At 67.0% G+C, this 57,671-nt stretch carries 48 protein-coding genes (1 of these 48 running past the window's edge); 23 read left to right on the top strand and 25 right to left on the bottom strand.

What is annotated here, in order from left to right:
• The 4 genes from U5771_RS28930 to U5771_RS28945 form a co-directional block, all read right to left on the bottom strand.
• On the bottom strand, positions 1–1,554 hold a 1,554-nt coding region (locus U5771_RS28930), incomplete at its 3' end, for a glycosyltransferase family 25 protein (RefSeq protein WP_322027137.1).
• The gene (locus tag U5771_RS28935; RefSeq protein WP_322027138.1) at positions 1,551–2,393 is read right to left on the bottom strand and encodes a glycosyltransferase family 32 protein; all 843 of its coding nucleotides are present in this window, start codon (positions 2,391–2,393) and stop codon (positions 1,551–1,553) included. The genes U5771_RS28935 and U5771_RS28930, both read right to left, overlap by 4 nt.
• A 433-nt stretch (positions 2,394–2,826) precedes the next feature.
• Positions 2,827–3,729, bottom strand: a complete 903-nt coding sequence (locus U5771_RS28940) for an NAD(P)-dependent oxidoreductase (protein WP_322027139.1) — start codon at positions 3,727–3,729, stop codon at positions 2,827–2,829.
• A 60-nt stretch (positions 3,730–3,789) separates the two neighbouring features.
• Positions 3,790–5,118, bottom strand: coding sequence for an MFS transporter (locus U5771_RS28945; RefSeq protein WP_322027140.1), 1,329 nt, complete (start codon positions 5,116–5,118; stop codon positions 3,790–3,792).
• A gap of 397 nt (positions 5,119–5,515) precedes the next feature.
• Between U5771_RS28945 and U5771_RS28950 the strand changes: the two genes are divergently transcribed.
• The 3 genes from U5771_RS28950 (at position 5,516) to U5771_RS28960 (ending at position 9,305) form a co-directional block, all read left to right on the top strand.
• Entirely contained in the window at positions 5,516–6,436 is a 921-nt protein-coding gene (locus U5771_RS28950; RefSeq protein WP_322027141.1) for a LysR family transcriptional regulator, read from the top strand.
• A gap of 313 nt (positions 6,437–6,749) precedes the next feature.
• Entirely contained in the window at positions 6,750–7,853 is a 1,104-nt protein-coding gene (locus tag U5771_RS28955) for a tartrate dehydrogenase (RefSeq protein ID WP_322027142.1), read from the top strand.
• A 3-nt stretch (positions 7,854–7,856) separates the two neighbouring features.
• Complete coding sequence (locus tag U5771_RS28960; protein ID WP_322027143.1) at positions 7,857–9,305, top strand: aldehyde dehydrogenase family protein; 1,449 nt, start codon at positions 7,857–7,859, stop codon at positions 9,303–9,305.
• A 99-nt stretch (positions 9,306–9,404) separates the two neighbouring features.
• On the opposite strand, the gene U5771_RS28965 is transcribed toward U5771_RS28960, so the two are convergent.
• Both U5771_RS28965 and U5771_RS28970 read right to left on the bottom strand, forming a co-directional pair.
• Positions 9,405–11,177, bottom strand: coding sequence for a histidine kinase (locus tag U5771_RS28965; RefSeq protein ID WP_322027144.1), 1,773 nt, complete (start codon positions 11,175–11,177; stop codon positions 9,405–9,407).
• Positions 11,178–11,267: 90 nt separating this feature from the next.
• Positions 11,268–12,683: an HD domain-containing phosphohydrolase gene (locus U5771_RS28970; RefSeq protein ID WP_322027145.1), complete on the bottom strand. Its 1,416-nt coding sequence runs from the start codon at positions 12,681–12,683 to the stop codon at positions 11,268–11,270.
• A gap of 208 nt (positions 12,684–12,891) precedes the next feature.
• Between U5771_RS28970 and U5771_RS28975 the strand changes: the two genes are divergently transcribed.
• Together U5771_RS28975 and U5771_RS28980 are read left to right on the top strand one after the other, a co-directional pair.
• On the top strand, positions 12,892–13,185 hold the full coding sequence (locus U5771_RS28975; protein WP_322027187.1) for an antibiotic biosynthesis monooxygenase family protein: 294 nt from the start codon (positions 12,892–12,894) through the stop codon (positions 13,183–13,185).
• A gap of 163 nt (positions 13,186–13,348) precedes the next feature.
• Positions 13,349–14,083: an ABC transporter substrate-binding protein gene (locus tag U5771_RS28980; RefSeq protein ID WP_322027146.1), complete on the top strand. Its 735-nt coding sequence runs from the start codon at positions 13,349–13,351 to the stop codon at positions 14,081–14,083.
• Positions 14,084–14,255: 172 nt separating this feature from the next.
• Here the strand turns inward: U5771_RS28980 and U5771_RS28985 are convergent, their stop codons facing one another.
• The 14 genes from U5771_RS28985 to U5771_RS29050 form a co-directional block, all read right to left on the bottom strand.
• The gene (locus U5771_RS28985) at positions 14,256–15,782 is read right to left on the bottom strand and encodes a hypothetical protein (RefSeq protein WP_322027147.1); all 1,527 of its coding nucleotides are present in this window, start codon (positions 15,780–15,782) and stop codon (positions 14,256–14,258) included.
• A gap of 141 nt (positions 15,783–15,923) precedes the next feature.
• The gene (locus tag U5771_RS28990) at positions 15,924–16,919 is read right to left on the bottom strand and encodes a hypothetical protein (RefSeq protein WP_322027148.1); all 996 of its coding nucleotides are present in this window, start codon (positions 16,917–16,919) and stop codon (positions 15,924–15,926) included.
• A 3-nt stretch (positions 16,920–16,922) separates the two neighbouring features.
• A complete protein-coding gene (locus U5771_RS28995; RefSeq protein WP_322027149.1) occupies positions 16,923–18,224 on the bottom strand; it encodes a hypothetical protein in 1,302 nt (433 codons plus the stop codon).
• A 3-nt stretch (positions 18,225–18,227) separates the two neighbouring features.
• On the bottom strand, positions 18,228–19,616 hold the full coding sequence (locus tag U5771_RS29000) for a hypothetical protein (RefSeq protein ID WP_322027150.1): 1,389 nt from the start codon (positions 19,614–19,616) through the stop codon (positions 18,228–18,230).
• 33 nt (positions 19,617–19,649) lie between these two features.
• Complete coding sequence (locus U5771_RS29005) at positions 19,650–20,702, bottom strand: hypothetical protein (RefSeq protein ID WP_322027151.1); 1,053 nt, start codon at positions 20,700–20,702, stop codon at positions 19,650–19,652.
• Positions 20,703–20,752: 50 nt separating this feature from the next.
• The gene (locus tag U5771_RS29010) at positions 20,753–22,546 is read right to left on the bottom strand and encodes a hypothetical protein (protein ID WP_322027152.1); all 1,794 of its coding nucleotides are present in this window, start codon (positions 22,544–22,546) and stop codon (positions 20,753–20,755) included.
• 58 nt (positions 22,547–22,604) lie between these two features.
• Positions 22,605–24,077 (bottom strand): S8 family peptidase, encoded by a 1,473-nt coding sequence (locus U5771_RS29015; protein WP_322027153.1) that lies wholly within the window; start codon positions 24,075–24,077, stop codon positions 22,605–22,607.
• Positions 24,074–24,895 carry a hypothetical protein gene (locus U5771_RS29020; protein ID WP_322027154.1) on the bottom strand — a complete coding sequence of 274 codons (822 nt, stop codon included), beginning with the start codon at positions 24,893–24,895 and terminating at the stop codon, positions 24,074–24,076. Before U5771_RS29020 ends, U5771_RS29015 begins: the two co-directional genes overlap by 4 nt.
• Positions 24,892–25,155, bottom strand: coding sequence for a hypothetical protein (locus U5771_RS29025; protein WP_322027155.1), 264 nt, complete (start codon positions 25,153–25,155; stop codon positions 24,892–24,894). The genes U5771_RS29020 and U5771_RS29025 overlap by 4 nt, the downstream gene beginning before the upstream one ends.
• Positions 25,152–26,312 (bottom strand): hypothetical protein, encoded by a 1,161-nt coding sequence (locus tag U5771_RS29030; RefSeq protein WP_322027156.1) that lies wholly within the window; start codon positions 26,310–26,312, stop codon positions 25,152–25,154. Before U5771_RS29030 ends, U5771_RS29025 begins: the two co-directional genes overlap by 4 nt.
• A gap of 18 nt (positions 26,313–26,330) precedes the next feature.
• On the bottom strand, positions 26,331–30,143 hold the full coding sequence (locus U5771_RS29035) for an N-acetylmuramoyl-L-alanine amidase (RefSeq protein WP_322027157.1): 3,813 nt from the start codon (positions 30,141–30,143) through the stop codon (positions 26,331–26,333).
• Between the two features lie 9 nt (positions 30,144–30,152).
• Positions 30,153–30,551 (bottom strand): DUF3467 domain-containing protein, encoded by a 399-nt coding sequence (locus U5771_RS29040; RefSeq protein WP_322027158.1) that lies wholly within the window; start codon positions 30,549–30,551, stop codon positions 30,153–30,155.
• 172 nt (positions 30,552–30,723) lie between these two features.
• The gene (locus U5771_RS29045) at positions 30,724–31,686 is read right to left on the bottom strand and encodes a sigma-54 interaction domain-containing protein (RefSeq protein WP_322027159.1); all 963 of its coding nucleotides are present in this window, start codon (positions 31,684–31,686) and stop codon (positions 30,724–30,726) included.
• A gap of 461 nt (positions 31,687–32,147) precedes the next feature.
• Positions 32,148–33,098 (bottom strand): LysR substrate-binding domain-containing protein, encoded by a 951-nt coding sequence (locus tag U5771_RS29050; protein ID WP_322027160.1) that lies wholly within the window; start codon positions 33,096–33,098, stop codon positions 32,148–32,150.
• Positions 33,099–33,226: 128 nt separating this feature from the next.
• Here U5771_RS29050 and U5771_RS29055 point away from each other — a divergent pair, with 128 nt between their 5' ends.
• The 4 genes from U5771_RS29055 to U5771_RS29070 all read left to right on the top strand — a co-directional run bounded on the left by U5771_RS29055 (position 33,227) and on the right by U5771_RS29070 (position 37,952).
• The gene (locus U5771_RS29055) at positions 33,227–34,084 is read left to right on the top strand and encodes a MaoC family dehydratase N-terminal domain-containing protein (RefSeq protein WP_415859445.1); all 858 of its coding nucleotides are present in this window, start codon (positions 33,227–33,229) and stop codon (positions 34,082–34,084) included.
• Positions 34,085–34,111: 27 nt separating this feature from the next.
• Positions 34,112–35,269 carry an acyl-CoA dehydrogenase family protein gene (locus U5771_RS29060; RefSeq protein ID WP_322027162.1) on the top strand — a complete coding sequence of 386 codons (1,158 nt, stop codon included), beginning with the start codon at positions 34,112–34,114 and terminating at the stop codon, positions 35,267–35,269.
• 14 nt (positions 35,270–35,283) lie between these two features.
• The gene (locus tag U5771_RS29065; protein ID WP_322027163.1) at positions 35,284–36,462 is read left to right on the top strand and encodes a CaiB/BaiF CoA-transferase family protein; all 1,179 of its coding nucleotides are present in this window, start codon (positions 35,284–35,286) and stop codon (positions 36,460–36,462) included.
• A 101-nt stretch (positions 36,463–36,563) separates the two neighbouring features.
• Positions 36,564–37,952, top strand: coding sequence for an MFS transporter (locus tag U5771_RS29070; RefSeq protein ID WP_322027164.1), 1,389 nt, complete (start codon positions 36,564–36,566; stop codon positions 37,950–37,952).
• 93 nt (positions 37,953–38,045) lie between these two features.
• Here U5771_RS29070 and U5771_RS29075 read toward each other — a convergent pair whose 3' ends face one another.
• Positions 38,046–38,960 (bottom strand): LysR family transcriptional regulator, encoded by a 915-nt coding sequence (locus U5771_RS29075; protein ID WP_322027165.1) that lies wholly within the window; start codon positions 38,958–38,960, stop codon positions 38,046–38,048.
• A gap of 169 nt (positions 38,961–39,129) precedes the next feature.
• On the opposite strand from U5771_RS29075, the gene U5771_RS29080 reads away from it, so the two are divergent.
• From U5771_RS29080 to U5771_RS29120, 9 genes are all read left to right on the top strand, one after another.
• The gene (locus tag U5771_RS29080) at positions 39,130–40,563 is read left to right on the top strand and encodes a YfcC family protein (RefSeq protein ID WP_322027166.1); all 1,434 of its coding nucleotides are present in this window, start codon (positions 39,130–39,132) and stop codon (positions 40,561–40,563) included.
• 25 nt (positions 40,564–40,588) lie between these two features.
• Complete coding sequence (locus U5771_RS29085) at positions 40,589–41,794, top strand: M20 aminoacylase family protein (RefSeq protein WP_322027167.1); 1,206 nt, start codon at positions 40,589–40,591, stop codon at positions 41,792–41,794.
• Positions 41,795–42,012: 218 nt separating this feature from the next.
• Positions 42,013–42,522 (top strand): DUF1269 domain-containing protein, encoded by a 510-nt coding sequence (locus tag U5771_RS29090; RefSeq protein ID WP_322027168.1) that lies wholly within the window; start codon positions 42,013–42,015, stop codon positions 42,520–42,522.
• Positions 42,523–42,923: 401 nt separating this feature from the next.
• A complete protein-coding gene (locus U5771_RS29095; protein WP_322027169.1) occupies positions 42,924–43,436 on the top strand; it encodes a hypothetical protein in 513 nt (170 codons plus the stop codon).
• Positions 43,437–43,747: 311 nt separating this feature from the next.
• Positions 43,748–44,902 carry a c-type cytochrome gene (locus U5771_RS29100; RefSeq protein WP_322027170.1) on the top strand — a complete coding sequence of 385 codons (1,155 nt, stop codon included), beginning with the start codon at positions 43,748–43,750 and terminating at the stop codon, positions 44,900–44,902.
• A 13-nt stretch (positions 44,903–44,915) separates the two neighbouring features.
• The gene (ctaD, locus tag U5771_RS29105) at positions 44,916–46,676 is read left to right on the top strand and encodes a cytochrome c oxidase subunit I (RefSeq protein ID WP_322027171.1); all 1,761 of its coding nucleotides are present in this window, start codon (positions 44,916–44,918) and stop codon (positions 46,674–46,676) included.
• A complete protein-coding gene (locus U5771_RS29110) occupies positions 46,673–47,284 on the top strand; it encodes a cytochrome c oxidase subunit 3 (RefSeq protein WP_322027172.1) in 612 nt (203 codons plus the stop codon). The genes ctaD and U5771_RS29110 overlap by 4 nt, the downstream gene beginning before the upstream one ends.
• Positions 47,281–47,988: a heme-copper oxidase subunit III family protein gene (locus tag U5771_RS29115; protein WP_322027173.1), complete on the top strand. Its 708-nt coding sequence runs from the start codon at positions 47,281–47,283 to the stop codon at positions 47,986–47,988. The genes U5771_RS29110 and U5771_RS29115 overlap by 4 nt, the downstream gene beginning before the upstream one ends.
• A gap of 8 nt (positions 47,989–47,996) precedes the next feature.
• Positions 47,997–48,338, top strand: coding sequence for a cytochrome C oxidase subunit IV family protein (locus tag U5771_RS29120; RefSeq protein WP_322027174.1), 342 nt, complete (start codon positions 47,997–47,999; stop codon positions 48,336–48,338).
• Between the two features lie 150 nt (positions 48,339–48,488).
• Here the strand turns inward: U5771_RS29120 and U5771_RS29125 are convergent, their stop codons facing one another.
• From U5771_RS29125 to U5771_RS29135, 3 genes are all read right to left on the bottom strand, one after another.
• Entirely contained in the window at positions 48,489–49,928 is a 1,440-nt protein-coding gene (locus U5771_RS29125) for a DEAD/DEAH box helicase (RefSeq protein ID WP_322027175.1), read from the bottom strand.
• Positions 49,929–50,059: 131 nt separating this feature from the next.
• Positions 50,060–51,115 (bottom strand): aldo/keto reductase, encoded by a 1,056-nt coding sequence (locus tag U5771_RS29130; protein WP_322027176.1) that lies wholly within the window; start codon positions 51,113–51,115, stop codon positions 50,060–50,062.
• A gap of 72 nt (positions 51,116–51,187) precedes the next feature.
• Positions 51,188–51,778: a flavodoxin family protein gene (locus U5771_RS29135; protein ID WP_322027188.1), complete on the bottom strand. Its 591-nt coding sequence runs from the start codon at positions 51,776–51,778 to the stop codon at positions 51,188–51,190.
• Positions 51,779–51,896: 118 nt separating this feature from the next.
• Between U5771_RS29135 and U5771_RS29140 the strand changes: the two genes are divergently transcribed.
• Positions 51,897–52,802, top strand: a complete 906-nt coding sequence (locus U5771_RS29140) for a LysR family transcriptional regulator (protein ID WP_322027177.1) — start codon at positions 51,897–51,899, stop codon at positions 52,800–52,802.
• 145 nt (positions 52,803–52,947) lie between these two features.
• Here the strand turns inward: U5771_RS29140 and U5771_RS29145 are convergent, their stop codons facing one another.
• Complete coding sequence (locus U5771_RS29145; protein WP_322027178.1) at positions 52,948–53,550, bottom strand: hypothetical protein; 603 nt, start codon at positions 53,548–53,550, stop codon at positions 52,948–52,950.
• A 967-nt stretch (positions 53,551–54,517) separates the two neighbouring features.
• Between U5771_RS29145 and U5771_RS29150 the strand changes: the two genes are divergently transcribed.
• The 4 genes from U5771_RS29150 to U5771_RS29165 all read left to right on the top strand — a co-directional run.
• Positions 54,518–54,670: a hypothetical protein gene (locus tag U5771_RS29150; protein ID WP_322027179.1), complete on the top strand. Its 153-nt coding sequence runs from the start codon at positions 54,518–54,520 to the stop codon at positions 54,668–54,670.
• A 634-nt stretch (positions 54,671–55,304) separates the two neighbouring features.
• Entirely contained in the window at positions 55,305–56,051 is a 747-nt protein-coding gene (locus U5771_RS29155; RefSeq protein WP_322027180.1) for an SDR family oxidoreductase, read from the top strand.
• Between the two features lie 153 nt (positions 56,052–56,204).
• On the top strand, positions 56,205–57,059 hold the full coding sequence (locus tag U5771_RS29160; protein ID WP_322027181.1) for a DJ-1/PfpI family protein: 855 nt from the start codon (positions 56,205–56,207) through the stop codon (positions 57,057–57,059).
• Between the two features lie 124 nt (positions 57,060–57,183).
• A protein-coding gene (locus tag U5771_RS29165; protein WP_322027182.1) for an SgcJ/EcaC family oxidoreductase crosses the window boundary here: on the top strand, positions 57,184–57,671 show its 5' portion. It continues 7 nt past the right edge of the window; 488 of the gene's 495 nt are visible here — the first part of the coding sequence; the start codon lies at positions 57,184–57,186; the stop codon falls past the right edge of the window.

Below are 57,671 nucleotides of genomic sequence, written 5' to 3' on the forward strand. Positions count from 1 at the left end.
AGGCCTAAAGAGTGCAAGGTTCCCGGGGAACGTATCGTCGCGCGACAGCCAACGAGACGCGTCTAGTTCGCTCAACTGGTCGTCAAACCGGGCGCGAGATGCCTCCGACCACGGCCCAGGCTCGCATAGCTCCACGTCGATACCGTGCCAGTGGCGCGATGACGGGGCAACCCACGGCGAAACATCGTGCTCCAGCCGCTTGCCTCTTGCCAGTCTTTCACCTGCGGGCGGAGGAGGGCGAAGACGACGAACGCCTCGCTCCGCAACGCAAGGATAGCTAGCACTGGGTGGCGGCATGCGCAAGTACTCGCACAGTTCTACCCAGCCCTCGGGAAAGGCACGCTGGTGCAAGACGCTCTCAGGGGGCAGCGGTAAGTTCTTCGGGATCTCGCCGACGAAGATGAACTTCGCCCCGGGATACCTTTCCTTGAGCTGCGCGATGTGGGGCTCAAGCGCCGCGACATTGACGTAGGCATCAAAAACGCGTCCATGCTGACCTCGAAGCAAGCGACCTCTCTCCACAGGCGGAAGGTCGTCCAAGTCGCTGCAGCAGCGATAGCCCAGCATAGACAAGGCCATAGCCAGGGAGGATAGGCCAGTGTTCCGAGAGCCAAAGGCAAACACCGGTGTTTCCGTGGGACGCTGATGGAACGTCCCAGGCGTTGTATCGGAAAGAACCCCGATCTGGCTCAAGACGGGGAGAATTGAGTAGGAGTTCGTGGACAGCAGATCGACGCGCTGAGGGATGACAGAGCGGCGCAGCGCGCGAACGTCTGTCACTGTGAACTGCTGGTTGATCCAAAGGTCGACTGGTCCGCGGCACGGCAGGCGTGCAAGAAGCCGCTGAGCGCCGCGCTTGGACAGCACATAGCCCGAGAGATACCAAAGCCCGCGCTCCGGTCGAAAGACGCTGCGCGAGAGCGCAACCTTGGGAGCACCGTGCTTCACCTCTTTGAACGACAGGTAGAGCACGTCAAAGTCAGGATCGGTCCCGTCGCTCTCCCGCATCTCCTGCCACGCCGTGTCGACAAGGCGGCCAAAGCTCTGTTCGAACCAAACGTCATCCTCCAGCACCAACGTGTACGATGCCTTAGAACTGGCTACCTTCTTCCAGATGTCAATGTGCGATTGAGCCACCGCAATTTCTGCATTGCTCATTCGGATCTCGCGAGTCAGATCGAACGTGTCCGGTAGAACCTGTGGGTACGGGTCGACGGACAATTGATCCGCAAGCGTGTAGTAGGGCTCGATATCGACACCAGCAAGCGTTGCGGCCGGTAGGGCCCGCGCGTCGCAGGCTGCATGCCGGATGAGTCGCTTTGACAGTGGTTGCCCCGTGCAATCCACGATGCGGTCCAGCTCTCGGGAAACAGCCACCAAGCGCTGCGGCTGCCGATCTAGATTGATCACATAGATGTCGCTGATTCTGCCCGGGTAAGCTCCGCCCACTGGGCCGAACGCGTATGCCTTTTGTTTCGGCAACAGCACGCGCAAGCGCAAGAACATGGTGTGCAATAGGTGGCGGATGCCCCTCAGCGGCTCGAAGAGGTTCATGGTGCCCCCTCCCCATCAAAGGCAAACCGCTTTCCATTTGATATTCGCCAGTTTCTCCCGTCGGAACGATAGCTCAGCGGCCACTTGGATATGCCGATCGAGTCCCAGGTCCGAAGTACGGTCAGCCGGTGCTCATCAAGGCATTGCGCGCCCATCTCGAAGATGATGCGCGACAGGTTGCCCGGGCCGGTAGTTGATTGAATCTCCAGCAGCTCACCCTCGGCTGCGAAGTTCAAGCGCAGGGTTGCACGCTCAAGTGCTCGACTGATGATGGGGTCTCCCTCGCAAGCGATCAACGGGTTGTTATTGACGTAGAAAATCAACCCGTCCCGGTTGGTTCCAGCTTGCAGGAAGACCTCGCACTGAACCATCGAGTCCGCAGCGATGTCGTAGCAAAGTGGCTGAACCTTAACGCCGTTCCCGACGAACAGCTCCGAGATGTCCTTGGCGATGCACACGTCATCGGCATCGACGTACATTCCTCCATTGATGACGAGATAGCACAATCGGAAGTAGTCTGCCTGCATCGCGGGGTGGTAGCAGCGCATGAACGCCCGCAGATGCTCCCTTCCCAGCGATTGTTCAATGAAGCGAGCCGCGCTACGCGCATCGAAGACACGGTATTCGAATCCGCGTGATCCCCACCTCGACCAAGAATCCATGCACTCCAGCACGTCAGCAGGCAGCGCCTGCAAGTCATGCCAGTACTGCACGATTCGCCTGGGAATTGATGGTCCCTGATTGTCCGGGGCCGTTGATGGTGGTGGTGCTTGAACAAGCCGTCGAATGAAGTCTGATCGTTGCAGGTGATGGCCGGGGCTGTCGTCTTCGAGGTGCATGGGTTCTCGGGTCCGTTGTTCGTCGGATTAGAGTTGTAACAGCAAGTGTGATTCGCTCGGGCGAAAAAATTCCTGCGCGATCAAACGATGTGGTGTCGTTGAGACATGCGCGCGCTATCGCCTGTTGCTGCCACGGTGCATGCCGCGCGCGCGGTTGTATGCCCCCCGGAATCTCGCTGAAGAAACCGAGGCACGCTCGTGGGGCGTGCGTGGACCGACCAACGTCCGCTATCGCTGCACAGCAGGTGCCTGCGGGCAAATCACGAATGGCAGCAACGGGTCGGCAAACGACGTCCCCGCAAATCCACGAAGAACCGAGAAAAATGCCCCACCCATGTCCCGCCGACGTGCGCCGAATCACCTGGACGAACCGCGACGACAGCCACCCTCGAGCACACGCCCCAACCGTTGCATCGACACGGCCGACGTCCCGCTACCGCGCGCCTCCCTCCTCGTGCGCGCCCGTCGCCGCGAGCACATCGGACAGTTTGAGAACCGGACAATGTGCGCCGGCGCTGGCAACAGCGTCCCGGTAGGTATGCGTGACCGCGCTGGCAATGGCATGGGCCGCGTCGACGCCTTCCGCCATCGCCGAGTAATAGGACAGGTCCTTGAACGCGTTCGCCATGTGAAACGGCAGGCTCGACGTGTCGCCAGTCTGCAGGAACGGGAGCAGCCGGTTCAGCGCCACCCCGCCGCCGCCGCCGTTTGCGAGTACTTCGGCGAGCACCGCCGTATCCACACCCGATCTTTTCGCACAGGCAACGGCTTCCGACAGCAGTGCAATGGTTCCGAGCGACACATAGTTGTGCAGCAGCTTCATGCTGTGGCCGGCGCCGAGATCGCCGACACGCGTGATGTTTTCCGCGAAACACGCGAGCACCGGTCGTATCTCGTCGAACAACCCGGGCGTCGCGCCGACCAGCAGGTTCAGCCGCCCTTCGTGCGCCTCCCGGGCGCCGCGCGTCATCGGCGCGTCGACGAGACGGCCGCCGGCTGCTTCGACGAGCCGCGCCATCCTGACGGTCGAATCCGGCACGGCAGTCGAACAGTCCACGACGATCGCGTTGTCCTTCAACCCGGCCAACACGCCCTGCTCACCGGTGAGGACCGCTTCCACCTCCGGCGAACCCGTCACGCAGAGGATGACGACGTCCGCTGCCAAAGCCAGCTCGCGCGCCGTCTTCACGGTCCGTACGCCGCCGCGCAACAGCTCGTCGAGCGGCTGGTTACCGGGATGCTCGACGACCGTGAGCGGATAACCGTGTTTCAGCACGTTGCGCGCGATGCCGTGTCCCATCAAGCCGACGCCGATCAGGCCAATCTGTTGTTTCATGTGGTTTCCGTCAAAAAGGATGGCGCCGCGGCGCCATGGCCGCGGCGAAAGGGTCAGCCCTCATCGATCGACCAGGCGTGCGGGCAAGAGCATCGTGAGAATCAGGCCCAGCAACAGGCAGCCGACCATCAGGAACAGCGGTGCGGCGAGGCCGCCCGACACCTGCTTCAGATAGCCGACCGCATAGGGCCCGAAGAAGCCGCCGAGGTTGCCGAACGAACTGATCACGGCGATGCCCATCGACACCGATGCGGTGCCGAGCGCGGTCGTGGGCATGCTCCAGAACAGCGGCGGAAACGAGATGAGTCCGGCGTTCGCGATGCAGAGCGCGAACATGCCGAGCCACAGCTGGTCGCGCCAGATGACCGACAGCCCGAGCCCGGCTGCGCCCATCAGAAGGAGCGCCGCAACGTGCAGGCGCCGGTGGCCGCGACGGTCCGCGCTGCGGCCGAACGACACCATCACGAGCACGGCCACGGCGTTGGGCAGCGCGGCCAGCAAGCCGATGACGAAGTCGCTCCCGATGCCCATCTGCTTGATCATCGTCGGCGCCCAGAACGTGTAACCGTAAATGGCGAAGACATCGAGAAAGTAGATCACGCAGAACGCCCAGACCAGCCAGCTCGAGAAGAGGCCCTTGTGACTCGCCGCCTCGGTCGCCGCACGGTCGTCCGACAGCACGCGTGCCAGGGTCGCGCGGTCTGCCTGGGAATAGCGGTCGCTGAGCGTCACGTCGTCGTCGAGCCCTTTCCACACGTAAAGGGCGGCCACGAATGCCGGCAGCGACTCGAGGATGAAGATCCACTTCCAGCCCGGAATCTGCAGCGCGCCGTCGAAATACTGAAGAATGAAACCGGTCAGCGGCGATCCGATCAAGCCCGCCAGCGCAAGGGCGGCGTAGAACAGCGACAGGATTCGCGCGCGGCGATGGCGCGGGAACGAGCGGGTCATGTAAAGGACGATGGCCGGGATGAATCCGGCCTCGGCGACACCCAGCAGGAAACGCATCACGTAGAACTGCATCGGCGTGGAAACGAAAGCCGTCAGCCCCGACACGATGCCCCAGGACACGACGATCCGCGTGATCCAGCGCCGCGGCCCGACCCGCACCAGCAGCATGTTGCTGGGCACCTCGAAGATCACGTAGCCGAGAAAGAATATCCCGGCACCGAAGCCGAACACCGCGTCGGAGAACCCCAGATGCTCGCTCATCTGCAGTTTGGCGAAGCTGACGTTGACGCGGTCGATATACGAAGTGACGTAGGCGAACATCAGGATCGGCAGGATTTGCAGCGCCAGCCGGCGAAACAGCCGGTCCTCCTGCGCGAGGTTGTCCGCCGATACCGGTGTTGCGATGCCTCCCGGGCTGCAGGTCGCGTCGATTTCCACGTTTGTCTCCGAAAGTTTTTTCTGGATGGCCCCGCTCGCCTGCGCTGCATGCCTGCGTCGCAGCGCGTGCGCGCGCTGTCGAGATCGGTGTGTGCGAGAGGGGCCGTTCGAATCTACCGGCTGCCGGAATCGGCCGATATGCGAAATCCTTCAAGCGGCACTTCGAAAATCTCGAATGCACGCGCCCTCCGGCCAGCGCACGGTGCGATGCACAAGCATCGAAACGATGCATTCTAGCCGCCGCTTGCGCCCTCGACGTCTTTGTCCCGGCGTGACGGGCGCATCGCGCTGTGCGGCGCAGCATCGGCTGCCGGTCAGGGTTAGCCCCGAAGCGCTCGACGCGATGGCGGGCGTGGAGGAGTGACATACTTCCGCAAGCGTCAATGGGAGCCCACGCTTGTTCGATCTCACGTCACTCGCCCTGTTCGTCCGTGCCGCCGAGCTGGGCAGCCTGTCCCGCGCCGCGCAGCAGTCTCACATGTCGCTGTCCACCGCCAGCCGCCGGATCGCGCTGCTCGAGCATCACTTTCGCGTGGTGCTCCTGAACCGCACGGTGGCCGGCGTCGAACTCACCCCCGCCGGCGAGGCCCTGTTGCGCCATGCGACCGATCTGCTGCTGCGCACGGATGCGATCTACAGCGAGCTGTCCGACTATACGAAAGGCTCGATCGGCCGGGTCCGGGTATTTGCCAACATCTCGGCGATCAGCCAGGACCTTCCCGATCAATTGCGCGAATTCTCGCAGCGCTACCGCGACATCAAGCTGCAGATCAGCGAGCTGAGAAGCGCCGACATCCTGCAGGCGCTGCGCGAAGGCCGGGCAGACGTCGGGATCGTCACGTCCCGGACCGCGACCGAAGGGATCCACCTCGCGCCCTACTGCATGGACCGGGCGAGCGTGGTCGTGCCCGAGGACTACAGCCTGACCGGCGACTCGATCGATTTCAGCGCGTTGCTCGAGCACGACCTGGTCGCGCTGGACGACCGCTCGGAGCTCACGCGTTCGCTCGTCAGGGAAGCCGCGCTGCTCGGCAAATCGGTCCGCTTCCGCGTCCAGGTGCAGAGCTTCGAAGCCATGTGCCGGCTGATTGCCGCGGGACAGGGCATCGGCATCCTGCCGGAGCGCGCCGTCGCGCTCTTTCGCGAACCCATGCGCCTGCGCTTCATCCGCCTCAACGATCCGTGGGCCAACCGCGTCATGTCGGTCGGCATCCGCACGGGAGCCGTGCCGCAGCCGACCCGCAAGCTGTTCGAGTTTCTGGCGTCGTTCGCGCCGGCCTCGCTCGCCGCGGGCGACGCCGAGCCGTCGAACGACTGACGCCGCCGGCACGCGCCCGGCACCTTGCGGATTTTCGAAGGTCCCGTTCACGAATCCGCACTTCCTTCCCGCCTCGGCGACACGGTAGATTCGACGGACAGATTCAACCGTCCGCCCGTTGCCACGACGGAAGGGACGCAGGAGACACGCCGGCGCCATTCGATCCGATCGGGTGGCGCGTCGCGGACGAGGCATTGCGCCGCGCGAACGACCGGTTCGCCGCGCCGCACGCGCTGTCCGGTTCGCGCCCGCCCGCCTCCTGCATGCCCCCTTCCCTGCGGCACGCCATCTACGTCACGGAGGCTTCCCGCACATGAAGAACCCACATCGCATCGCCGTCATCGCCGGCGACGGCATCGGCAAGGAGGTGATGCCGGAAGGCATGCGCGTGCTGCGCGCTGCCGCGAATCGCTTCGACATTCCGTTGGCATTCGACGAGTTCGGCGACTGGTGCACCGATCACTACGTGCGCCACGGCACGATGATGCCGGCCGACTGGGCGCGGCAGATCGGCGGGCACGATGCGATCTTCTTCGGTGCGGTCGGCGCGCCCGACATCGTGCAGGACCACGTCGCCGTGTGGGAATCGCTGATCAAGATCCGGCGCGAGTTCGATCAGTACGTCAACCTGCGCCCGGTCCGCCTGATGCCGGGCGTGCCCGCGCCGCTCGCCGGACGCCGCCCCGGCGACATCGACTTCATCGTCGTTCGGGAGAACACGGAAGGCGAGTATTCGTCGGTGGGCGGCCGGATGTTCGCCGGCACCGAGCGCGAGATCGCCGTGCAGGAGTCGGTATTCTCGCGCGTCGGTGTCGACCGGGTGCTGAAGTTCGCGTTCGAACTCGCCCGCTCGCGCCCGCGCAGGCAGTTGACGGCCGCGACGAAATCCAACGGCATCTCGATCACCATGCCGTTCTGGGACGAGCGCCTCGCCGAGATGGCCACGCACTTTCCGGACATCGAAGCGCGCAAATACCACATCGACATTCTCTGCGCGCACTTCGTCCAGAATCCGGATCGCTTCGATGTCGTCGTCGCATCGAACCTGTTCGGCGACATCCTCTCGGACCTGGGGCCCGCCTGCACCGGCACGATCGGCATTGCGCCGTCGGCCAATCTGAATCCGGAGCGCCGGTTTCCGTCGCTGTTCGAACCGGTGCACGGCTCGGCGCCCGACATCGCCGGCCGCGGCATCGCCAACCCGATCGGCCAGATCTGGTCGGCCGCGTTGCTGCTCCAGCATCTCGGCCGTGGCGACGCGCGCTACGAGGCGGCCGCCGCCGAAATCGTCACCGCCATCGAGTCCGTTCTCGTTTCCGGCCCGCGTACCCCCGACATGGGCGGCACGGCGACCACCGCGGAACTGGGCGCCGCGATAGCCGAAACCATCGCCCATCCCGCATCGATCGAGGAATGAGACATGCAATCCGGCCACTACATCGACAACGCCCGTGTCGCGCCGCACGGCGGCGCGCATCTTGAAGTCATCGATCCGAGCACGGGCGAACCGTTCGCGACGATCGCCCGCGGCGACGCGACCGACGTGCAGCTGGCCGTTGCCGCGGCACAGCGGGCGATGGGCGAGACGCTCGACGGTCCGTGGGCCAGGCTGTCGCCGGTCGAGCGCAGCAATCTGCTGTTCGCGTACGCCGCGGCGGTACTGAAACACGGGGACGAACTCGCGCAACTCGAAGCACGCGACACGGGCAAGGCGCTGAATACGGCGCGCACCGATGCCGCCGTGCTGGCCCGCTACCTCCAGTACTACGCCGGATGCGTGGACAAGCTGCATGGCGACACGCTGCCGTACACCGCCGGGTTCACGGTATTGACCGTGCGCGAACCCATCGGCGTGACGGGGCACATCATTCCGTGGAATTACCCGATGCAGATCTACGGCCGCAGCGTCGGCGCGTCGCTCGCCGCCGGCAACGCCTGCGTGGTCAAGCCGGCGGAGGACGCGAGCCTGTCCATTCTCCGCCTGGCGGAAATCGCGGCCGAAGCCGGGCTGCCGGCCGGCACCGTCAACGTCGTCACGGGCCTGGGCGCCGAAGCGGGCGCGGCACTGTCGGCCAATGCCGGCATTCGTCACATCTCGTTTACCGGATCGAGCGGAACGGGCGCGCTGGTCGGACGCGCCGCCGCCGAGCGTCACTGTCCCGCGGTACTCGAGCTGGGCGGCAAGTCGCCTCAACTGCTGTTCGAGGATGCCGACCTCGAACAGGCGCTGCCCGTGATCGTCAACGCGATCGTGCAGAATGCCGGCCAGACCTGCTCGGCCGGCAGCCGCCTGCTCGTCCAGCGCAGCCTCTACGAGCACGTTCTCGATCGTCTTGGCCGGCAATTTGCGTTGCTGCGTTCGGGGCCGCCGTCGATGAACCTGGAGATGGGCCCGCTCGTCAACGCGAAGCAGCATGCGCGGGTTCGATCCATCGTCGAGCGCGCGGAGGCCGACGGCATTCGCGTGGCGGCCCGCGGCACGATTGCGGCCGGCGCATCGCGTGCCGGTTACTACCAGGAAGCGGTGCTGTTCCGCGATGTCCCGCCCGAGAGCCAGCTCGCGCAGGAAGAGGTATTCGGCCCGGTGCTCGCCGTCATGCCGTTCGAGGACGAAGCCGAGGCCGTCGCGCTCGCGAACGGCACGCAGTACGGGCTCGTCGCGGGCGTCTGGACACGCGACGGCGCACGCGGGTTGCGGCTCGCGCGCAAGTTGCAGGCCGGACAGGTGTTCATCAACAACTATGGCGCCGGCGGCGGGGTGGAACTGCCGTTCGGCGGCGTGAAGGCGAGCGGATACGGTCGCGAGAAAGGCTTTGAAGCGTTGCTCGGCTTTACCGCCCTCAAGACCATCGCGATCCGGCACGATTGACCGCCGCAACGCGCGGCGAGGCCCGACGCGATCGCGATGTTCGGGACGTTCTTTCAAAGGCGGCGCGGGCGGTCGCGACGACGGCACCGCACGTCATGCTCACGCACGTTGCCCGACTGCCGCCGCCGCGCCCACGCTGCCCGCCGCGCGCCGGATCGGCAGTCGAACGCAGAACGTCGTGCCGCGCCCCGGCTCGCTCGTCACGTCGATTGCGCCGCGATGGCGCTCGACGATGCCGTGCGACACCGACAACCCCAGCCCCGTTCCCTGCCCGACCGGCTTCGTCGTGAAGAACGGATCGAAGATCCGTCGGACGATATCCGGCGTCATGCCGGTTCCGGTATCGCTGATCGCGATCGACACCTGCTCGCCGTCGCTCGACGTGCGGATCGTGATCACGCCGCGCGTCGGCATCGCGTGCGCCGCGTTGACGAGCAGGTTCATGAACACCTGGTTCAACTGCGACGGCAGGCATTCGACCTGCGGCACGTCACCGTACTCCCGCACGATGTCGGCCTTGTACTTGAGCTCGTTATGAACCACGTTGAGCGTGCTCTCGAGGCCCGCGTGGATATCGGCCACGCTCCACTCGCCGCTGCCCGGCCGCGAGAAATCGCGCAGATCCTGCACGATGCGGCGCACCCGCACCGCGCCATCGATCGATTCGTCGATCAGCGTCACGATCTCGTCGCGCACGTAGTCGAGATCGGCCGCGACGCGCTGCGCCGTCAAGGCGTCGCGCGCCGCGGGTTCCAGCTGCGGCAGCGCGGCGTCATGCGCGGCGATCACGTCCAGCAGGCTTCGCACCCACGTCCTCAGCGTATTGAGGTTTGCGCTGATGAAGCCGATCGGATTGTTGATTTCGTGCGCGACGCCGGCCGCGAGCTGGCCGATCGATGCCAGTTTTTCCGATTGCAGCAACTGCACGTGGGTTTCCTCTAGCGCCCGCAGCAGGCGCCGCTGTTCGTCCTTCTCCTGTTCGAGCCGACTCTGCGCCGCCCGGCGCTCGTCGATCTCGGTCACCATGTTCTCGCGCGTGCGCTGCAGCATCGCCGTCGTCTGCTCGTAGCGCCGCAATGCCGTTTCGAGTTCCGCCGTCCGCACTCGCACCAGCCGTTCGAGCGTGTCCGTCATGCCGCGCAGAAAGGTCGTGCGCGCATCGAAGCGGCAGACGAGCAGCGTGACGATCAGCGTCGCCGTCGTGAACAGCGCAATGGTCGTCGCGAGCCACGGCGCATCGATGCCGTTCGCGGCGCCGCATCGCGCATCCGGCGCGAAATGCGCGGCCGCCATTGCGGTGTAGTGCATGCCCGTGATGGCGATGCCCATGATCAGCGCGGCGCCGATGCGTTGCGCGGTCGCATGGCGCGCCTGTTGCGCGCGCAACGTCTGCGCCATCCAGAGCGCGGCGGTCGACGCGATCACGGCCACGCCGATCGACGCCGCGAACAGCGCCGGATCGTAGTGAATGTCCGGCGCCATGCGCATCGCGGCCATGCCCGTGTAATGCATCCCCACGATCCCGGCGCCCATCAGCGCGCCGCCCGCCAGCAGGCGCCGGCGGCTCAACCGCGCACGCGTGACGACGTTCAGCGCGAAATACGACACGAGCACCGCGATCGCCAGCGACGCGCCGGTATCCGGCAGCGCATAGCCGAGCGGGATCGGCAGCGACAGCGCCAGCATGCCGACGAAATGCATCGACCACATCCCGGTGCCCATCGCGGCTGCGCCGCCCGCCAGCCACGCGCGCTTGAGCCTCGGGTTGTCGAGCAGCGAAATGAACGCGGCCAGGTCGAGCGCCGTATAGGAGGCCAGCGTCGCGATGACGAGCGACAGCAGGACCAGCAGCAGGTTGTAGGTGCCATGCATGATCGAGCGCCCCGGTCGAATTGAACGCGTTGCCGCGACGCGCGGTCGATCGCGCGCCACGGCCGTGCGGTCGTGTGGTCGTGCTGGATGTCAGGCAGGCGGCGTGTCGGCCGGCGCCTGCGTCGACGCGACAGCGCCGGTCAGCACGAGAATGTCGAACGACGTGCCTTCGCGTGCCTCGAAGCGGCGCACGAGCTCGATCTGGTGCGCCGTCATCACGCTGCCCTTCGTCATCAGCAGCACCCCGCGATGCGTGAGCAGATCGTCGGCGAGCTGCATGCCTTCGCGCAATTGCGCGGACCGCATCTCCGCGACGGACGCCGCGATGCCGAGGCTCGCCGGATTCCGCGTCAGCTCGATGAAGCGCGCGACGAGCAGCGGGTCGTAACGCACGCCGGCCTGCGAGTGCAGCACGTCGATCGCCTGCTCAACCGAATGCGGCGAACCGATCTCGCCGTGGCGCAATCCCTCGAAGTCGCGCGCGATCGCGACGATCCGCGAGCCGAGCGGGATCGCGTCGCCCGCCAGCCCGTCGGGCGTGCCGCGCCCGTTGAACCGCTCGTACTGGTGCAGCACGATCGACGCGACCTTGTGCAATTGCGCGACCGGCGTGAGCACCATCTGCGCGCGCAGCGGATGTTGCTGGAACAGGCTGTGTTCGTCCGTCGTCATCTTGACGAGCGGCTTGTGCAGCAGCTCGTCGGGCAGCGACAGCTTGCCGATGCCGTGCAGCAGTCCCGCGAAATACACGTCCTGCGCGTGCAGGCTGCTCATTCCGGCCGACAGCGCGAGACGGCGCGCGATCTCGCCGACGCGCATCGCATGGCCGCTCGCCGACCCGCAGCGCATCTCGATCATGCTCGCGCACACCTGGACCATCGCGGTGAAACTGCTTTTCAGGTCGTGCTGCGCCGCTTCGAGAAACATCACGGTTTGCCCCAGTTCCTCGGTGCGCGCGCGCACCTGTGTTTCGAGTTCCGCGTTGAACCGGCGCAATGCTTCGTTCCGCGCGTCGGCCAGCGCGGCCAGCCGCGCGGCTTCGCCGCGCAGGCGCCGCTGCTCGAGCGCCTGCTCGAGGGTCATCAGCAGGTCGTGATCGTCCCACGGCTTGTTCAGATAGCGATACACGCCGCCTTCGTTGACGGCCGCCACGATCGACGCAACGTCGGCATAGCCGGTCAGCAGGATACGCATCGTGTCCGGGTACAGCGAGCGGGCCCGTGCGAGAAACGCGGCGCCGCTCATGGTCGGCATGCGCATGTCGGACACGATCAGGTCGACTTCGGTCGACGCCAGGATGTCGAGCGCGGCTTCCCCGCTTTCGGCGGTCAGGACTTCGTAGTGCGCGGGCCGCAACACGCGCTTGAGCGCGGACAGCACACTCGGTTCATCGTCGACCAGCAGAATCGACGGGACGGCGGCGGCGGTCTCGGATGCGGCTTCGGCGATCGTTTCGGGTGGTGCAACGTTCGTTCCGTTTGTCGCGGATATCGCGGATATCGTCATGGTTGGCCTCGGATTGTTTATCTTCACCACCTCTGTGACATCGGCGCGTGCCGCATATTCCATATTGGGGAAAACGCTGATTCGCCTGAGTAGCCCGGCAGCGCCGCAACCGGCTGGCCGGGACGCGCGCTGCCGACTTCCGGTATCGTTGCGGAACGCGCGGATCGAGGCGCGCCGCGCCGCATCATTCAACCCGTATGGAGCTTTCATGATTCTGGAAATGGCATCGCTCGAAATCGATCCGTCGCAGGCCGAGCCGTTTGAAGCCGCGGTTCGCCAGGCACTTCCGCTGTTCGCCCGTGCGCGCGGCTGCGGCGGCGCCGAGCTGCACCGCGTGATCGAGCGCAGCGGCGGTTACCTGCTCGTCGTCAAATGGGACACCGTCGACGACCACATGGTGCACTTCCGGCAATCGGAAGACTTCCAGGCGTGGCGGCAACTGGCCGGGCCGTTCTTCAAGAGCCCGCCGCAAGTCGTGCATACGGAAGTCGCGGTGAAGTAAGCAACGCGACAACCGAATCGATGTCTCGGCGCAACGACGCCGGACGACGCTGGCGGGTGTCCCTTTCACCCGTCAACACATCGTTCTCGCTCGCGCCGCGGCACGAGACCTCGTCCCCCGACCGCCCGGCATTCCCGTGCCCCCGATTACCGCGAGCCCTTTCATGACCGTCGATCCTTCCGTCCTCTCCGCATTCACCCCGACCGGCAAGCTGCGCGCGTCGATCAATCTCGGCAACCCGATCCTCGCGAACCGCGACCCGGCGACGGGCGAGCCTTTCGGCGTGTCGATCGACCTCGCGCGTGCGTTCGCCGAGCGGCTGTCGGCCGAGCTCGAACTCGTGGTGTTCGATGCGGCCGGCAAGTCGGTGCAGGCGCTGAGCGAGGAGCGCGCCGATTTCGGTTTCTTCGCCGTCGATCCGCTGCGCGGCGAAACGGTTGCGTTCACCGAGCCCTATGTACTGATCGAAGGCTTCTATCTGGTGCGCGACGATTCGCCGATCCGCGGCAATGCGGACGTCGACCAGCCGCACAACCGTTTGGCCGTCGGCAAGGGCAGCGCGTACGACCTGTTCCTCACGCGCGAACTGAAGGCCGCGCAAATCGTGCGCGCGCCGACGTCTCCGGCCGTCGTGCCGACCTTCGTCGACCAGCAGCTCGAAGTCGCGGCCGGCGTGAAGCAGCAGCTCGAAGCCGACGCGGCGAAAACCAAGGGCCTGCGCCTGCTCGACGAGCGCTTCATGGTGATCCGTCAGGCGATGGGCGTGCCGAAGAGCCGCGGCGAAGCGGCTGCGGCGGTGCTCGGCCAATTCGTCGAGGAGATGAAGGCGTCGGGCTTCGTCGCGGATTCGCTGCGGCGGCATGGCATCGCCGGTGCGTCGGTCGCGCCGCTTGCCTGATCGGCACGCACGTCACGTGTTCCCGACGACGCCGTCGCGCCAGGCCGGCGCTGCCGGTCGACAACCCGGCGCCACCTGGCACTCGACACGTCGCTCGCGCGGCGGCTGAACGTCGTCATCGACCGGAATCGGCGCGACCCGGGGTTTCGCGAATGGCCGTCGGTGCGCCCGTTCATGACGCGGCGCGGTGTCCCGCTGCCGTCGCGCCGGCAGGCGATCGCGGTGCGGCCGTCGCGGGGTGCGCGGGCGACGGGGACGCCGCGGTGCCCGACCCGGCAGGCGACTGCGGCACGGGCGCGGAAGCAGGCGCCGGATTCGGCGGCGACGAGGCGGGTTGGCTGGTGTGCCCGCCCCCTGCCGAGCCTGACGCTGCTGATCCTGAAGTCGCCGATCCCGATCCCGCCGACCCCGATCCCGCCGCCCCCGAACCCACCGCCCCCGAACCCACCGCCCCCGAACCCGCAGGACCGACGGCCGGCGGTGCGCGCAGCCCGCTGTCCAGCGAGGTCCGGCGCGCGGCCATGTCGGCCTGTTCGGCGCCGCGCCGAGCGGCACGATCGGCGGACAGGCGCGCCGCTTCCGCATCCGGATTGATCGTATTGACGCGGATGCGTTCGACGTCGCCCACGCCCGCCAGCCGGTTCAACGGTACGTAATCCGTACGAAACACCAGTTCGACGCCGCTGCTCAGGTTCACGTCGGCGTGCGAACTCTCGGTCGTCTGGGTCCGGTCGGTCGACACGTAGCCGATCGTGCTCTGCACACTGGCCTCCGCGCCCCACGGCCCGAAGCGCGCGCCCCCGCTCACGCCCACCGTGTTGCGCGTGTCGAATTGCGAGCCGCGGTCGTTGGCGGCGGCGCTGCTCGCGTCGATATGGAAATTCATCGCGGCGTTGAGCCGCCCGCTCTCGATGACGATGCGCTGCAAACCCATCTGCACCATCGTCGCGAGCAACTGCTGGCGGTTACGGGCCAGCACCTGCTGGGCGAGCGGCACCAGGCGCTCGGGATCGGCGGCCGTCACCGCATCGCCCGGCCCCAGTCCCAGCGCGGTGCGCAGCGCCGCTTCCGCCGGCGGGGTCGCGCCCGCGCGCAACGCCAGCCGGGTCGACGCATCGCGCTCGGCCTGCAGTTCCTGCTGGCGCTGGCGGCGCTCGTCCGGCGCCAGGCCCGCCAGTTCGTCGGCGTCGTCCGCGGCCTCGTCGTCGCCGGTGACCTCGTAGGCGGTGGGGAAATGCTCGGCCAGCCACTGCCGCGCGCCGGCGATGCCGACGTTGCTGTCCGCGAAGCCTTCGGTGGTCTGCGCGACATTGCGGATCAGGTCGACGAACGCGGTCAGCTGCTGCTGGTTCGAATCGTTCATCGCCTTGAAGACACCCGTGATCAGCTCGGTCACGAAGCGCGGGAACGACACCGCGTTGAGCACCGCGCGGGTGGTGCCGGCCATCCGGTCGATGGCGGTGCCCGAATACTCCGAGCCCGCGTTCTGCGCGACAGCCAGCGTCGTGCCGGGACGCGCCGCGCGTTCGTCGTGGTCGAGCGCCAGCGAACCGATCCGTGCCAGGCCTGACGCGAGATCGCGGCGCGTGGCCGGGTCGAGCGCGCCGAAGCCCTGCTGCGCGGACAGCAGTTCGCGGACACGGTGGCGAACGTCGGGCCGCGGCACCGGCGAGCGCGCAAGGTGCGCGGTTGCCGTCATCTCGGCGGCTCCGCCGCGCCTCGCGCATCGCGCGTTCGGCGACGCGTGGCGCGCGGCCGGGATGGCGACGGCACGTCGGCCGCCGTCGGCACCCGGGGTGTGCCGCCCGTATCGCGACGGCCTGAGCGACGCGGTTTCATGTCAGTTTCCGAGTGCCGCCCACGGGTTTCCCGGTGCGGCCGGCCGCGAAGCCGGCGGCACGGCGCGGCCATCGTCCGGGACGGCAGGCGCCGGGCCGTCGGGTTTCTCGCCGAGGCTGAGCGTCGCCTCGAGCCAGTCGGCGGCGGAGGCGATCACCGGATGGTCGGTGCCCAGCAGCGGCGACGCGCCGTCCAGCCCATCCGCGACGTCCGCCAGCCACGCGATCACGGTCATCCCCGCCTTGCCGCGCCGGACATAGGCCGCGGGCTGGCGCGGCGGCTGTCGCGAGAGCCGGCCGATGCCGGAAACCACGCCCCAGATGTCGCGCGCGGCGAAGCCTTGACGCAGGTCGGCATGGCCGAGGATCGCGAACGCGTCCCTGAGCATCCCGACGATCTCGCCGGCCATGAACGCGGTCACGCCGGTACAGGCGGCGCCGAGGTTCTGCGCGAGCGCGCGGGCGGCATTGCGGACCCGCGCCTGATGCCCGAGATCCCCGCGCGGCTCGGCGCCCGGCGTCTCGTCGAGCTTGTAGAGCGCCTCGCAAAGCTCGAGCATGCACTCCTCGAACTGGAGGTTGCGCCCGGCATCCGCGGCCGCCGGGCCGTACGCGGTGCCGAACAAGCGCGAATAGAACGCCGCACGCTCGCCGGCCGCAAGCTTCTCGGCACGATGGCGCCACCAGTTGGCGACCAGCGGCTCCGCGCCGCCGAGATCGACGCCCACGGCACCGCTCGCGGACAGGCCGGCGAGCGCCTCGACCGCGGGGATCACGCCCGCGGGCTCGAGATCGGCCGCCAGATAGAGCGACGCGAGCGCCCGCAGCTGCGCCTTGTCGACGCGTGCGGCAACGGGATTGGGGATCGCGATGTCGCCGAGCTGGTCGAGCGCGAACGCGAGGCCGTGCGCGGTCGCGCGCTCGACGAGCCGCTCGCCCGACCGGATCGCGGCCGCGAGCCCGGCATCCGCCGGCGGGGCGATGAGCATGCGCGCCATGATTCAGTGCTGCCCGGCGGGCAAACCGGCGGCGGGGGCCGGCTTGTTGGGGTTGTACGGCGTCGAGTTGCCCTGGATCACCGACATCATCTCGGGCGTCGCCATCTTGTCGAGCGGCAGGTAGTCGCTCTTGAAGTTGACGCGGACCTCGCCCGACAGCTTCGCCTTCACCTCGGCCTTCGATTCGCTGGTGTCGTCGAGCGCCGACCCGACGGTGGCCACGTGTTCCTGCTGCCCCTCGAACGCGGCATCGGCGGAATACGGCGTGTACCAGCTGCCGTAATGGGCGTTGAGCGATTCCTTGTATTTCTGGCTCTCGCGGTCGTGCATCGACGCGGTGTAGGTGCGTTTCGCGGTGTCGCTGGCGCGCATGTCGAACACCACCTTGGCGTTGATCGACCCGTCGGTGACGACGATCCGATTGATGCCGAGCATGACCATCGACGACAGCAACTGCTGGCGCTGCTTCGCCATCTGCAGGCGCGCCGCGGTGACGAGGCGCAGCTCGGACTTGTCGTCGGACAGGTCGGTCACCGGCGGATCGAGGTGGTAGTTCCGGCTGATCTCGGCGAGCCGCTGCTGCGCGTTGTCGCCCTGCGCCACCAGCCGCGACGGGGCCGCGGCGGCCGCCGCGCCGGTGCTGTCCGCGTCGAACGCGTCGGCGCCGTCCTGCGCCTGCACCGACAGCACGTCCGGAAACGAATCGGCGAGATAGTCGCGGCCGGCCCCCTCGCTGATGTTGTCGCTCATGAACTGGGCGGTGGTCTTGGCGACATTGGCGATCAGTTCGCCATACGCGCGCATCTGCTCGATCGAGCTTTCGACGATCGCCTGGAACACGTTCTTGATCAGTCCTCCTACGAATTTCGGGAAATCGACCTTCTGCACCATCTGGCCGAACTGCTCGACGCCCTGCTTCACGGCGCCGGCCTGGAAGTCCTTGCCGGCGAAGCCGGGATCCTGCGCGAGCTGGCGCTTGGTCGCGGTGACGGGATCGTCGGCCAGCGCCGCGGCAGCCGGCGCCGGACGCGGCTGCGCGACCGGGCGCGCGAGGCCGGTGGGCGGCAGTTCGCCGTTCGCCTCGCGCTCGGCGATCTCCGCATGCACGCCGTTCGGATCGGCCAGGTAGGCGAGCACCCGCACCGTATCGGCGGCGATGCGGCGGCGCTCGTCGTCGGGCAGGTCGAGAAACGACGGAATCGCGGTCAGCAGGCGGCGCACCTCGGGCCGCGTCGCGTCGAACGCGGCGGCGCTGGTCGGCGGCCGCACCGGGTGAAGCGCGTCGGGGGGAGCGGGCAGGCGCATGGCTCAGTTTCCCCTGGTCGGCGCCGGCGCGGCGGCCGGAGCCGCAGCCGCAGCCGGAGCTGAAGCCGCCGCCGGTGCAGCGGCGGCCGGCGGCGTTTTCGGACTGGGCAGCACGTTGGGATCGGCCGGCGTCGCGTTGCCGGTGATGGTGGCGATCATCTGCGGCGTCGCCATCTTGTCGAGCGGCAGGTAGTCGCTCTTGAAATTGACGTCGACCGCGCCGGACAGCTGGATCTTGGTCTGCATCGCCGCGTTGCTGGTTTCCGATGCAGCCGTCGACGCGGTGATGATCGGCTTGTTCTCGTATTCGTAGTCGCCCTTCGCGTAGTAGTCCGCGCTGTACTGGCGGCCGTTGTCCTTGTCGTTGCTGGAGTCGTACTTGCCGCCGCGATCGTAGGTGCCCTTGCCCGCGTAGGTCGACTGGACATTGCCGTCCTTGTCGCGGGCGAGGTCGACCGCGGTGGCGCTGCGCTGCCTGGAAAGCGTGTCCTGCGCGCGCACGTCGTAGATGATCTTCGCGGAGATCTTGCCGTCGGTGACGACGATGCGGTTGATGCCCATCAGCACGATCGAGGCCAGCATCTGCTGGCGCTGCTTGGCGAGCTGCATCTTGAAGCGGTTGACGATGGCGAGTTCGGAAGCCTCGTCCGACAGGTCGAAGGTATCGCCGTCGCCCATCTGCAGGCGCGCGCGCACGGTCTTCGACGCGTCGTCGGGGTCGACCCCGTCGCGCACCTGCACGCGCGGGCTCGGCGTGTCGCCGCTGTCGTCCATGCCGATCTCGAACAGGTCGGGAAACTGGCCGACCATATGATCGCGCGCCTGGTTCTCGGTCACGTGCTCGTCGGCGAACTGGCCGAGCGATTTCGCCACCTGCGCGATCATTTCCTGATACGCCTTCATCTGCTCGATCGAGCTGTGGGTGATCGACTGGAACACCCCGCTGATCAGGCTCGCGACGAAGGTCGGAAACTTGACCTGGTTCAGCAGCTCGCCCGCGACCGCGGCGCCCTCGTGCGCGGCCGCCGCGGTGAACCTGGACTTGCCGATGCTGTCGACGGCCTGGTTGTGCGTCGCGAAATCCGCCTCGTGCGCCGAATGATCCGTGTTGTCGTCCAGCGCGCGCGCCGGCGCGGTGCCTACCCCGCCCGGAATCTCGTGGCCGGCGAACCCCTCGGGCCGCGCGAGGTAATCGGCGATCAACGCGGTGTTGCGCGCGATGTCGCGGCGATCGGCGTCGGGCATCGCGTTGAACGCCTGCGACCGGGTCAGCATCTGCGCGACGCCGTGGCGCACTTCGTCGGCCGGCACCGGCGGCGTGTGACGCGGGGCGGCCGCGGCGGCGCGCGGCGGCGGCGCGATCGGCGTGGAACGGGCAGCTTGCGGGAACATGGCGACCTCGCGGAAAACGCGTGACGAAGCGATTCAGTTGGCCTGGGCCGGTGCGTCCACCGGCAGTTCGAACTCGATGGGACGCAGGTAGAGACTCACCCGCGCCGGGCAGGCCGCGTCCGTGCGCAGGCTGATGATCGAGAAGCGGCCCGGCCAGTGCGCGTCCTCCGGCGTGAACGCGCCCATCCACCGCTCGAGCGCCTGCAGCCCGCGCGGACGCTCGGCGAGCCCCATCGTCAGCAGGCTGAGGAAGGCCGGCGGCACGTCGGGAATCGCCGACAGCAGCACGTAGAGCTCGAAATCCGGGCCGTCCGGGCCGAGCCCGAACGCGAGCAGCGCACCGTGCGGCGGCAGGTCGAAGCGCCCGCCGAGCACCAGCCCCAGGAGCTGCATGATGCCGGGCAGGCGATGACCGATGCCGAGCGCATCCAGGACCGGCTGCAGATCGGCGAGGCGCAGCGCCCGGGTGCACGCGAACGTGAGCCGCTGGCCGCCGAGATCGCGCTGGGCCGCCATCGTGGTGAACAGCGGCTTGAGCCCGGGCACCATCCGCAGCGCGGCCTGGACGATGCCGGCCAGGTCGCGCGGCAGGTTCTCGATCGTGCCGGCGTCGCCGGGCAGCTCGTAGTACACCTTGGACGCGTAGAGCCCGTCGCGGTCGTAGCTGGAGCCGAAGAACGCACCGTAGTCGAGGTTGCCGCCGGGCCGCGCGAAGCCCCGGAACGGCTCGCTCGCCTGGTCGAACCAGTGCAGCGCCTCGCGGCCGATGAAGTCGCGGATCAGCTTGCGCATTTCACGGGTGGACTCGTCGCGCCGGTCGATCGCGGACGCCTCCGGCGGCAACGGCTCGATCGTGAAGCGCAGCTTGCCCGGCTGGCTTTCCGAGAAGCTGGGTTCGAACGGGACCGCCATCGGCATCAGCGCGTTGTCGCGGAACCGCAGATCGTCGGCGCCGTCGCCGAACGTGCGCAGGAACAGGTCGCGCGACGGCGCGAATGGATCGGCGGTGCCGAGGCTTCGCGCGGCGCTCTTCAGGCGGCGTTCGACCCGGGCGACGACCGGCTCGCGGAATGAGGTCAGGGGCATGGCTCGGCTCCGGCAGGGTTCGGGAATGGCATGGCGCACGCAACGCCGCTTCAGTGCGGGCGGTTCGAGTAGTAGCTCGCGCCGTTGTGCGTGCCGACGCCGTAACCCGCCTTCACCGGCACGCCCGCGCCGAGGCCGAGGCCGGCGCCGATGTCGCCGACGCTGTCCAGCATCTCGCGCGCCATCGCCGGGATCGGCACCGGCTTCGACGTCATCTGCGGCGCCTCGCGCGGTTGCGAGAACTGCTCGATCTGCGTATCGGTGGTCGCGGTATCGGCCAGCCACAGCTCGCACGCGTTGACCAGGTCGTAGTCGGTCGGGTCGACGGTCGACTTGTGGTTCGACGAGACGTCGGGATTGGCGATCTGGTCGATGCTGAGCAGCGGGCCGGTCGCCTTGTTGACGCGATCGACGTTGTTGGCCAGCCATGCGGTGATGATCGTGCCGCAGGTCGCCAGCGTGCGATAGCGCGAACTGGTGCGCGCGCCGCCCAGATCGTAGGTCGCGACCTGGTCGATCACCTGCCACATGTCCTTGGCGCCGTAGCAGCCGCGGATCTCGGGGTCCTGCAGCAGATCGATCATGAACTTGACCTGCGACTGGATCTCGCGCGCGGCGTAATGCGCCATGCCGTAGCCGTGCAGCGACAGGTTGCCGGCGAGATCGCGGGCGGCCTTGCGCACCTGCTGGTGGTTGATCGGGTTCGGCACGCTCGCGCGCAGCAGCGAGTCGACTTCGGTCTGGCGCACGAACGACGAAACCGACGACACGAAGCGGATCCACAGGTCGTTGAACTCGCGGTTGCCGGCCGTGTTCGGATCGCCGCCCGGCACGCCGAGCGTGATCGCCGCGAAGTTCTTGCGCTCCTGCTCGGAGATGCGGTTCGGCGTTTCGCGCCAGTAGCGATAGAGCAGCTTGCCGGCATTGCCGGGGCCGATCGGCAGCGTGCCGTGCTGGAACTGCTCGACGATGCGGTCGACCACCTGGAACACCTTGAGCTCGTCGAACATCGCGGCGACGATCATCGGGCCCATCACGCGCACGTTGTCGGCGACGATGTTCGCGTCTTCCAGGTCCTCGAGGTTCGGCAGGTCGATGCCGAGATCGGCGATCGCGTCCTCGCCGCCGATGTTCTGGACGGTGTTCAGCTCCTCGTTGATGCGGCGGCGCAACTGCGGCTCGTCGGCCTGGATCTTGCGGGCCTGCAGGCCGCGCATGACGCGCGCGAATTCGGTGGCGACCACGCCCGGCTGCTGGCCGCCGCGGCCGTCGGGATCGCCCTCGAGGCACAGCAGCGCCAGCACCCGCTGCGCGAGCACGCCATACGAATTGGCTTCGCCCACCGCCGCGAAAAACTGGCGGGTAAAGGCGTTCATCAGCACGTTGTCGTCGTCCGGCACGGTCCTGCCGCCGTCGACCTTCACGGGCGGCGGCGTGGCCCCGTCCACCGCGAGGATGCCGAGCACCAGCGCGACCAGCGTGATCGACGCGGGCTCCGGATCCGCGCCGTTCGCGCCATTGGCGCCGCCCACGTCGCCCGCGCCGAACACCAGCTGGCCGTTGACCTCGGAGAGCAACGGCGGATTCACCAGCGACTTGCTGGCGAGCAGTTCGCGGGTGGCGACGAACAGCGGATCGCACACCTGCGGCACGCCGTCGGACGGCTTCGTGTCGTAGACGACCGCGAGGATGGCCTTGCACAGCGCGAGCTGCTCCCGCTCGGCGGCGACCGGCGGCCGCTTCAGCGACTCGAGCCGGTTGACGATATCGACCAGCCCGTCGCGTGCCCGGGTCTCGAGGTCGACGAGGTCGAGGAAGCGGACTTGATTGTTGACATGAAACATTTAACTTCTCCTTGAAATCCGGTCGGTTCGGGGGAGTGAACGGGATCCGGTGCGCAAGTCAGCCGTCGTCCGCACGGCCGTCCTTGCCCGTGCAACCGTCGTCGCCCGCCGCTTCGTACGCGTCGATGCGGCCGGACAGCGCCTGCAGCGCCGCCGCCGCGTCGAGAATGCCGGCGCCGCAGCCGTCGGCCGCGCCGGGCGCGAACGGGCGCGCGGTCGCGACGACCAGCTCGCGCACCGTCGCGCCGTCGAGCGGAAAGGCGCGGCGCTGCGCGTACGCGACGAGCAGCGCCGCGGCGCCCGCGACGAACGGCGCGGCGAAGCTGGTGCCGGTCGCCAGCTGATACGCCTCGATCGCGCTCGTCAGCACCCGTTCGCCCGGTGCGCACAGCGCGACGTGCGGGCCGCGCGTCGAGAACGGGGTCGGCCGGCCGTCGTCGCCCACGGCGCCGACCGCGATCACCTGCGGGTAGGCGGCGGGCCAGTAGCGGGTCACGCTGCCGTCGTTGCCGCTCGCGGCCACGAGGATGCAGCCGCGCGCGGCGGCATACGCGATCGTGTCGGCATGCGGTTTCGGGCGGTTGGCGGCGATCGTCGCATCGTCGGTGCCGAAGCTCATGTTGATCACCTTCGCGCCGAGGTCGACCGCCAGCTTGAGCGCGCGATCGAGGTCGGCGATCGCGCCGAGCCCGACCGCATGCGCCTTGCCCGGCAGCCGGGCGGCCGCCAGCGCGCGCATCGGCAGGATGCGGCAGTCGCCGCCGAGCCCGCGCGGCATCGCCACGCCCGCCGCGGCGATGATGCCCGCGCAGCCCATGCCGTGGCCGACGAAGCGGTCCTCGGGAAAATCGCCGCGATGGCCATGTCCGCTCAGCAGCTGCACGCCGGGCGACAAGTCGCCGGGCTCCAGCCGCACCGTATCGGCGCCCGCGCGGAACGCATGGGCGAATTCGGGATGCTGGCGGGCGATGCCGCTGTCGATGAGACCGACCGTGACGCCGCTGTCGCCCCGCTCGATCGCGTGCGCGTCGGCCATGCGCACCAGCGCGCGCGCATCCTGCGCGAAGCGCGCGGCCGGCGGCACGGGCGCGAGGCGGCCGGGCGCGTCCATCGGGACCATCGCCACGTAGTTGGGCGTCACGCTTTCCACGGTCGCGAGCTGGGCGAGCGAGTCGCACAGCGCGCCGATTGGCGTGCCCGCCGGCACGCGCAGCAGCAGCGTGCGGGCCATGCCCGTCATCTGTTCGATCGCGTCGTATCCGAGGTGCGCGTGCCCGGGCACCCAGCGCCCGGCCGCCGCGCTGAACGGGCGCACCGCGAGAAATCGGCCGGCGAACGCGCCCACGATGCGATCGACCGGGCCGCCGTCGATGCATTGCGCGGCAGCCAGCGCGCCGCGCGTCACGTCGCGGATCGACGGCACGTGCTCGGGCGCTTCGCCGAGCGCCAGCTTGACGAGCAGGCTGGTCGGCAGGCTGAACTGACGCTCGCCGGGCGATGCCCAGGGCGTGCCGAGTGCATGGAGCGTCATGGCCGCGCCTCCTCCTGGCCGGGAACGGCGGCCAGGGCCATGGGCCGGGCCGCGGGCGCCGACGGCGGCGCGAATGCGCTCAGGTCGAACGCCAGCGCGGCGGCATGCCGGCTCGTCGGCGAGACGGCGAGTTCGCCGGCCCACTGGTCGCGACCGGGCGCGAGCAGCAACTCGTCGTCCGCCGATTGCAATACGGCGACCGGGCGATTGCCGATCCGCACCAGCGGCGCGTGCGTGCCGTTGACGAGATTGCGCCCGATCACGCGCAGCAGCGGCGCCGCATCGGGCTGCGCGTCGGTGGCGGGCGCCACCGGCTCGATCCGCTCGACGCTCGGCGCGGACGCCCGATCGAGCGCCCGGCGCAGCCGGTCCACGGACAGGTTGGTGACGCGGCCGATCGCATGCACCATGTCGCGCTGCTCGGCCTGCTGGAATTGCCGGACCGTGCGCACGCCGGCCCATTCCAGCCGCTTGCGGTCCTCGGCCGAGAGCTCGTCGCCCAACGCGTCGAGCGGCTGGTCCTTGCTGTCCTCGGACAGCGCGATCGCGTTCTCCTCGATCGCCGGCCGCGTGATGGTCGTGAAGACGAGATGGAAGGTACTGCTGTCGGTGTCGCCCGGGCCGGCGGGGCGAATCCACACCTCGCTTTCGACGAATTCGACATGGGCGCGCAGATCGAGGTTGACGTCCTTGATCGCGAAGGTCAGCGGCAGGTTGAGGTTGCGCGCCTTGATCGCCATCGCCGCCTGCGCGTTGTCGAGCTGGCTCTGCACGGCCTGGATGAAATCCTCGAGGCGCAGGCTGGCGTTGCTGTTCATTGCCCCGCTCCGTCGACCGGCACGGCTTCGAAGACGATCGCGAGCCGCGCCGGCTCCGGATCGAAGGCCGTGCGGGTCAGGAACTGCGGCAGATCGCCGACCAGCTCGATGCCGTCGGCGCCCCGCGCGATGCGCAGGTCGAGCGGCAGTTCCATCGCCAGCGAGCACACCCGCAGCCCCTGCGCCGCGCCCGCGGTCAGCTGTCCGGCAACGTCGGCGAACGCGCCCAGCGTCTCGCCCAGCGGCCGCGGCGCAATCATGTCGGTTCTCCTCGGGCGGATACGGGTGCTGCCGGTGCTGCCGGTGCAGCTGGTGCCGCTGGTGCCGCTGGTGCCGCGGACGCAGCCGGCACGGCGGCGGGCGCGGGCGTCACGGCGGGAGCCGGCGCCGCAACCGGCGCCGCAGGCGGGGTACCCGTCACCGTCGGCGGCGCGATTCGCGCCGCCGGCCGGCTGTGCCGCTCAAGCAGATTGCGCGACGCCTCGTCGACGAAGCGGTCGAGCGGCAGCGTCTCCGATGCGAAATTGATGCTCACCTTGCCGGTCAGCGTCGCCTTGAGATCGGTGTCGGTTTGCGCATTGACCGCCACGGTCGAGACCGTCGTGACGACATCGCCCGACATTCCCCGTCCACCCCAGGTCGTCTGTCCCGACGACGGGTCGTTCGACGTCGCATACTGCACGGCGGCGCGGTCGCGCGCCTTGGCCTGGAAATTGAGGCTCGCCGCGATCGTGCCGTCCTTGACCACGACCCGCTGCATGCCCAGCAGCACCATCGTCGACAGCGTCGACAACCGATGCTGCGCGACACGCTCGCGGGCGCGGGGCAGCACCACCGATTCGAGCGTCTGGGTATCGAACGCGCCGTCGGCGGCACCGAAATCGGCGAGCCACGCGGGCGCGGGCGCCGCGTCGTCATCGCCGGTCCGGACCACCGGCGCGAGGCGATACTCGCCGCCGTCCTGCACCAGCGTCACGTCGTGCGGATACTGCTCGACCAACCATGCGCGCGCCTGTCCGTCGGTCACGTTCTCCTGCGTGAACTGGTCCAGCGGCTTGGCCACCGCGCCGACCAGGTCGGCGAAACTCTCCACCTGCTTGATCGAGCTGTCGACGATCGCGTCGTACGTGCCATGCACGAGGCTCGCGACGAAGGTCGGAAAGTCGATCGCGTCGGCCAGCGCCGCCGCACGCCGGCCGATGGCGTCCGTCGCCTTCTCCTTGGGCGCCCCGGACGCGCCCGGGGCGCCGGGCGCTCCGCCGCCGGCCGGCGCCGCTTGCGGCAGTGCGCCGTCCTGCCGGCCCGGGTCGCCCGATCCGGCGCTGTCGACGATCTCGCGGCCGAACGCGTCGCGAGCAAGTGCCACTGCGGGCGTGATCGCGCCGCGTGGTGGCGGAGGGGGAATGTGGCGGGCCATCGCGCGTGTCCCTCGGGGTCAGGCAGGTTGCAGTTCGCGCGGCGCGGGCTGCGTGCCGCTGGCCGGAAGCGGCGGCACGGCGTCGGCGCCGTGCACGGTCTGGAAGCGGCCGTCGCCGTTCAGCGTCACCTCCGTCACGCCGACCTGATCCTCCTCGCCGGCATGCCGGAACGTGGTGGTGATGCGCAGCCTGACGCTCGCCCGCTCGGGCGTGCCCGAACCGCGGCCGATCTCCGCGCGCACGAGCGCGGTCCAGCCGTCGAGCATCTGTCCCTGGTCCGGGGCCAGCGTCACGTCGCCGACCGCACCGCCCTGCCACGCCCAGTCGATCGACACCGGCGCCGACGTGCGGCCGCTCGGCCCGTCGATGTACGGCCAGTCGTCGAGGATGATGCGCTGGCCGGCCACGCGCGGCTGGCCGGCGCCGCCCGCCAGCGCATTGGCGGGCTGGACCAGCCCGGCCAGTTGCGCGAGATCGTAGCCGCGCCCGTCGCGGCGCTCGGTGCGCCGGGTCAGGCTCACGCCGAAGCCGAATTCGCCGCCCGCGGCCGGCGGCTCGGCGCCGAGCGCGTAGCCCGCGCCCGCCGCGCTGCCGCGATTGATCAGGTGACCGAACGTGCCGCCCGAATGCATGAGCTGGATCACGCCGATGCCCGCCGCCGCCTCGTATTCCGACACGAAATCCTCGTAGCTCATGATGTAGCGGCTGCCGGTCGCGTGGGTCGGCGGCAGGGTCCGCGCGCCGGGATGGCCCGGCGTGCCGACCACCCGGTCCAGCGGATCGGTGATCCGCACGAAATACGCGTCGCCGCTGCGATACATGCCCGTCACCACCACCGCATGGAAGAAGTTGACCGGCGCACGCACGACTTCGGCGACCCAGATCGGCCCGTTCGCTTCCAGCAGCCGCCGAAAGCCTTCAGGCGCGAAGCACGCATTGGGTTCGACCGTGAGAGTCGACGCACCGGCGAACCCCGCGACCTCGGCCGGCGCCAGGCCATCGCGCATCTGCCGCTCGAGGCTGATGCAGCGCGCCAGCAGTGACGGATCGACGCTCTGGTTGTCGCGCCAGCCGAGCACCATCGACGCGGCCGTCGCCCAGCAGCCCATATCGGTGGGCTGCGGGGTCATCTGCACCTCGTCCCAGTTCACCGTCCAGTCGTCGGCGCCCAGCGCGCGCGCGGCGCCCGGGGCGACCGACAGCGCCTGGCTCATGCCGAAGAAACCGCGGCTCGGGATCGGCGCCTTCAGATGGCCGACATACGCGAGCGTTCCCGGGGCCATCGTGCCGGTCGACAGGCTGGCGAGATCGCCCGGCGGCACCCAGTGCGGCGGCACGCTGACGATCGGCTTGCCGGCGTCCTGGAACGACTGGGCGACCAGTTGCGAGCAGAAGAAGTTGTCGGTGTCGGCGCCTTCGCCGAGCTCGATGCGGCCGACGAAGCGGCGGCAGCGCTCCGCCGCGTCGCCCGACAGCAGGTCGCACGCGTGGCGATCGATCAGGTAGCTGCCGCAGCGGACCAGCCCGACGTAGTTGAAACCGCGATCGAGGTAGCGCGCGGCGGCATCGGCGACCTGCCGCTGCTGCGTATCGGTCAGGCCCGGCACCCGGAACGCGACCGCGAGGCGCGCGTCGGCCAGTGCATCCGCGAGCGGGCGCAACTGGACCCCGCCGGGAATCGCCTCGATCACCTGCCCGCCCTGACCGACGTACAGCATCGCGTGACTGACCTCGGCGCCGGAGCCGGCACGAATGACGCCGGAGCCGGGATTGCCGGTGGTGCTGAGAATGATGTCGCCGATCTCCAGCGCGTCGGTGCCGATCGACAGGCCGCCGACGCCGGGATCGAGCGGAATGTCGTCGGCGAGGCCGCGGGCGGCGAGCCCCAGCGCCTGGCCGGCCGCTTGCGGCTGGCAGGTGCGGCTGGTGACCAGCCGCATGTAGTAGTCCCAGTCCCAGTTGCCGTCCGGGCACGCGGTATGGCCGGTCGACGTGTCGGCCTCGCGATGGCCCATGATCGTCGTGCGATTGATCGGCAACTGATACTTGTCGCACAGCGACGCGACCAGCGCCGCCGAGGTTTCATACTCGAGCTGGGTCGGCGCCAGCGCATCGAAATGCTGGACGGTGCCGTTGCGACGCGGGTAGTCGGCGCCGCCGCGCTTCACCGCGATGTGTTCGATGCCGATGCTGCGCTGGTTCGAGCCCTTGCAGTGCCACGCCGTGTCGGCCTCGGAGACGAACTGGACGACCTCGCCCTCCTGCCCGACCAGGTAATGCGCACTCACCTTGGACGACGCATTGGTGAAGGTATTCACCACCTGCTGGACGGTGGGTACGTCGGCGATGTGGATGATGATGCGGTCGATCGTCTTGCTGCCGCGCCCCTCGTCGAAATTCGGGCTGGCCGCGGTGCGCGTGACGAGACTGTTCTCGCGCGCGCCCAGCGCCAGCGCACTGGCCGTCGCGGACGGCTCGGCGGCTGCATCGTCGTCGCTGTACGGCGGCGTATCGATGCCGTACGCCTCCGGGTCGGCGCTCAGGCCGCGCGACCACGCGAACGAGGAGGACGACGCCGACGCGGTGGCGATCGTGCCCGCCGCGGCGCGCGAGACGCCGACGAAGACGCTTACCGGGCTGCCGACGCTGACGCCGGCCGACAGCGTGACGCCGACGAATTCGTTACGGGCGTTGAACAGCGCCGAGATGCCGCCGGCCGGGCTTTCGCCGACCATCACGCCCACCGTCGTGCCGGTGCCCGAGAAATCGTCGATATGGCCGCGCAGCAGACTGAGCTGGCCGGTGAGGCTCGCCGACACGATATAGCCGAAGTCGAGCTCGCCCGACACGAAGACGCCGATGTCGTCGCCATTGGCGTCGAAGATGAGGCCGACCGCGCCCGCGCCCCCGGATTCCAGCCCGGCGCCCGCACCCGCGCCGATCGAGACCGACAGGCCGTTGCGCATCGCGACCGGCAGCAGCAGCATCAGCGACGCGGTGGCCGGATTCGCGCTCAGCATCGCGCGCAGCGCGGCCCGCTCGACGGTCGACAGCTTGCGCGGCCGCGGCCAGGTAAAGCCGCGGCGCTCGCCCGCCAGGCGGAACGCGGCATCGTCGCTCATCCCCTGCGAGACGGGGGTCGGTGCAGTGGCGGGTGCCGGTGCGACGGTGGGTGCCGGTGCGATGGCCGGCGCCGATGCCGGCGCGGCGGGCCTCGCGGCGACCGGCGTGGCGGCATTCAGCGGCGGCAGCGGACCGAACCCGTCGTCGTAGTGAACGTCGTGGTGCGGCGCAACGGGTTCGACGGCCGGCTGCGGCGCGGCGGAAACGACTCCCGGCGCGGCAGGCGCCGGCACCGCAGTCGCGCCCGGCCGCGTGCCGTCGCCCGCCCAGTTCAACAGCGGATTCCTGACGGCGGCAGTGCCGCGCGTCGGGAACATGCGGACCCTGCGCAAGCCCCGGTCGCTGAGTCCCGACAGCGATACATAGGGGCTGTCGGCATTCGGCAGCACGTCGACCGTCCACGCGTCGGCATCCGGCGATGCGGCCGTGGCCAGACCGAACCACAGCCGGCCCGCGCCCGCGAAGCGCGCCAGCACCGCCGGCGGCACCATGAACACCGCTTCGCCGCGCGGAATCGCCAGCACGCCGTCCTCGCGGCTGGTGTAGAACGTCGACGACGTGCGCCCTTCCTTGCGCATGAACAGCGCGGGATCGGTGGCGATCACCAGTTCCGCGACGCACGGCGCGTGGCCGACGCGAATCGTGAAGCCCAGCATCGGGAAACGGTCGGTCAGGACCATGCGGTTGGGATGGAGTTGCGCTGCCATGTCGTGTCCTCAGCTCTGGTTTTGATCGGGCTCGTCGCGACGGCCGCCGAGCATCGGCTTGCTGCGCGCATCGATCGCGCGCCGTTCGAATTCCTGCGGGGGAAGCATCGCCAGATCCGGATCCGGGTCGCCGATATCGGGGATTTCGTGATGGGTCGCTTCGAACTGGGCGATCGCGCGCGCCAGCAGCTGCGCCAGCAGCTTGGCGTGAACCGGGCTGATCGCGACGCGGCTCATCAACTGGACGTTGCCGGACTGCGGCTCGACCTGCCCGGCATCGATCAGGAACTCGAACGCGTTGTGCCCGACCTCGAAGTAGTTCGCATAACTGGCGAGCAGCGGCCGTGGCTGGCCGGCCGGCTGCGCCGGATCCGGCGGGTCGTCCTGGCATGGCTCGATGACGTGCACGACGGCCTCCTTGCGTGGCGACGGGCGGTCTGTCCGTTCTGCTTCGCAAGGAGCGGGCCAGCCCGTGTGCGCCGACGCAAGCGCATGATTTGGCGTGGAATTTCCCGATCGGAGCAGGATGCGCGAAGGCGGCCGGGCTGTACCCGGGCTGTACCATGTGACAGCCCGGCTGTTACACCGGTGCAGTGTTGCCGGCGTCCAGGTTGTACTTGGCCAGCTTCCGATACAGCGTCATGCGCGACCAGTTCATCTGGCGCGCCGCTTCCATCTTGTTCCAGTTGGTCTGGCGCAGTACCGAGACCAGCCGCTCGCGCTCATGTTCGCCGGCGGAAAAATCCTGCAGGAACAGGCGGCGAAATGCCGGCGGCAAATCGCCCAGCCCGAACGGCCGCCCTTCCGGCGCATCGATGAACAACGCCTCGACCAGGTTGCGCAGCTCACGCACGTTGCCCGGCCAGCGGTATTGCCGCATGCACTCGAGCAGCGCCGGATCGGGCCGCCCCACCTGCATCGCCCGCCGCTGGTTGTGTTCGGCGACGAAGTGATCGACGATCGACGCGATGTCCTCCGGCCGTTCCCGCAGCGGCGGTATCTCGATGCGCGCGACGTTCAGCCGATAGAACAGGTCGGCGCGGAAACGGCGTTCGGCGACCAGGTCCTCCAGTCGTTCGTTGCTGGCGGCCACGATCCGGACGTCGACCGGGCGCCGGCGCTGCGAGCCGACCGGCATCACCGTGCGGTCCTCGAGCAGGCGCAGCAGCTTGGCCTGGACGGCGGGCGGCATCTCGCTCACTTCGTCGAGGAACAGCGTGCCGCCGTCGGCCTCGACGAAGCGGCCGGGAAACGCGTGCTGGGCGCTGGTGAAGGCACCGCGCTCGTGGCCGAACATCTCGGACTCGAACAGGCTGTCGGGCACCGCTGCGCAGTTCACCGCGATGAACGGCTTGTCGGTTCGGGCGCTGAGGCGATGGACGGCGCTGGCGACGCGTTCCTTGCCGGTGCCGGTTTCGCCGGTCACGAGCACCGTCGTATCGGTCAACGCGACCTTCGCCAGATAGCGGCGCAGGTCGGTCATCGCCGGGCTCGAGCCGTGCAGCCCGAGTGACGCCGCGTGAATGCCTCCGGTCGTGCTCATGCGCGCGCCGCCCGGCTAGCAAACCGCTGACGGTTGATGCGCAGCCCCGAATTTCATCGCCACTTCCCCCCGCTGGATGTTGAGGAACAAGGCAACCATCCTCTATGGCGATTGTCGGCACGCGTTTAATTAGTACTGGGATGCGTGTTGAATGGATAGCCGCGTGTCACGGCGCCGGCCGATAATCAGTGTAGTTTCAATATCGGGATTCGTACAACCTGTCGACGGCCGATGTTTGCGCACGGCCTGGCGGCCGCCGGTGTGCGGGCAAGCCGATCGACTCGGGCATGCGCGGACCCAATGGCGAATGTGTCATTTCACGCACGTTCATCAATCTGTCCGCAATCAGCATGACGAACGAAAGACCGATCGCGTCATTCGCAGAATGCGTATCGTTCACGCGGCAGGACCGGAGACTTCGCCAGTTGCGTCCGTCGGTTGCGGTCGGCGTGTGGCGCGTATCACGACGGCATGGCATCGCTCGCGCGCAGCGTGATGCCTGTCCACGCGCCGCTTGCGGCCAGTTCGCCGATCAGCTCGACGATCGTTTGCCGCACGGCCAGCGCGGCGGAATTGACGGGCGACGTATTCGACCAGCACAGGCTCGCGGGCCGGCGGATCTCCGGCTCGACGATCCGGCGCGTCTTCGGCCGGCTGGACGGCTCACGCGACGCCAGTGCGGACGCCGGCAGGATCGTGCAGGCAAGCCCCGACTGCGCGAGCGAGATCATCGTCGGCAGCGAATCGATATCCGCGATGATGTTGAGCGGCACCTCCTCGCGCGCGAACGTGCGTTCGAGCAGCAGGCGCAGCCCGTTCTGCACGCCCGGCGCGACGAGCGGCACGCCGGCGAGCGACGCGAGCGGGCAGGTCCGCGCGCGCGACGGTACCGCGCCGCCCGGCTCGCCGAGCAGATGCAGCACCTCGTCGAACAGCGGCATCGCGGTGATGCCGGTCGTGTTGGATTCGCGGAACAGGATCGCGAGGTCGAGCCGCCCGTTTGCCAGCAGCTCGTTGATGAAGCCGCTCATGCTCTCGAGGTACTGCAGACGGATGCCCGGATAACGCACCCTCACCCGTTCGAACAGCGGCACCGCGAGGATCGACGTCATCGTGGTCGGGAACCCCACCGCGACCGTGCCCGACTCGCTGCCCGCGCCTTCCCGCACTTCCTGGCGCAACTGCTCCATCTGCCGGAGCACGAGCCGCGCATGGCGGTACAGCGCCTGCCCGGCCGCGGTCGGCTTCACGCCCTGCGGGCTGCGCACCAGCAGCTGGACGCCGACGTCGTCCTCCAGCTTCGCGATCTGCTGGCTCAGCGACGGCTGCGCGACGAACAGTTTCTCGGCCGCTTTCCCGAGGCTCCCGTATTCCACGATGCTGACGAAGTAACGGAGCTGGCGGATGTCCATGGCGGTTCGGTCGACGCGAAAGTCATAGGATACCCCTATGACCGGCACATTCAAACGGTATTTCCGCCGCGCGCTCGCTTCACCTACAGTCACTTCAAGCCAAGTCAAGACAGCCGGCCGGCCCGGCGATGGAGGTGACAGTGAACGCTCCCCGGTCGCATGCCAGCGACGATGCCCAACAGGTCGCGACCGACCTGATCAGCGCCGAACGTGCGGTCGCCTTCGCGGCCACGCTCGACCATCCGATCGTGCCCGCTGCCGGCGATGCGTTGCTGCCCGCATGGCACTGGCTGTATTTCTGGTCGATCGCGCAGCAGGCCGAGCTCGGCCCGGACGGCCATCCGCGCAAGGGCGGCTTCCTGCCGGACCTCGGGCTGCCGCGGCGCATGTGGGCCGGCGGCCGGCTGACGTTCGAACGCCCGCTGACGATCGGCGCGATCGCGACGCGCACGTCGCGCATCCTGTCCGTCGAACGCAAGGAAGGCCGCAGCGGCACGCTCGGCTTCGTGACCGTCGAGCACGTGATCGAATCCGCGGGCGAAGTCGCGATCCGCGAGGAACACGACATCGTCTATCGCGGCGCGGCCGCGCCCGGCGCCGCCGCGCCCCCGCCGAAGGCCGCGCCCGACCCTGCGCAATGGCAGCGCGACATCACGCCCGACGAAGTCATGCTGTTCCGCTATTCCGCGCTGACCTTCAACGGCCATCGCATCCACTACGACCGCACCTACGTGCGCGACGTCGAAGGCTATCCGGACCTCGTCGTGCACGGCCCGCTGATTTCGACGCTGCTGCTCGACCTCGTGACGCGCTCGCTGCCCGGCGCGACGATCGGCGAATACGCCTATCGCGCGGTGCGGCCGACCTTCCTCGGCAACACGTTCAGCGTGTGCGGCCGCCTCGCCGACGACGGCAAGACCATCGAGCTCTGGGCCAGGGACCACGACGGCTGGCTGACCATGACCGCGAGCGCGACCCTCGCCTGACTTCCGACGCTTTCCCCGCTACGAAACATGAACCCTACCGACGCGTACCAAGACATCCGCGAAGCCGTTCGCGACCTGTGCGGCGAGTTTTCCGCCGAGTATTTCCGCAAGATCGACGAGGCGCGCGGCTATCCCGAAGCGTTCGTCGACGCACTGACGCAAGCCGGCTGGCTCGCCGCGCTGATTCCGCAGGAATACGGCGGCTCCGGCCTCGGCCTGACCGAGGCGTCGGTGATCATGGAGGAAATCAACCGTGCGGGCGGCAACTCCGGCGCCTGCCACGGCCAGATGTACAACATGGGCACGCTGCTGCGCCACGGCTCGGCCGAGCAGAAACAGCGCTATCTGCCGAAGATCGCGAGCGGCGCGCTGCGCCTGCAGTCGATGGGCGTGACCGAACCGACCACCGGCACCGACACGACGAAGATCAAGACGACCGCGGTACGCAAGGGCGACCGCTACGTGATCAACGGCCAGAAGGTGTGGATCTCGCGCGTGCAGCACTCCGACCTGATGATCCTGCTCGCGCGCACGACGCCGCTGTCGGACGTGCAGAAGAAATCCGAAGGGATGTCGATCTTCATCGTCGATCTGCATCATGCGATCGGCAACGGGATGACGGTCCGCCCGATCCCGAACATGGTGAACCACGAGACGAACGAGCTGTTCTTCGACAACCTCGAGATTCCGGCGGAGAACCTGATCGGCGAGGAAGGCCAGGGCTTCAAGTACATCCTCGACGGACTGAACGCGGAACGCACGCTGATCGCGGCCGAATGCATCGGCGACGGCTACTGGTTCGTCGACAAGGTGTCGCAGTACGTGAAGGATCGCGTCGTGTTCGGCCGCCCGATCGGCCAGAACCAGGGCGTGCAGTTCCCGATCGCCCGCTCGTTCGTCAACGTCGAGGCCGCGAGCCTGATGCGCTTCGAGGCCGCGCGCCGGTTCGACGCGCACGAGCCGTGCGGCGCGCAGGCGAACATGGCGAAGCTGCTCGCGGCCGACGCGTCGTGGGAAGCGGCAAACGCGTGCCTGCAGTTCCACGGCGGCTTCGGCTTCGCGTGCGAGTACGACGTCGAGCGCAAGTTCCGCGAGACGCGCCTGTACCAGGTCGCGCCGATCTCGACGAACCTGATCCTGTCGTACGTCGCCGAACACATCCTCGGCCTGCCGCGGTCGTTCTGACGGGAGTGACGAGCATGCGCCCACTGGAAGGCATCAAGGTCGTCACGTTCGAGCACGCGATCGCCGCGCCGTTCTGCACGCGCCAGCTCGCGGATCTCGGCGCGCGCGTGATCAAGGTCGAACGGCCGGGCGTCGGCGATTTCGCGCGGGGCTACGACGAACGCGTGGCGGGGCTCGCGTCCCACTTCGTGTGGACCAACCGTTCGAAGGAAAGCATCACGCTCGACGTCAAGCAGGCCGCGGCGCTCGACGTCGTGCACAAGCTGCTCGCCGATGCCGACGTGTTCGTGCAGAATCTCGCACCCGGCGCGACGCAGCGCCTGGGGCTCGACTACGACACGCTGCGCGAGCGCTATCCGAAGCTGATCGTCTGCGACATCTCCGGCTACGGGCTCGACGGGCCGTTCCGCGACAAGAAGGCGTACGACCTGCTGATCCAGAGTGAATCCGGATTCCTCAGCATTACCGGCGCCGACGGCGAGCCGGCCAAGGCCGGCTGCTCGATCGCCGATATCGCGGCGGGCATGTATGCGTATACGAACATCCTCGCCGCGCTGATCGAGGGCGGACGCACCGGGCGCGGCCGGCACATCGACGTGTCGATGCTCGAAAGCATGGTCGAGTGGATGAGCTATCCGCTCTACTACGCGATCGACGGCCAGTCGCCGCCGCGGCGGGCCGGCGCGTCGCACGCGACGATCTTCCCGTACGGCCCGTTCAAGGCCGGCGACGGCAACACCGTGATGCTGGGTCTGCAGAACGAGCGCGAATGGAAGCACTTCTGCGAGACCGTGATCGGCCTGCCCGAGCTGGCGGCCGACGAACGCTTCGGGTCGAACAGCCGCCGCGTCGCGAATCGCGACGAACTCGCGGGCGTCATCGTCCGTGCATTCTCGACGCTGACGGCCGCCGACGTGATCGGCCGGCTCGAGCAAGCCGGCATCGCGAACGCGCGGATGAACGACATGCACGACGTCTGGACGCATGAGCAGCTCGCCGCCCGGCATCGCTGGACGCAGGTTGCCACGCCTGCCGGCGACATCCCTGCGCTGCTGCCGCCCGGCGTCGCGCCGGGCGACGATCCGCGCATGGATCCGGTGCCGGCGCTCGGCCAGCATACCGATGCCGTGCTGCGCGAGCTCGGCTATGCCGATCAACAGATTCACACGTTGCACGCATCCGGTGCGGTCTGACCGGGCCTTTCCGCGCTGATCGAAGCGCGCCCCTCATCGACATATCGAAGCGTCTCCGCGTCCGCTCACGGACGCGAGAGCGCCGCACAACCGGAGACATCATGGCGAACACCGTCAATGCCGCCGGCCGGCTCGACCGGCTGCCGATTTCAAGGTTCCACTGGAAGATACTCGGACTGATCGCCGGTGGCGCGTTCCTCGACGCGTTCGATATCTATCTCGCCAACGGCTCGGTCGCGGCGATGGTCAAGGAGGGATTCACCGATCTGCGGCATGGCGCGATGTTCGTATCGTCGACGTTCGTCGGGATGATGATCGGGGCGTTCGTCGCGGGCTATGTCGGCGATCGGCTCGGACGGCGGTATTCGTATCAGCTCAATCTGGCGGTGTTCGGGCTCGCGTCGATCGCCGCGTGTTTCGCGCCCGATATTGCGTGGCTGATCGTGCTGCGGTTCATCATGGGGATCGGGCTCGGGGCGGAACTGGTCGTCGCGGCCGGGACGCTCGCCGAGTTCGTGCCGCCCGAGACGCGCGGCAAATGGGTGTCGCTGCTCGCGATCATCACCAACAGCGGGCTCTTTGCTGCGCTGGCCGCGGGGTACTGGATCATTCCTTACCTCGGCTGGCGGTACATGTTCGCGCTGGCTGGCGTTGGCGCGCTGGTTGTCTGGTTCATGCGGAAACGGATGCCGGAATCGCCGCGCTGGCTCGAGTCGGTCGGGCGGCTCGATGAGGCCGAGGCGACGCTGGCCGCGATCGAGCAGGAGGTCGGCCGGCAGGTCGGCACGCTGCCGCCGGTGCGGCGTACCGTCGACCTGCATGTCGGGAAGGTGCCGCTTGGGGTGCTGTTTTCGAAGGGAATGCGGGGACGGACGACGGTCGCGGCGTTGACCGCGATTGGTGTGAACGTCGGGCTCTATGGCTTCATTGCATGGCTGCCGACGTTCTTTGTCACCGAGGGACTGTCGGTCGTCAAGTCGCTCGGGTTCGTGTTCCTGATGTCGATCGGCTCGCCGGTCGGCGGGTTGATCGGCTATCTGATCGCGGATCGGATCGGGCGGGCGAAGGGGATCGTGATCGCGTCGATTCTCAGCATCGCGCTCGGCTGGCTGTATGTGTCGCTGCGCGATACCACCGCGATCATCGTGGTCGGATTCTGTCTCGTCAGCGCGATCTACACGATCACGACGCTCGGGCTGTTCGGCTACATCCCCGAACTGTTCCCGACCGAAGTGCGGCTGCGCGGCACCGGTGTGGCAGGGATGTGCGGACGGATGTCGTCGATCGGCACGCCCGCGCTGGCGTTGGCGCTTTACCAGGCGTTCGGCGTATCGGGCGTGATCGCGATGGTCAGCGCGACGCTCGGCGTGCTGTGTGTCGCGATCGGGTTGCTGCGTGTCGAGACCGGTAGGCAGGCGCTCGAGGAAGTCGCACCGGGGACGAGCGACGCGGAGGGTGCGGCGGTCGGCTCAGGGGTGACGCAAGCCTGACCGGCGACGGACGGACGTACCGGCCGGACAGGCGGACAGGCCGCGACGAACGTTCGGCATTCGACGTCCGGCCCCCCCGCACTTCCTCCGCTGCTACACGGTCGACATGAGCCTGACGATTTCCCGCAGCAGATAATTCGCGGCCGGGCCAAGTCGCCGTCCGGCCCGTGTGATCACGTAGCGGTCGAATGTCCGCGCGATCGGATGGTCGATCGGCACGGCCTTCACCTGACCTGCGGCGATTCTCTCCTGGGCCGCGCCGCGGGTCATGAATGCAACGGCCAGGTTCTGTGCCGCGATCGCAGCGGCCGTCGAAAACCGGTCACAGCGAAATGCAGGCACGTACGTGCGTCCGATATCGGCGAGGATCGCATTGACATGCGCCTGCAGCCCGAACTCCGCGGGCATGAAGACCAGCCGTTCGTCGGCGAGCTCTTCCATCTTGACCGACTTGCGCGACGACATCGGATGCGCGACCGAGACGATCGCGCACAAGGGCTCGCTCTGAAACATGCGTGCGTTCAGTGTCGGATCGGTCGACGCGCCGATCGACACGCAGATATCGACCAGATCCTCCCGGATCATGGAGATGAGCTGGGGAAGCGAGCCGGTGCGCAACTCCACGACGATGCCGGGGTATCGGTCGAGAAAGGGTTTCAGGGCAACCGACACCAGACTCGTCACGATGCCCTCGCCCGCGGCGATGGTGACCTGCCCGCGCCGCAGGCCGCGGTATTCCTCCAGCTGGGCGCGAAATCGGCGGGCATTGCGCTCGCAGTCGCGGAAATAATCGACCGCCATCTGACCCGCTTCGGTCAACTCCATTTTTCGCCCGCGACGCGTGACCAGCGACAGCCGAAGCTCGCGCTCGGCAACGGCGACTTGCCGGCTGATCGTCGACACGTTCACATCCAGGCCAAGCGCCGCCTGACGCATTCCGCCGAATGTCGCGATCGCGACCAGGTATTGCAGCGTGCGCTCCGAGAGACTCCGTTCGAAGGTATCCAACCCGCCTCCAGTGTTGCATTCAATGCAACATTTTCGCAGCCGGACACGCAACTTTCCACCGGGATTTTCGCCGATACTCCGCCCCATAGCCGGTCAGGGAACACGCACGTTCCCGAGCCGAACGGAGACAGAGCGGATGACCGCTCGAACGCATCGATGGAGGAACAACATGAACGACGCCAGCCCGCAAGTCGAAAGCGTGGAGCAGCGTCGGCCAGCCCGCGCGAACGGCGGCGGCGAGCCGATCAGCCCCTATGTGCTGCTGTTCGTCATGCTGTTGGCGGCGGCGATCGCGACATGGCTCGTGCCATCGGGCGAGTTCTCGCGGACGGTCAGCGACGGCGTCAGCCTCGTCGTCCCCGGCAGCCTGAAACCGGTGGCTGGGCACGGCGTAGGGCCAGGCGAGATGTTCGTCGCGCTGGCCAAGGGCATGATCGCGTCCGCGCCGATCATCTTTCTCATCCTGTTTACCGGCGGTGCGCTGGCGGTGCTCGAAGCGACCGGGGCCGTTCGTAGCGCCCTCGCCTTGGCCACCCGCCGGGAAGGCGCGCGGGCGCACATCACGGTCATCGTCCTGTGCGTCGTCTTTTCGCTGCTCGGCACCTTGGGCGTGGTGACGAATTCGGTCGTGGCGTTTGTCCCGCTTGGACTGCTGCTGGCCGAATCGATGGGGCTGTCGAAGGAAATGGGCGCCGGCCTGATCTATCTGGGCACCTACGCGGGCTTCAACACGGGCATCCTCAACCCGGTGACGACCGGACTGACCCAGCGTCTGGCCGGCCTGCCGATGTTTTCCGGGATGACGTTCCGCGTGTGCCTCTACGTCGCCTTCGTCGTGGCCACCGTCATTTTTCTCGTCGTCCGGATGCGCACCTGTCGCGTGAGCGGCGCAGCGATTTGCGCGTCGACGTCGTCGATGAGCGGGACCACGCCGTTCTCGCCCGTGCGACGCCTCGACACCCGGCAACTTGTCGTCGTCGGCATCGTGCTCGTCTGCCTGTCGGTATTCGTCTACGGTTCATCGACGCGGCACTGGGCCGAGACCGAGATGATCGCGATGTTCCTCGTCATGGCGATTGCCGGCGGGATCGCGAGCGGCATTCGACCGGGCAGGATCGCGGACACGTTCCTGCATGGCTGCAGCGGCCTGGTCAAGGGCGCGCTCGTGGTGGGAATGGCGCGGGCCATCTCGATCGTCCTCGCCGACGGGAAGATCCTCGACCCGATCGTCGACCTGCTCGCCGGATGGCTCGCCCCGCTCAATGCCACGGCGGCCGCGATCAGCATGTTCGCGAGCGCCGCCTTGATTCACGTCGGCATCTCGTCCGGATCGGGCGAATCGGCGGTCCTCATTCCGATCTTCGCGCCGCTGGGCGACACGCTGCACCTGACCCGCCAGGTGACGGTGCAGGCCGTGCTGCTCGGCGAGGGCTTCATCAACTGCTTCAACCCGACTTCCGGGGTCCTGATGGCGGTCCTGGCGACCGCCGGCATTTCCTACGTCAGGTGGCTGCGTTTCGTCATGCCGCTGCTGGCCGCCTGGTTCGGCATCTGCATCGTCGCCATTGCAGCCGGCGTCGCCATTCATCTGGGCCCCTTCTAGTCCGGCGTTTCTTCCTGGATCGAACATGCTATTACCCGACCTCAGTTCCGTCTCCGACCTCGAGCCGCTTGCCGACGACATGCGCAAGCTCCGCTACACGCTGCATGGCTGCCCGGAACTCGCGTTCGAGGAAGTGGAGACCGCGGCGCTCGTCGCCACTCGTCTGACGGAATGCGGTTATTCGGTCGAGACGGGGCTCGCCGGCACCGGCGTCGTCGGCACGCTGCGGCTGGGCACGAGCGAACGCAGCATCGGCATCCGGGCCGACATGGACGCGCTGCCGATCGACGAGCGCAACACGTTCGGCCACAAGAGCCTGATTCCGGGCCGGATGCATGCCTGCGGTCACGACGGGCATACCGCCATGCTGCTCGGCGCGGCCCGATACCTGGCGCGGCGCAGGCGATTCGACGGCACGCTGCACCTGATCTTCCAGCCCGCCGAGGAGCGCGGCTACGACAGCGGTGCCAAACGCATGGTCGAGCAAGGGCTCTTCGAGCGCTTTCCCTGCGATGCGGTGTTCGCGATGCACAACCACCCCGGTGCGCCGGCGGGCACCTTCATGTTCCGCAAGGGCAACTTCATGGCCGCGGGCGACCGCGTCTACGTGAAAGTCGTCGGCAAGGGCGGGCACGCTGCCCGCCCGCATCTGGCGAACGACCCGATCGTCGCGGCAGGCAGCATCGTGATGGCCTTGCAGACCATCGTGTCCCGCAATGTCGATCCGACCCGGTCGGCGGTCGTGACCATCGGAAAGATAGCGGGCGGATCGGCGCCCAACGTCATCCCGGGCGAGGTCGAATTGAGCATCAGCGTTCGATCGTTCGACGCGGACGTCCGGCGGAGGTTGAAGGAACGCATCATCAGGCTCGTGCACGCTCAGGCCGACAGCTATGGCCTCACGGCCGTCGTCGATTACGTGGAGGGCTATCCGGTGGTGACGAACACCGATGCCGAAACGGAGCTGGCGATCCAGGTCGCGAAAGAACTGGTCGGCGAGGATCGGGTCACGGAACAGATGGCTCCGCTGATGGGAAGCGAGGACTTCGCATACATGCTGCAGGCGCGCCCGGGCGCCTTCCTGCGGATCGGCAACGGCCCGGCCGACGGCGGGAACACGCTGCACAGCGCGACCTATGACTTCAACGACGAGAATCTGGTCGTCGGGTCCGCCTTTTGGGCCCGGCTGGTGGAGCGTTATCTGCCTTCGAACGTCGGCGACGGCCGATGATGCAACCCGCATCGCCGGGCATCGCAGATGCCGGAGACGGTGCCGTCGCCGGAACGCGGGAACCCGGCGGCGTCCACCGTTCGGTCGGGAGATTCAAGCTCGACGTGACGCGTGGCGCCTGCCCCGCTCATGCGGGCAAGCACACGCATACGCACGTAGCGCGCCGCCGATGGTGACATAGAATAGAAGCTATTCCCGACTGAAAAAAGGGGGCCGAAATGAGGCGCCTCTATTTCCTCGTACCCGACACGCAGATGGCGAAGGCGATCGTCGACGACTTGCTGCGCGCGCGCATCATCTGGCGCCATATCCACGTCCTCGCCGATCACAGTGTCACGCTTGATGAGTTGCCCGAAGCATCGTTACTGCAAAGCAGCGATGTCGTGCACGCGCTCGAGCGCGGCGTCGCACTCGGCGGTGCGACGGGCGCGCTGATCGGCCTCGTCGCGCTGGTGTACCCCCCTGCCGAGCTCGTGATCGCGGGCGGCGCCGTCGTCGCGTTGACGGTGGCGGGCGCGGGCTTCGGCGCGTGGACGGCCGGGATGATCGGCATCGCCGAGCCGAACGCGCGACTCGAGCGATTTCGTGAATCGATCAAGGAAGGCCAGATCCTGATCATGGCCGACGTGCCGGCATTGCGAGAGCAGGAAATCGAGCAGATGATCGCCCGGCATTTTCCGAAGGCGGATCTGGAAGGCGGCGAGCCTACGACCCCGGTTTTCCCCTGACGAACGCAGAGTGCCGTCTCCCCATCGCGCGTGTCGGCTGCAGGCCGGTGCGAAACCGGCATCCGTCTACGCAGAGGAATGCGTCGGGGTACTGACGGTACCCCGGCACGCCGGTACCACGGCTGTGCCGCGACAGCCCCTGCCCGTCCGGCATTGCACGCGATCGGACGCCCACGGCCGCGCATCGCCGCCATCTCCGCGCCATGTCGCGCCGACACCCGCCGACACGCCGATTCCGAACGTCGGACAGAGCACCGTGTTGCCATGCGACGCGCAGGGTTTTTGCACCTTGCGTTGCCATCCATATCTGCCATTCTGAATCGAACAGGCGACGAATTTTCGACGTGCGTGGCGCGTGCTGAACCCGAGTGCCGAGGCTGAACCGTCAGCAAGGAGGTCGTATGGAACTGCACATTCAATCACACCATTGGCAACGGCGCATGCCGGACTGGCTCGCCGCGGCCGTCGCCGGTCTTGCGGGCGGCGCGCTGGTGATCGTGCTCGAATTCTTCTGGTCGACCATGGTGCTCGATGAAAGCCCGTGGCAACCGACCCACAAGATCGCGGCGATGGTGATGGGCCGCGGCGCGCTCGAACAGATGTCGGTCTTCAGCTTCAGCATCGTCGGAATGGCGCTGGTATTGCACTACGTGCTCGGCGCGATCATGGGGATGATCCTCGCCGCGATCATGGCCCCGTTCCGCTTCGATTCGAGCGTCGGCATGGAGGCCGTCATCGGGCTGGCGTTCGGGATCGTCGCGTACGTGTGGAACTTCTACGTGATGACCGCCGTGTTCCCGTGGTTCATCTCGGAGCGAGGTTCCGGACCCTTGCTGGCCAACCTGCTGTTCGGTGTGGTCACCGCCGTCGTGTACGGCATGCTCGAACGGCGCAAGCAGAACGCAATGCACTGACACGCCGCTTCCTCCCGCCGCGCGAGACGGCCGCCTCGACACCCCATGCCGGAGGCGGCCGTTCTGGTTGTCATCGCGGCAGGGGACGCCGACATTCGGGCGCTGCGTGGACGGGGCGTGCTCCCCCCTTTGTGCTGCCTTGCACGATGCAGAGGAGCAGACTACCTTTTCTTTAGAGCCGCCGACGACGCTTGGTGAATCGGTCGTGGCAGACTGCCGGCAAAAGGTGAGACGAAATACGGCAAGGCGGCACGACGATGCCCGGAGCGCCGGTTGGCGGCTCCGGCGAGTGACGCGCGGCGAGGCGGCCCATGGCGCTTGCGATTGCCCTGATCCTGATCATCCTGTTGGCGGTGGGGTTCCACTTTGCCAGTCCCTGGTGGATCACGCCGATCGCATCGAACTGGGTGAGCATGGACGACATGCTGACGATCACGCTCGTCATCACCGGCGCGCTCTTCATCGCCATCAACCTGTTCGTCGCGATCGCACTGGTGCGCTACCGCCACCGCGGCGGGCATCGCGCCGCGTACGAGCCGCACAACCGGCGGCTGGAATGGTGGCTGATCGGCCTGACCGCCGTCGGCGTGGCGGCGTTGCTGGCACCCGGTCTGTTCGTCTACGCGGACTACATCCGGCCGCCGCGCAACGTGCTGCAGATGGAGGTGCTCGGCCGGCAATGGCAATGGCGCTTCCGCTTCGCCGGCCCCGGCGGCAAGCTGGGCACGACGGACGTGCGCTACATCGGCAGCGACAACCCGTTCGGCCTGAACCCCGCCGACCCCAACGGCCGCGACAACTACCTGATCGAGACGCCCGAGGTCCACCTGCCGCTGAACCGGCCGATCCAGGTCCTGACACGGTCGCTCGACGTGCTGCACGACTTCTATGTCCCGCCGTTCCGTGCGCGCATGAACATGGTGCCCGGCATGGTGACGACCTTCTGGTTCACGCCGACCAAGGCGGGGCGTTACGACATCCTGTGCGCGCAGCTTTGCGGTGTCGGGCACGCCGGCATGCGCGGTGTGGTGGTGGTGGAAGACGAAGCGGCATTCTCGCGCTGGCTCGCGCAGCAGACCAGCTTCGCGCAGCGGCAGCAGGCCAAGGTGCAGGCTGCGGCAGCCGCGCCTGGCGGCAGCGCCCAGGCGCTTGCCGACCAGGGCCGGGCGCTCGCCGCGGCCAAGGGCTGTCTCGCCTGCCATACCGTGGACGGCAGCCCGCGCGTGGGCCCCACCTGGAAGGGCCTGTTCGGCAAGACCGAAACGATGGCCGACGGCAGCACCGCGAAGGTGGACGAAGCCTATCTGCGCGCGTTCATCCGCGACCCGTCGGCCCGTGTCGTGAAGGGCTATTCACCCATCATGCCGCGTTTCGACCTGAGCGAGCAGGAGCTGACCGCGCTGGTGGCCTACATCGAATCGCAAGGCGGCCCGGCTGCCAGCAGCGCGGCCAACCGCCAGCCCTAGCGGAGCAGACACAATGCCCTACGCGCACATCGACCACGCCCCGAAAAGCTTCTGGACGCGCTATGTCTGGAGCCAGGACCACAAGGTCATCGCCGTGCAGTATTCGCTGACGGCCATCGCCATCGGCCTGGTCGGCCTCGTCCTGTCGGACCTGATGCGGATGCAGCTCGGCTTTCCCGGCAAGTTCAGCTTCATCGACGCCAATCACTACTACCAGTTCGTCACCATGCACGGGATGATCATGGTGATCTACCTGCTGACCGCGCTGTTCCTGGGCGGCTTCGGCAACTACCTGATCCCGCTGATGCTCGGCGCGCGCGACATGGTGTTCCCGTTTCTCAACATGCTGAGCTACTGGGTCTATCTGCTGGCCGTGCTCGTGCTGACCGCGAGCTTCTTCGTGCCGGGCGGGCCGACCGGCGCGGGCTGGACGCTGTATCCGCCCCAGGCCATCCTGCCCGGCACGCCGGGCGTGGAATGGGGCATCGTGCTGATGCTCGTGTCGCTGGCGATCTTCATCGTCGCGGCAACCATGGGCGGCCTGAACTACGTCACCACCACGCTGCAGGCGCGCACGCGCGGCATGACGCTCATGCGCATGCCGCTCACGGTGTGGGGCATCTTCATCGCAACCATCATGGCGCTGCTGGCGTTTCCGGCGCTGTTCGTATCGGCGGTGATGATGCTGCTCGACCGGACACTCGGCACCAGTTTCTTCATACCGGCCGTGGTATCGATGGGGCAGCCGCTCAAGCATGTCGGCGGCAGCCCGCTGCTGTTCCAGCACCTGTTCTGGTTCTTCGGGCATCCGGAGGTCTACATCGTCGCGCTGCCGGCCTTCGGCATCGCGTCGGACCTCATCAGCACCCACGCACGCAAGAGCATCTTCGGCTACAGGATGATGGTGTGGGCCATCGTCATCATCGGCGCACTGAGCTTCGTGGTCTGGGCGCACCACATGTTCATCGCCGGCATGGATCCGTACTTCGGCTTCTTCTTTGCCACCACCACGCTCATCATCGCCGTCCCGACCGCCCTCAAGGTCTACAACTGGGTGCTGACGCTGTGGCGCGGCGATATCCACCTGACCGTGCCGATGCTGTTTGCCATCGGCTTCATCAGCACCTTCGTGCTGGGCGGGCTGACCGGGCTCTATCTCGGCAACGTGAGCGTGGACATTCCGCTGTCGAACACGTACTTCGTGGTGGCGCACTTCCATATGGTGATGGCCGTGTCGCCCATCCTCGTGGTGTTCGGCGGCCTCTACCACTGGTATCCGAAGGTGACGGGCCGCATGCTCGACGACCGGCTCGGGCGCGCGCACTTCTGGATCACCTTTCTCGGCACCTATGCGATCTACTTCCCGATGCACTATCTCGGCATCCTCGGCATGCCGCGGCGATATTACGCATATGAGGGCTACAGCTTCATCCCGCACTCGGCGCAGACGCTCAACACGTTCATCACCGTCGTCGCGCTGATCGTGGGGGTGGCGCAACTGCTGTTCCTGTACAACCTGGCATGGAGCCTCGTGCGCGGCAAGCGTGCCGACGGCAACCCGTGGCGGGCCACCACGCTGGAATGGCAGACCCCGCAAACGCCGCCGGTGCACGGCAACTGGGGCGCCGCGCAGCCGGTCGTCTACCGTTGGGCGTACGAATACAGCCCGCCGGGACAGGAGGAAGACTTCGTCCCGCAAAATCAGCCGCCCGCGACGGCGCCGGCGCCTGAACCGGCCCACCCGACACTTCAACCCGGCGAGGCACGCAAATGACCACCCTGCCGCGCCCGTTCGTTCCCGACACGCCACCGGTCTTGCCGAATGCGAGCCGCGTCGGCCTGATCGTCTTCATGGCGGTGGCAACGACGTTGTTTTCATTGCTGCTGCTCGCCTATGGCATGCGCATGCGCGAGCCCGACTGGCAGCCGATCCCGCATCCGGCGCTGCTGTGGTGGAACACCGGCGCGCTGGCGCTGGCAAGCGTTGCCATGCAGCGTGCCCGGCAACTGACCGCGCACCGCGTGGCGTGGCTGGTGTCCGGCGGCGTGCTGGCCGCCGTGTTCGTGATCGGGCAACTGACCGCGTGGCGCATGCTGTCGGCGGCCGGGCAGACCGTCACCGTCAATCCGTCCAACAGCTTCCTGTTCCTGCTCACCGGCCTGCACGGATTGCACGTGCTGGGCGGGCTGGCCGCCTGGGCCGTGACGATCGCGCAACTGCGGCGCGCGGACCCGTTCCGCGCCCAGCGTGCCATCGCGCTGTGCGCCCTCTACTGGCATTTCCTGCTGGCCGTCTGGCTCGTGCTGCTGGCGGCGATGTGGTGGCTCACGCCCGGGGTCGTCGCCGCCATCTGCGGGCCGCTGTATGGAGCCGCGCCATGACCTCGCCCATGCTCCCGACCGAACCCGCGGCCCCTCCGCCCGCCGACGCCGGGCCTGACGGCTGGCGCGGCATCGTCACCGACTGGGCCGCCGACCGCGAAGCCTTCAAGGTGCCGTGGGGCAAGGCGATGATGTGGATCTTCCTGCTGTCGGACACCTTCGTCTTCAGCAGCTTCCTGATCGGCTACATGACGGTGCGCATGTCGACCACCGCGCCGTGGCCCGACACCGCCAAGGTGTTCGGGCTCACCGTGGGCGGCGTGGAGGTGCCGTTGCTGCTGATCGCCATCATGACGTTCACCCTGATCAGCAGCAGCGGCACCATGGCGATGGCCGTCAACTTCGGCTACCGGCGCAACACCCGGCCCGCCGCCGCGCTGTTGCTGGCGACCGCGCTGCTGGGCGCGACCTTCGTGTCGCTGCAGGCGTTCGAGTGGACCAACCTGATCTTCCGTGAAGGCATACGCCCGTGGGGCAACCCGATCGGTGCGGCACAGTTCGGCGCGTGCTTTTTCCTGATCACCGGGTTCCACGGCTTTCACGTGACCTGCGGCGTGATCTACCTGCTGCTGGTCGCGCGCAAGATCCTGCAGCCGGGGTTCGCCGAGCACGGCAACTTCCAGATCGTCGAGATCGCCGGCCTGTACTGGCACTTCGTCGACCTGGTGTGGGTGTTCATCTTCGCGCTGTTCTATTTGTGGTGAGGCAGGCCATGGACCACACCGATCCCGCCGATCGACCCGACGCCGCGCACGGCCAGCAGCATCCGATCGGCATCTACCTGAAAATCTGGGGGCTGCTGTTCGTCCTGAGCACGTTGTCGTACCTGGTGGACTACTTCAACGTGCAGGGCCTGCTGCGCTGGGTGCTGATCGTCGTGCTCATGATCGCCAAGGCCGGGCTGATCGTGTCGATCTTCATGCACATGATGTGGGAGCGGCTGGCGCTGGTGTACGCGATCCTGATACCGCCGCTGTGCCTGCTGGTGCTGATGGTGCTGATGGCGGCCGAAGCGCATCACACGTTCGGCATGCGGGCGCTATTCTTTCATTGATCGCGTCGCGCATCCGCTCCACGGGCGATGCATGATTCAGTGCGCCGTTACCCGCCGACCTGAGACACGCCCCCCCTGCCGCTTTCTGCCGCAGACCTGAACCGCCCGCCATGTTTCATGGCCGGTGTTGATCAACCGCACCGATCGGCGTTAGCGCGTACCGCGACCACCAACGGGCTTGCCGGCCGGCTTACGTGCGCCCGCAGCCGCCTTCCCGGCGGGTTTGCCGCGCGGCTTTTGCACGCTGAATGGACTACCGGCGGACACGCTTGCCCCCTTGCCCGCAGCCCCGGCGCGCGGCCCCGCAGGCTTGCGTTTGCCCTCCCCGCCTTGCGGCTTCGGCTGTTTGCCAGCCGCCGGCATGGCACCGGCCCCACCTTGCGGCACTTTGGGCTTCTTCGGCTTTTTGGGCTTCTTGATGATCTGCCCCGTCGCGCTGGTTTCCGGCACGCGGTGTTCGGCTTCGAAACCCGGCTCTTCTTCACGGCGCAGCGTCTGCCGGATCAGCGCCTCGATCGCGGCCAGTTGCGGCGCTTCATCGGCACACACCAGCGACACCGCCACACCACTGGCACCCGCGCGGCCGGTACGGCCAATACGGTGCACATAGTCTTGCGCCACGATCGGCAGATCCACGTTGATCACCAGCGGCAGGTCGTCGATATCCAGCCCGCGCGCCGCCACATCGGTCGCGACCAGCATCTGCACTTCGCCCGTCTTGAAGCGCTCCAGCGCACGCAGGCGCGCAGGCTGCGGCTTGTCGCCGTGGATGGTGTCGACCGCATAGCCCGCTTCATCCAGCATCGCCGCCAGGTAATCCACGCCATTGCGGGTCTTGACGAACACCAGCGCGTGGTCCCAGTTGTTCTCGGCCACCAGGTGCATGAAGAGGTCCGGCTTGTTCCGCTTGTCCACCGGCACCACCCACTGCTTGATCTTGCTCGCCGTGACGTTGGGCGGGCTGACGCTGATATTGACCGGGCTGCGCAGAATGCTCGCCGCCATCGCGCGGATATCGTCGGTAAACGTGGCGGAGAACAGCAGCGTCTGGCGCTGGGCGGGCAACGCGGCAAAGACGGCGTTGAGTTCGCGCGCAAAGCCCAGATCGAGCATGCGGTCGGCTTCATCCAGCACCAGCGTCTGGACTTGATCGAACTGCACCGCGTTCTGCCGGTTGAGGTCCAGCAGACGGCCCGGCGTGGCAACGAGCACATCCACGCCCTTGCGCAACTTCATCATCTGCGGGTTGATGCTCACCCCGCCATAGGCAGCCAGAAACCGCAAGTCGAGGCCTTTGCCGTACTCGACAAAGCTCTGCAGCACCTGCTCGGCCAGTTCACGCGTGGGCACCAGTACCAGGACACGCGCACGGTTGCTGGACACCGCCGGCCCGTGTTGCACCAGCCGCTGCAACAGCGGCAGCGCAAAACCCGCCGTTTTGCCGGTGCCGGTCTGGGCCGCGGCCATGACGTCCTTGCCACCGAGCACAGTGGGAATCGCCTTGGCCTGCACCGGCGTCGGTGTCTGGTAATTGAGGCCCTGCAGATTTCGCAGCAAGGGATCGATCAGGCCGAGCGAGGCAAAAGACATGGACGTGTTCCGGGCTAAAACCGCAATTCTAGCGGTTGCCGCGGCAATCGCGCCGCGCAGCTACCCGGTGCGGCGCAGCGCTCGGCGTCAGGCAATCCGTTCGAGCATGACACGGGGCGCCGTCGCCAGCCCTATTTCGACACGGCGCGCATGACAGGTCGCGGCAACCTGCCCGCCTCCTGACGATCGATCATCCAGCCAGGATAGCCAGGAGGCAACGTGCTCACGGCATCGAGCCGGGCCAGCTCGTCCCCGGTCAGGGCGACATCGACCGCGCCGAGATTGTCTTCGAGTTGTTCGATCCGTTTGGCGCCGATGATGACGCTCGTGACGTGCGGCTTGGCGAGCAGCCACGCGAGCGCGATCCGGGCCACCGACACACCTCGCGCGTCCGCGATGGCGCGCATCGCCGCAACGCACGGCCACGCTCGCTCGAGATCGACCGGCGGAAAATCGAACTGGCTGCGCCGCGAACCTTCCTCGGTCGGCGCCCCGGGACCGAACTTCCCCGACAACAGTCCGCCGGCGAGCGGCGACCAGACGAGGAGCGCCATCTGCTCGTCGATCGCGAGCGGCACCAGTTCGCGCTCCACGTCACATCCGGCGATCGAATAGTAGGCCTGCAGCGTCTCGAAGCGCGTCGCATGAAGCGCTGCACTGAGTCCGAGCGCCTTGCCGATCTTTCCGGCGCGCCAGTTCGAGACGCCGACATAGCGAACCAGCCCCTGACGCGTCAGATCGTCGAGCGCCCGCAGCGTCTCTTCGATCGGTGTCACGGGATCGTTCGCGTGGATCTGGTAGAGGTCGACATGATCGACCTGGAGCCGCTCCAGGCTTCTCTGCACGGAATCCATGATGTGGCCGCGCGACGCGCCCTGATCGTTGGGTTTCGGGCCCATCACACCGGCCGTCTTCGTCGCCAGCACGATCTCGCCGCGCGGAACACCGATGTCTCGGAGCGCCTGTCCGACGAGGCGTTCGGATTCGCCGAAGGAGTAGATGTCCGCGGTATCGATGAAGTTGATGCCCTCGTCCAGTGCGCGGGAAATCAGTTGGGTCGCGTCGTCCTGGCCGACCGCGCCGATCGACGCCCACATGCCGGCATCGGCATTGCCGCCCAGCGTCATCGTGCCGAGACACAGCTCGGAGACATACAGGCCGGTGCGGCCCAGTTGCTTGTATTTCATGGCCGTTTCCTTCGTGGTCGGCTGGAGAGAATGCGGTGGCGTCCTGTCCCGGGCGCCCCGCACGCCGGGATCTCAGCCGATTCGCGCTTGTCCTGCCCGAAACTGTCCGGCGATCGTCGCGACCCGTGCGCCATAGCGGCGTGCCGTCTCGAGATCCCCGGGCGACATTTCGTCGGGCGACGCATCGGCCGGCGTCTGCGCCATCGGCGCGAGATAGGAGCCCATGCGATTCAGGTCGTCGCGCATCGACGCCTTCACGTTCGCGGGCTTGACGTCCAGGCTCACCCAGATGCCGCCGTGCTGCCCGGCAAGCAGAACGAAGTATTCGAGCGTATTGAGCTTGTCGCCGTTGACGCTCGCGCTATTGGTAAAGCCGCCGAAGATCGTGTTGCGCCACGCACCTTCGAACCAGGCCTTCGACGATGCGTCGGCGAACTTCTTGAACTGCCAGCTGGGGCCGCCCATGTAGGTCGGCGAGCCGAACAGGATGGCATCCGCGCCGGCCAGCGTGTCCCAGGCGTCCTGCGCAATGTTTCCGTCGGCGTCGATTGCGACGAGTACGGCGCCGGCGCCCTCGGCGACAGCCGTTGCCATGCGTCGGGTATGCCCATAGCCGGAGTGATAGACGACGGCCGTCTTAACCGGAGAGGTGTGTTGTGTCATGGTTGCGCCCTTTCGTTCAGGTGATCGTCGGGAGACGACATCGGAAAGCACTCTACTGAGTTGCTATTGAGTTATAAATAACGGCCGATTGAACGTTCTGTTACTCGTTGAGTGAACAATGCAAAACCTCGATGCGCTGTTGATCTTTGCCCGTGTCGCCGAAATGACGAGCTTTACGCGGGCGGCCGAAAGCCTGGGCATCCAGAAAGGGCGTGTGTCGATGGTGATCCGTCGACTCGAGCGCGACGTGGGCGTTGCGCTGTTGCATCGGACGACGCGGAGCGTGCAGCTGACCGAGGACGGACGCGCGTTCTATTCGCGCGCACGGGACCTGCTGGCCGAAGTCCAGGAATTGCAATCGATGTTCTCCGGCAACGGCACGCGCCTGCGGGGAAGATTGCGCGTCGACATGCCGACCGAGCTGGCACGCAGCGTCGTGATTCCCGCACTGCCGCAACTGATGGCGGCGCACCCCGAACTCGAGCTCGAACTTTCGAGCACCGATCGGCGTGTCGATCTCGTCCAGGAAGGTTTCGATTGCGTGATCCGTCTGGGTCCGATCGTGGACGAGACGCTGATCGCCCGGCCGTTGGGCCGGCTGCGCATGATCAATGCGGCGAGCCCCGGTTATCTGGCGCGGTATGGGGTGCCGCATACGCTCGACGATCTGCTCGGCCAGGGACACCGGATGGTCCACTACGCGCTGACACTCGGCGCGCGTCATCCGGGATGGGAGTACCCGAACGGCAACGGCTATGCGTCGCTCCCGCTGCCGGGCGCGATGCAGGTCAACAGCGTGCAGACCTATCACGCAGCCGGGCTGGCCGGCATCGGGTTGATCCAGGCCGGATATTCAGGGGTCGCGAATCACATCGAAAGCGGCGCGCTGGTGGAGGTTCTGCCCGATCTGCGTCCCGAGCCGCTCGCCGCGTGGCTCGTCGTGGCCCATCGGCGCAATCTGTCGCCGCGCGTGCGGGCGTTCATGGACTGGATCGAGGGCGTGTTGGCGCCTTACTTCGATTAAGGGCGCCGGGGTGGGCGACTGGCTGGCTTGCGGGGTAAGGTAGCCGCCGGGGCGGCGGCGCGGGTGTGTCGCCGGCCAAAGCGCAGAATATGCGACGACGAGATGCATACTGCTGCGAGCAGTACGCATCTCCCGGGGGCGGCGCTCAGTAGGCCGCCACCTTTTCGGTATTCCGTCGTTCAACGCGCGTCCGGGATTTCGCCACTGCCGTGATAAAGAACATGGTGGCGATGCCGCCCGCGATCAGTGCCGGGTAAGCCGCCAGGATCTGGATCAGCGAATACTTCCAGCTCAACGGGCGCCCGACGCCAAGCATTGCCGCATAGAACCACGAGACGGCGGAAATCACGCCCGCGAAAATGGCAACCATGCGCCGTTCGAACGAAAGCTTCAGCAGGGATCCCGCTTTCTCCAATGCCGGGAGGACCGCGGAGTGCAAAGCGATGCCGTTGAAGGTCAGCAAGGCGACGATGCCGATCTTGGCCTGCAGCTTGGGATTGCCGAGATACCCGAGACCCTGGGTCCGCATATCGAACGCAATGATCGCGATACCGGTGATCCAGAGCACCGTCAGCGCCAACGTGACGGTGCGCTGCAGGCTGGGCAGGTGGACCTGGGCGGGATCGGTCGATGCGTCGGAATCCAGAAGTCGCCTGACCATGGCAATGTCGCTGGTCAGTACGAGACCAATCGCGACACAGCAGGCTATGAGATGAACAAAGACGATTCCCATTCGTACGAATTCCATTTTCTGTCCTTTATCGGCGCAGTGCGCAAAGTTGAGTTGTACCGTCGTCAATCTGGGTGAATCCCGGCGATACATTTAGGAGTGCGACGCAGCAATCAAAATTCGACCATGGATGCCAATATCAAGCTGGCTCCAGTCGGCATGACATGAACAACTCGGCGAGCCCACTACGGTGCGTCGGATCCCAACGGGCTGCATGTAGTCGAATCGATACCCATTGCGAGTTCGACCACTTGATCAAGCCCGCACGGCGTGCGGACTTGCAGTGTCGGATGGCTGACCACCCAGGTATCCGGCATGTCGTGACTTGCAGAATGAAAGGTCGTCCGACTGCCGGATGCTGCCGAACGACCAGCGAAATTTAAAACAGCAGGCTCCGACGAATCAACCCGACTTGTTACGAAATGCAAAGGGCGTAACGAGCGCTAAACGGGGTGGGGGGAGGGTCCGACCCGAGCGCGCTTTCCGTCAATACGGAGTATGCGGAATTGTTCTGACTTCGACTCGGGCACCGATTAACGAGTCACTTCATTTTACATTTGAGCAATAAATACTAAAGGGGTCGCAGTTCACAATGCACGTTGCGAAACTTTCATATGTTGAATAGAGGAATTTCGATCACTCCGAATAACATCGAGCATCGATTTTCTCAGACGAAACACCGGCAGTATCGGGCATTGATGCACCGGCCCGCACCTGAAAATCTGCGCGGTTTGCCGAGAGATCTCCCGCTTCACCCTTCGCGTCACACTTTCTTGCCGGGTCGAGCGTCGGAACTACCGGTGCTGGCGGGAATGAAGAAACTGCCCGAGCCGAAACGACCAAAATCGGACGACCCGAATTCCTTTTGGGGGTACGGTTCGGAAAGTAACTGAAAAACAGAACAAGCAATCGCAGTAGATCGTGCGATCGATTGGAGGAAGCTCGCGGACGACTGGCAACAGATAAAAATCCGTAGCCTTCGAAAATGAAAGAAACCCTGATCACCCGAAATCAAACCCGTCACCCCCGAATCATTTTCGATCAATATCGGGAAATCTCGCTGGCTCAAGATTTTTCATTGATGGCGGGTAAAGAAGTCGAGCCTCATTCGCAACGAACCGGTCGTCAGTCAGTTTGAGCGGTTGTCAAACATCCGTGGTCACGCCGCATGACAAGCCGTTTTCGAGTTCGAATCATCTCGAGAATACGCAGTGGGTCGACGGCTCGCATCCGTTGTCCGCCGCGCGTCCGGGCGTTCACGGACTGGATCGGGGGCGCGTTTGAGCCGTATTTCGATTGAGGGCGTCGTGGCGGCTCGGGCGACCCTGAACGTTCGGAGCCAGTGCAGCCTTCCGCGAGAAGTGCTACCGGGCATGAGTGCCCGGACGAATGCACGCAACACTGCAATCACCAGCACCAGTACGCTGCCTGACGAACCGGCAAGAACCCGCCCAATCTCCGTCAGCCATCTGACCTCCCCGGCCCTGACGTGCGCTCTCCCCTTTCCCGTTTCCGGTAGCAAACGGCACGACGGCCCAGCGGCACGATTCCCGGCCCTGCCGTGCCGGCTCGACGCGTGGCGCCACCAAACACCGGGATACGTCTTTCAATCAGATCGGATCGAGTGGCGCTTTTCGAGGGTTATACGACCTTTGCGCCACCCACCTCACGTTCCATACTTCGCATCGAAGGTCACGCCGGGCAAGGCAAACAAACACGATCGCGTTTCGAACGTTCGCCCGGATCAATCAAGACATGGAAAGGAATGGAAGATGAGACTCAAGAACAAGTCGGCTCTGATCACGGGCGGGACCAGTGGCATCGGTCTTGCAACCGCGAAGCTGTTCATTGCAGAAGGCGCCCGAGTCGCGGTCACGGGTCGCGACGATTCCGTGTTCGAGCGTGTGCAGGCCGAGCTTGGCGAGCATGCGATCGTTCTCAAGGGCGACGTGCGTTCGATCACGGACATGCGCGCCATTGCCACCGAGGTGAAAGAGCAGTTCGGCGGCCTGGACGTGGTGTTCGCCAATGCCGGCTGGGCTTTCCCGTCCGCGGTCGACGACATCGACGACGAACTCTACAACGAGATCATGGACGTCAACGTCAAGGGCGTGGTGTTCACGCTTCAAGCGGTGCTGCCTTGCTTGCGGGATAGTTCCTCAGTCATCCTCAACACATCGTTCGTCGCGCAGACCGGCAAGCATGGCATTTCGCTGACCGCAGCAGCGAAGGCCGCGGTGCGATCGCTTGCCCGCAGCTGGTCCTATGAGTTTCTCGACCGGAAAATCCGCTTCAATGCGATCGCACCCGGCGCGATGAACACGCCTCTGATCACCAGGTGGGGCATGCCAGACGAATGGGTTCGCGACCGCCGGGCCGAATTCGCCGCGGCGATTCCGGTGGGCCACATGGGCAAGGCCGAAGACGTCGCGTACGCGGCACTCTATCTCGCCAGCGACGAGTCCGCCTACGTGGTCGGCACCGAGCTGGTCGTCGACGGCGGCGCCTCGCAGCTTTGAGCCTGCGGTTCACGATTCCCGGGCCCGACACATCATCCCGTCTCATTCGCATCCTGATCTCGTATCCGCCACGCCATTCTCAGTGACGGTCATTCAATCCGGCCCAGCCTGGTTGCACTCGCCAAGGGGGCCGACGTGCAAGGAGAAGTCATCTTGACCGACAGTAGCGATAACAATGCTTCCGCGCAGCAACTCACCCGGGCAGGTCGTTCGCGCCGCGATGTTCTCAAGCTCGGAAGCGCCGCGACCCTCGGCGCTGTCCTGGGGGGTGGCGCCTTGCTTGGGAACGCCACGCCTGCTTTTGCCCAGGCCGGCAGCGACGGGCTGCTTGCCCCGAATGACCCGCTCGACATTCTGATCGTCAATTACGACGGGGGGACGCTGCTCGACTTTGCCGGCCCCAGCGAGATTTTCCACCGGCTGCCCAATACGAACGTGCGCTACGCGAGCCTCAACGGCGGCAACGTGACGCTCGAATTTGGCGTCGTGTACGGCAAGACGGAACGACTGGCCGATATCGAGCGGGCCGACGTGATCCTCGTCCCCGGCGGGTCCGATCTGACGGCGCCGATGCGACCGGCGTATCAGGCGCAGATCCGGCGCCTGGCGGAAAGCGCCAAACACGTGACGTCGGTTTGCAACGGATCGCTCGTGCTCGCCGCCACGGGCGTTCTCAACGGCAAGCGAAGCGCCTGCCATTGGGCCTTCGTCAACAAGCTGTCCGAATATGGTGCCATTCCCGTTCCCGATCGCTTCGTGGAAGACGACAACGGCCGGTTCATGAGCGGCGGCGGCGTGACGGCGGGCATCGACTTCGCACTTCGCGTCGCGGCGAAACTGCGCGGCCAGCAGGCCGCCGAATTCACGCAGCTCGTGATCGAATACGACCCTGCTCCGCCGTTCCACTCCGGTCATCCGAGGGACGCACGGCCGGAAGTGATCGCGATGGTCGACAAGAAGCTGCCCGGCGCATCCAGGGGGCTCGCACGAATCCCCGGCGTTCGCTGACACGCTTGCCGGCAACGTGTACATGGCCGCCGCCAGCCTCGATGAAGGCTGCGGCCGACATGGCCCGCTCCACCGGCCCATTGGGCGCCGCCCTTTCAATTCAAGCCCGTTCGGAAATCAATCGATGCAACAGATCCGTCTTTGTACCGCTGCGCTTGCAGCCTGCGTCTCCTTTTTCACGTTCACGGCGCCGGCCACTGCCGGCGATTCACAACGGCCACCCGAACGTCCACCCGAAGCGGCCATCAAGGCCGAAAACGCGCGATGGGCGGATGCCTTTGCGCGAGGCGACTATGAGGCGATAGGCCGCCTCTATACCGACGACGGCACGCTCTTGCCGCCCGGAGGCGACAAAATCACGGGGAGACGCACGATCGCCGAGTACTTCACCAACGGGTATGCCGGCTCAAAACCCGGCACCGTATCGTTCAGCAATTTCGAGTTCTACGGCAATGACCGGATCGTGACGGAGGTTTCGGATGCGGAGGTCCGCGACCACGATGGCAAGCTCAATATCCGCGCCAAGCAGGTTCTCGTCTTTGTGAAGCAGGCCGGCGTGTGGAAGTTGCATCGCGACATGTGGAACGATTACGGTCCCGTCAAGCCTGAAGG

This window comes from Burkholderia sp. BCC1977 (assembly GCF_905339595.1).
Taxonomy (GTDB): domain Bacteria; phylum Pseudomonadota; class Gammaproteobacteria; order Burkholderiales; family Burkholderiaceae; genus Burkholderia.

Excerpts from the sequence above, each read along its gene's own strand:
- U5771_RS29050 (WP_322027160.1), bottom strand. The coding sequence starts at position 33,098 with ATGGACATCCGCCAGCTCCGTTACTTCGTCAGCATCGTGGAATACGGG.
- U5771_RS29155 (WP_322027180.1), top strand. The coding sequence starts at position 55,305 with ATGAGACTCAAGAACAAGTCGGCTCTGATCACGGGCGGGACCAGTGGC.
- U5771_RS29100 (WP_322027170.1), top strand. The coding sequence starts at position 43,748 with ATGGCGCTTGCGATTGCCCTGATCCTGATCATCCTGTTGGCGGTGGGG.
- U5771_RS28965 (WP_322027144.1), bottom strand. The coding sequence starts at position 11,177 with ATGCATGGCACCTACAACCTGCTGCTGGTCCTGCTGTCGCTCGTCATC.
- U5771_RS29115 (WP_322027173.1), top strand. The coding sequence starts at position 47,281 with ATGACCTCGCCCATGCTCCCGACCGAACCCGCGGCCCCTCCGCCCGCC.
- U5771_RS29145 (WP_322027178.1), bottom strand. The coding sequence starts at position 53,550 with ATGGAATTCGTACGAATGGGAATCGTCTTTGTTCATCTCATAGCCTGC.
- U5771_RS29065 (WP_322027163.1), top strand. The coding sequence starts at position 35,284 with ATGCGCCCACTGGAAGGCATCAAGGTCGTCACGTTCGAGCACGCGATC.
- ctaD (WP_322027171.1), top strand. The coding sequence starts at position 44,916 with ATGCCCTACGCGCACATCGACCACGCCCCGAAAAGCTTCTGGACGCGC.
- U5771_RS28940 (WP_322027139.1), bottom strand. The coding sequence starts at position 3,729 with ATGAAACAACAGATTGGCCTGATCGGCGTCGGCTTGATGGGACACGGC.
- U5771_RS29030 (WP_322027156.1), bottom strand. The coding sequence starts at position 26,312 with ATGGCCCGCCACATTCCCCCTCCGCCACCACGCGGCGCGATCACGCCC.
- U5771_RS28970 (WP_322027145.1), bottom strand. The coding sequence starts at position 12,683 with ATGACGATATCCGCGATATCCGCGACAAACGGAACGAACGTTGCACCA.
- U5771_RS28955 (WP_322027142.1), top strand. The coding sequence starts at position 6,750 with ATGAAGAACCCACATCGCATCGCCGTCATCGCCGGCGACGGCATCGGC.
- U5771_RS29055 (WP_415859445.1), top strand. The coding sequence starts at position 33,227 with ATGGAGGTGACAGTGAACGCTCCCCGGTCGCATGCCAGCGACGATGCC.
- U5771_RS29120 (WP_322027174.1), top strand. The coding sequence starts at position 47,997 with ATGGACCACACCGATCCCGCCGATCGACCCGACGCCGCGCACGGCCAG.
- U5771_RS29015 (WP_322027153.1), bottom strand. The coding sequence starts at position 24,077 with ATGACGCTCCATGCACTCGGCACGCCCTGGGCATCGCCCGGCGAGCGT.
- U5771_RS29080 (WP_322027166.1), top strand. The coding sequence starts at position 39,130 with ATGAACGACGCCAGCCCGCAAGTCGAAAGCGTGGAGCAGCGTCGGCCA.
- U5771_RS28935 (WP_322027138.1), bottom strand. The coding sequence starts at position 2,393 with ATGCACCTCGAAGACGACAGCCCCGGCCATCACCTGCAACGATCAGAC.
- U5771_RS29090 (WP_322027168.1), top strand. The coding sequence starts at position 42,013 with ATGAGGCGCCTCTATTTCCTCGTACCCGACACGCAGATGGCGAAGGCG.
- U5771_RS28985 (WP_322027147.1), bottom strand. The coding sequence starts at position 15,782 with ATGACGGCAACCGCGCACCTTGCGCGCTCGCCGGTGCCGCGGCCCGAC.
- U5771_RS28990 (WP_322027148.1), bottom strand. The coding sequence starts at position 16,919 with ATGGCGCGCATGCTCATCGCCCCGCCGGCGGATGCCGGGCTCGCGGCC.
- U5771_RS29010 (WP_322027152.1), bottom strand. The coding sequence starts at position 22,546 with ATGTTTCATGTCAACAATCAAGTCCGCTTCCTCGACCTCGTCGACCTC.
- U5771_RS28975 (WP_322027187.1), top strand. The coding sequence starts at position 12,892 with ATGATTCTGGAAATGGCATCGCTCGAAATCGATCCGTCGCAGGCCGAG.
- U5771_RS29140 (WP_322027177.1), top strand. The coding sequence starts at position 51,897 with ATGCAAAACCTCGATGCGCTGTTGATCTTTGCCCGTGTCGCCGAAATG.
- U5771_RS29025 (WP_322027155.1), bottom strand. The coding sequence starts at position 25,155 with ATGATTGCGCCGCGGCCGCTGGGCGAGACGCTGGGCGCGTTCGCCGAC.
- U5771_RS29110 (WP_322027172.1), top strand. The coding sequence starts at position 46,673 with ATGACCACCCTGCCGCGCCCGTTCGTTCCCGACACGCCACCGGTCTTG.
- U5771_RS28995 (WP_322027149.1), bottom strand. The coding sequence starts at position 18,224 with ATGCGCCTGCCCGCTCCCCCCGACGCGCTTCACCCGGTGCGGCCGCCG.
- U5771_RS29085 (WP_322027167.1), top strand. The coding sequence starts at position 40,589 with ATGCTATTACCCGACCTCAGTTCCGTCTCCGACCTCGAGCCGCTTGCC.
- U5771_RS29005 (WP_322027151.1), bottom strand. The coding sequence starts at position 20,702 with ATGCCCCTGACCTCATTCCGCGAGCCGGTCGTCGCCCGGGTCGAACGC.
- U5771_RS29130 (WP_322027176.1), bottom strand. The coding sequence starts at position 51,115 with ATGAAATACAAGCAACTGGGCCGCACCGGCCTGTATGTCTCCGAGCTG.
- U5771_RS29045 (WP_322027159.1), bottom strand. The coding sequence starts at position 31,686 with ATGAGCACGACCGGAGGCATTCACGCGGCGTCACTCGGGCTGCACGGC.
- U5771_RS29095 (WP_322027169.1), top strand. The coding sequence starts at position 42,924 with ATGGAACTGCACATTCAATCACACCATTGGCAACGGCGCATGCCGGAC.
- U5771_RS29135 (WP_322027188.1), bottom strand. The coding sequence starts at position 51,778 with ATGACACAACACACCTCTCCGGTTAAGACGGCCGTCGTCTATCACTCC.
- U5771_RS29125 (WP_322027175.1), bottom strand. The coding sequence starts at position 49,928 with ATGTCTTTTGCCTCGCTCGGCCTGATCGATCCCTTGCTGCGAAATCTG.
- U5771_RS29020 (WP_322027154.1), bottom strand. The coding sequence starts at position 24,895 with ATGAACAGCAACGCCAGCCTGCGCCTCGAGGATTTCATCCAGGCCGTG.
- U5771_RS28960 (WP_322027143.1), top strand. The coding sequence starts at position 7,857 with ATGCAATCCGGCCACTACATCGACAACGCCCGTGTCGCGCCGCACGGC.
- U5771_RS28980 (WP_322027146.1), top strand. The coding sequence starts at position 13,349 with ATGACCGTCGATCCTTCCGTCCTCTCCGCATTCACCCCGACCGGCAAG.
- U5771_RS29070 (WP_322027164.1), top strand. The coding sequence starts at position 36,564 with ATGGCGAACACCGTCAATGCCGCCGGCCGGCTCGACCGGCTGCCGATT.
- U5771_RS29000 (WP_322027150.1), bottom strand. The coding sequence starts at position 19,616 with ATGTTCCCGCAAGCTGCCCGTTCCACGCCGATCGCGCCGCCGCCGCGC.
- U5771_RS29060 (WP_322027162.1), top strand. The coding sequence starts at position 34,112 with ATGAACCCTACCGACGCGTACCAAGACATCCGCGAAGCCGTTCGCGAC.
- U5771_RS29035 (WP_322027157.1), bottom strand. The coding sequence starts at position 30,143 with ATGGCAGCGCAACTCCATCCCAACCGCATGGTCCTGACCGACCGTTTC.
- U5771_RS29150 (WP_322027179.1), top strand. The coding sequence starts at position 54,518 with ATGAAAGAAACCCTGATCACCCGAAATCAAACCCGTCACCCCCGAATC.